The organism is Rathayibacter sp. AY1A4, assembly GCF_002930955.1.
Lineage (GTDB): Bacteria > Actinomycetota > Actinomycetes > Actinomycetales > Microbacteriaceae > Rathayibacter.
In genome coordinates this window covers 1-57,437 of record NZ_PSTN01000022.1, presented here as the reverse complement: position 1 = coordinate 57,437, position 57,437 = coordinate 1, and the positions used below count along the sequence as shown (strand labels likewise).

The following is a 57,437-nucleotide window of genomic DNA, read 5'->3' as shown; positions in this document are numbered from 1 at the left end:
TGTGCGCGGTCGCCGCTGGTCTGCAGTGGGCGGATCCGATGAACACGGCTCCGGCGTGGTTCGACAAGCAGGCGTTCTGCTTGTCGGTTCGGTCCTTGCGGGGTGGACGGACAAGCGAACGGCTGCTGCAGCGCGTGCTGCAACAGCCGTTCGGACTTCTCCGCGGATCTACGGAGCGAGGATGTAGCTCATGCCGGGCACGTCCTTGACCTGGCGGGTGCCCCACTGGCCGGGGCCGGCGACACCGTTGAGCTCGGTGATGTTGATGTAGAGCCCGTCGGGGTGCTGTTCGATGGAGTCGACCCAGGCGACGTGGCCGTACGTCGCATCTGAGCCTTGGACTCCGGGCTGGAAGACGACGATGCTACGCGCCTGCGCATCGAGGACGGTCGTCCAACCGGTTGCCGCTGCGGTGTCGGTCCATTCATAGGCGTTGCCCTTGAAGGCCGGGTAGAGGCCCGTCGCCTCGTGGAACTTCTCCTTAGCCCCGTAGGTGCACTGAGTGGGGTCCGGGACGGTGTTGGTCGCTTCAGTAGTGCCGACGGTGCGGCCGCTGTCGGCAGTGACGGCTGCTGTCGCGACGGTGTCGGCTTGCGCGGGGGCGGCGGCGAGCGTCGGGACGCCGAGGGCGAGGGTGACGGCGACGATGCCGCCGAGAATCTTGCTGCGCTGGAACGACCGGCCGTGCTGAGTCGTCTGGCTGCCCGTGGTCTTCGTGGTGTCCATGATGTTTCTCCTTCGATGTTTCTCCGGTTCAACTGGTTCCACCCTCCTCCTCGCCGCGAGCGGTGGCGAGGTTGCACATGGACTACGGAGAGGTTGCACATGGACTACGGAGAGGTCGCACATGGACTACGGAAAGGTTGCGCATCGACCACGGCGAGGTTGCACACCGACTACGGAGGACGTCCAAGAAGCACTCAGCTGCGCCTGCGCGTAATCCGCTACTCCAAAGACGTCATTCCGAGGTACATACAGGCGCATAGGTTGTCTCGCATCCCTATGGATTCGAGACGTCTTATTGGTCAGAGAAGCGGAGCTTCCTCACCTGCGCGCTGGTTTGGAGCAGTGAGTCTCAGAACTAGGTAACGCAACTGTTTCCCGCGACTTTCATCAACTGCACTGGTTGCGAGACGCAGCCCGGCCTTTCTTGTGGAGCGGGCGCCTGCGTTGCCGCGCTCAGGCACCGTGACTGGTGTCGCGGGCGAGTGGCTGAGGTCTTCGACGTCGATCGGACCTACACGCCGCGCGCGCAGCAGCTTGGTTGATCTTGACTGCGATCCTCGTGATGACGCCCGTGCTCCTTGTCGGCGAGCTCTTGTGTGCTTGACCGCGGACGACCGTGTCAGAGCAGCTCGAGCAGCTGCGCCTTCTTGCGGTCATACTCCTCCTGAGTGATGGCACCAGAAGTCAGCAGGCCGTGCAGGGAAGTGATCCGCCGCGCTGCGTCGTGACTCGACTCGTCAAGGGGGCCAACGGTGTCTGCATCGATAGGGTTCCTCTTAAGCGACTCGTCGTCCGTAAGCGTTTCAGGGGTTGCCTCAACGGACGAAGCGCGTCGCTCCACCATGAGCGACTCGACTGTCGCTGCGCCGGTCCTTGCTCGGTGGAGGTCCAACGCGAATACGTACTCGCTACCGTAGGCCGTGATCCTCAGTGCTCCGCCCTGAAGGGAGTCGACGGCGTCCACGGCCTCGATATCGCCGACGGGAATCGACGCCTCGACGTCTCGGTGCGTCCACTCGAGGGCGTCGTCGAAGATAGTCACCGTCGCCTTGTCGCGCTTGTCGCCGAACGGGGACGACCACAGCTTCTGATGCGAGGTCACGTTCTGGACATCGACGTCCACGGCCGACGAAGAGGGTTCCCCTGTTGCGGTAGCCGACGCACTCCCGCTTCCTGCGAGTGACACCGCTCGCCGGATCGCCGTATCGAGCCGGCCCCGTACAAGTCCGAGCTCTCCCTGGGAAGTAGGGTCCGTCACTCCGGTGAGCGAGTTGGTCGTCGTGGCGCCGGAGATGGTAGCTACGGCGCCGGATCTTTCGCCGGTGACGGACACCGAGAGGTTGCCGTCCCAATGCCGGTACAAGCTCTTCGCCCGCAACAAGACGAAGCCGGACGTCGAATCGGCGTTCTGCACCGACAAGCGGCACTGCGCCGCTGCCGTCAGCACCGCCCGGAAGACCAACTCCTCTGACGCCCCCGGGAAAGAGATGCGTCCGTTGCTCAGCGCCGAGGAGAAGAAGCCCATTTCTCGATGGTGCCGCTGATCGGCACTCAGCGCCACTGCTCTACCTCGCATACTGCCCCGAGCCGTCGTGCAGAGACTCCTGTCGGGGACGAGGTGATCACGGGCGTCTCGTGCAGAGAGCAATCTGGGACGAGCGGCCGCTCACAACGCCTTCAAATAATGAGGAATACGCATTGATTGCGCGCGGTAAGTTTCGCTCGCTGCTGCCGCAGCCTGTCCTGCTGGGGCTGGCAACAGGCAACGCCGGAACTTCGAGGTGCCGCCAGGCTAGAAGCTGTCGCTCCTGACGAGGAGCTACAGGGGTTGGCGCCGTGGTGACCTCGGCGCACCTCATCGCGAAACATGGTGCAAGACTCACCGCCCTTAGATGCCAGGCCCTTCGGCTCTGGCGCTAGTTGGCGGCGACGGTTGCAGCAACTCGAAGGTAGGCGTACACGGTCTCCCGGCTGATGCCGTACTCCTTCGCCAGCGTCGTCTTCGGCACCCCGGCGGCGGCACGTTCCCGTAGCTCGGCAGTCTGGGCCGGCGAGAGTGAGCGGGCACGTCCGCGGTAAGCGCCGCGCTGCTTAGCGAGGGCGATACCCTCGCGTTGGCGCTCTCGGATGAGTTCGCGCTCGAACTCCGCGAACGCGCCCATCATGTTCAGAAGCAGGTTCGCCATCGCACTGTCCTCTCCCGTGAAGGTCAGCTGCTCCTTGACGAACTCGACCCGGACCCGCTTGTCCGTCAGCCGGCGCACTAGCCGACGCAGGTCCTCGAGGTTCCTCGCAAGCCGGTCCATCGAATGCACGAGCACCGTATCCCCGTCGCGGACGAACCCAATCATCTCTTCGAGCTGCGGACGGTTCACGTCCTTCCCGGAAGCCTTGTCCTCGAACATTCGATCCAGGATCACGCCGTCGAGCTGACGGAGCGTGCTCTGATCCAGCGTGCTCACCCGCACGTACCCGACTCGCTGACCCGTCATGCCGCCTCCGACCCCTATTTGTCCAGTTGAAGTCTAGGAGTTTCAAGGACGAGTGTCAGAAAAAACCGAGAGCGACCCTAGTCGGACGTGGTTCGCGGATCTGTCTGACGTCTAGTTGAGGTGTACCCCAGCTGGACGTGGTCGCGGTCATTCGAGTGCCGTCGGTGCAGAGGCGTCGGAGGTCCTTGATCGTGGTTCAGCGGGGGTTGGATGCGGGGAGCTGAGCTACTCGCTCACTCGAGTCCATTCCCCGTTCTTTAATGTGTGGCGGAACCAGCCGGCGATCGTCTCGGCCTCGTCCGGGTCCTCGAGATCGTAAGTCGGGTATTCGTACGCCAGCACATCCGTGCCCTCGAGGCGCGGGGAGTCGGTCCCGTCGTCGTAGATCTTGGCGTAGACGTCGCCCTCGGAGGAGGAGAGACTGCCGCCGGAGAAAGGCGTCCCGATCAGAACGGGAGTCGCGCCGCTGAGGTCGAGCGCCAGCACCGTCGACATGATCGACGCGCGCCCGGCGCAGCACAGCGCGGCCGGCGTGCCCGTGCACTGGACGACAAGAACGGCGTCGTGTCTGCCGTCCCCGGTGAGATCCGTGGTGCCGACGAGCCGCGTTGCGAGGATGCCCGTCCCACTCTGGCCGTCGTCGAAGTTCTCGCCCTGACCGTCGGACAACTGGATGGGCCGGGACCCTTCCCACTGGGTGCACGCACCGGCGGGGATGAGCAGCTCGCCGACGACGTCCTCGATCGGCCCACGGCTGTCGACGTCGTCGACGACGTATCCGATCATGGCGTTCACGAGTTGCTGCGTGCGCATCAAAGACCCGTGGTAGCACGGCGAATTGCCGCCTTCCATTAGGTCACGACCGACTTCGTCGACCGTTTTCAGCTTCATGTCCCGCAGGAACTGCTCTCCGAGGCTGTGCACTGCGCTGATGGTGTAGCGGCAGCGGGCGCTGTCCCGAGTCGTCGCGCGTGCTGTGGCCGATTCGTGGCCGACGACGACGTCCCCGACGCGGACATCCTCTGTCTGGAGGGGAAGACCGAGGAAGCCCATCCGCGGCATTGTCAGCGTCGTGTCGCCGTAGAGCGCGTGCACGGGCAATTCGGTCGGCCATGGTTTCAACAGACTGAGCTCCGTCGACCCAGTTCGAAGCGCCCGCCCAGCATCTGATTCGAAGGCGCTCGCTTGCGCGGGTAGCCAATCGCACGGGGTCCCGGTGTTCAGTGAGGTGGTCGTCGCGGAACCGCAACTGCTAAGTGCGCTCCGCAGCAGCGCCGAGAAGGCGCGGCTGGCGGTGGCATTGATCGACCCGCCCGAGCCTCCCGCGGAGACGGAACGAGCGATGTCGGATCCGGTGTTCGGCGTTCCGAAGGTGATGACCTGGCTCAGGTCCTTGAGCAGGCCAGGATCCTGGGCCAGTGCTTGGCGCACAGCGAGGCCACCCATGGAGTGCGCGACGACGATCACCTTCTGGCCGGAGTTCTGAGCCAGGCACCGGATCGAGTTCGCGAGCGGTGCCGCGATCTGATCGGACGTGACCCACTGCGCCGACGCGTCGTGATAATCGAAGGTGTAGACGTCGGTATCCCCGAGGTACTGCAGGATGCCGACCACGGTCCGAGAGGATGGGGTGATCGATTCGCCGATCGTGCCGAGGTCGGCCGTGCGCGAGAAGTTGCCGAGCGGCTTTGAGAGGTGTGCTGAGTTCCCGGTCCACCCGTGGACCATCAGCACCGGGACGACTCGGCCCGATTCCGGATCTGGTCTCGCCTCGCCGTCGGCTTCGTAGTCGCTGATCCAGACGTTTGCCTGCTCGAGCCCTCGGGGCGCACAGCCGGCGGAGAGATTCGGGTACGAGTTCTCGGTCGGCGAGGCGACGGCGGGCGGCGTGGCGACGACGAACGCTGCGAGCAGCAGCATGACCAGAGCGACTCGAATGCGTCTCACTGCTGCAACTCGCTCTCGATCGTGCCGTCCAGCTTCCAGACGCCGTTCTCGACGACCATGAATGCGAGGTAGGCCCTCGGGTCCGACTCTCCGGGCACCGTCATCGACATCGCGATCGTGCCTGCCTGATCGTCGGTCGCCACCCAGGTGGAAGAGTCAACGTCGATTGTCGCGCCCGGTGGCACGGCGACGTCCGGTGCGGCCTGAACAGCGGGGCGCAGAGCCTCGGATGCCCCCGCGACAGGATCCTCCGGCAGTGCTCGCAAAGCATCCGCAACGGCTTCTGCTGTCGGGTCGGTCACATCGGGTGATTGAGTCGGCGTCGCGCTGCTCTCGGGGGCGCTGGCCGACGATCCCGGGCCCGACCGCCACTGGAAGGGATCCACCACGAAGGTCGCGCCTGCGCCGATCAGCACGATCGCTCCGATCGTGACCGCGAGGGTGCGGGCCTTCACGCTCGGCACCGCATAGTCGAGACAGGTGCAGAGGTGTGGTGGATGACCTCGTCGAGCCCGAAAAGGGTCAGACGCGGTCCAGGCGTCGAGTGCGATGCGGACGCACCGGCCGTGCGTGATCGCATGCGGTCATTATGTCGACGGGATTCCCGGAGGCACAATGTCGAGTTCGTGCGGCGAGACATCACGTCCTGTGTCTGTGGTCACCAGCGCCGTGCTGTCAGAGCTCGATCTCCGCGATCCGCTGTGCAGAGGGCCCGCTCGTCCCCCCAGCCCAACCGTGTCAGCACCGCGGGCCTACTCGCACAGCGATCCCGCGCGCCATGATCCGGCATCTGCGCCTGCCTACCGATGCGGATGGGGATCCGGTCGCCCAGGTCACGCGTGACTTGGGCGTGTCGCGAGCGACGTTCTACCGCCGCTCCCGCGCGCGCGTCGACGCGGGCCGAGGAGCACTCGGAGCCAGCGACTAGGGCCCGGAGGCTGCGGTCATACCGTCAGTTTCGCAAGTCGTTCTCCGATGCGGGTTCCGTCGCGGTGTTCCTTCGGGCACAGGTTGAGCCAACGCTGGAGGACAGCGATCTCTTCGTCGCGGCGTCCGAGCTTGCGGTAGATAATGGCGGCTTGCTCGGTGTACCAGGGTGCCGGTTCGCGGCCGTCGCGGGAGCCTTCTGCTCCGGCGATCGCTGCTGTGCACAGGACGAGAGCTTCGTCGAGTCGTCCTTCGCGCTTGAGCTGTTTGATCGGCTCGACCAGCTCCAGATAGTGCACTCCGTTCACCATCCCGCGCTGGAAGTCCTTCGCTCGCGCTCCTCCGCCGGCGAGGGCCTCTTTAACCATGGTTCGGGAGGACTGGTGGTGCGCGGCGGCTTTCGCTGGTGATGACAGGGGTGGTCGGTTCGATGCGGACCACTGCCACCGCGCGGGTCCGTCGCCCAGCCATGCCCATGCCTCGGCTCGCAGGCCGGTGGGCAGAAGTTCGGTGAAGATCTGCACTTCGACGACTTCTGACCCGTCCTCGCTCAGCTCGAGCTCCTGCGCGATAAAGCTGGGGAGGTAGCCGATGCGCTCGCCCTCGACATGCACTCCTACGGCGAACGGGTCTGCTCTGTTGTCGGGCTCTCGTTGCAGGGAACCGGACGTCTCGATGTAGCCGCCTTCGGCGGCGTGATGACGTGATGCCAGCGCCGTGATCGCCTCGCGGGCGAAGGTCGTCGTTCCCGTCAGCTGCACCACGCCAAGCTCGATCGTGGTGCTGAGGTTCACGCGAAGTTGAACGCGGTGCGCGAACGGGGACGCGGCGCTCGGCTCCTCCTTCGACGTGGCGTCGTTGGTGCGAGGAGCGGTCCGGCCCAGCAGCCTGTCGAGGAAACCCATACCCGGCATCATCGGGCAAAAAATCCCGAATCTGTACTGCGGCCGGGGTCCCGCTGTCCACCTGTGTGCAGGCCAGCCCCAGCGAGAGCTGGGCTGTGCACAGGTGGTCAGGGGGCGTCCGCCTCGGACGCTGACGCACGCCACGCAAAGAAGGGGAGCATCCAGTCGGATGCTCCCCTTCACTCTTGCCCTGGGCTCAGGCCGTCGCCTCCCGTGCCGCTGCCACTTCGGTGTAGAGCGGGGGCTGGTTGTCGTCCTCGAACATGCCGACCGGTGGCGGCGTGTAGGGCAGCGGATCTCCGACGTCGTTCTCGTCGCGGGAGTCCGCGAACGGCCCGTCCATCGAGAGGAGCACGTTCATGTGCGGGTCGCAGTGGTTGACCCACCAGGTGCTCGGCCCGTCCGTCTCGTCTCGCCGTGCGGCCTCCCACGCCCGCCACAGGGCCTCGATGCGCTGCACCGCCTCCTTGCTTTCCCACCAGGCCGCTTTCCAGCGCATGCCGCCCCCGGAGCCATACGCAATCACCCGGCGGCGGTAGGTGCTGATGAGCTGCTTGCGCACGAACTCATCCGCGGACCCGTAGTGCGTCGTTACTGCCTCCTCGCCTGGCGCCGGAGCGTGCTCTGCGGTGGGTGCGGAGTCCTCGCCGCCGAACGGGTCGAAGTCGTCTGCGGTCATGCTTCCTCGATAACGGCGGTAGTGACGAGGGGCGGCGTCGTCGGTGCGGGCTTGCCCGCTTTGTGGTTCGCGATGGAGGCGTTGATCGACTCCACCAGCGCCTTGGGTCCGTCGAACCAGGGGACGGTGCGCAGAATCGCGGCACGGTTACCGGAGGACATCATCACCGCGCGCCCGATCTTGCGGCCCTTCCTCGGTGTGGGGAGGTTCGCCAGCTCCGCGACGTCGAGGATCAGTTCGCGCTTCAACGCGCTCGTGGTCGAGCGCACACCCTTGTTCATGCTCGCGGAGGTCGTCTCCCGGTCGTAGGTGCCGATCAGGTCGGACACCATGCGCAGGACCCTGAACCGACCCCTTGACAGCACGGTGCTCGGAGCTGAGTGACGCGATGCGCTCACACGCACCGCTCGAGCAAAGGCTCGCTCCCTCCTCCCTCCGCCGTCACACCCAACTAGGAGGTACCACAGGGGCTCGCGGGTATGTAAACGCCCAGCCCCCATGCCCGTCGGCCACCCTTCCCGGCCACAGGGCCACGCCGCCGGGCCTGCGAAGCCCCGCGTTACCTCTTCTAGCGTTCCATAGCGGAACGCAATAAAGTCACTGCCTCGAAGGTAAGTTTCGGCTGGCTGGTATGAATTGCTTGCCCGACCCATTTGATGCCATTCTCATCAGCCTTGATAGACGCGGTTCCAACGGGTTCCGAAAGCTCTTGGGCTGTATCCATACCATGAAGTAGTGCGGCTTCCACTCCTTCGGACGTGAGAAGCTGTTCATGCCACCCGAAAACGTTGGAGGGTCCTCTTCGATATCTATAGAGGATGAAGGCGTCATTAGGTTCCTGTGCCCAGCAGTAAATAAGTTCGATATCACCAGCACGATCTTGCTTTAGGAAGACACGCACTCCTCGCAGGAAGGCGTCGGCTGTATGTTCCGCCTGTGTCATTGCCCAACTCCTCCTAATCGACAGTAGCAGAGGAGAAGAGTAGATTTCTTCTCCTCTGCTACTGACCGAACTTACTCCGTGAACATGATCTCCGGCAGGGGCGCGTAGTCGAACGCGACCTCGGTCACGTCGCTTGCGATCTCTGCCTTCAGCTCCTCTATCTCCGGCGACGCGAGGATCTCGGCCTGCTTCGCTTGTTGGTCCGCCGTGAGCCCTTCCTCCGCAGGCGTGCTCGACCGGCTAAACGGGTTGTCGACACCTGGGTAGTCAATCGAGTACGTCACCCAGTCGGCGCAGCGAGCTTCGCCGCCCTGCTTGCAGTAGAGGGTCTGCATGCCCATCTTTCCGCCGACGGGCCATCCGTAGTACAGGTCGTACGACCGGGGATTGTAGATGCCCAGCAACTCGACCTGCTCGCGGAGCACGCACCTGCCGTCGACGCAGTCGTAGTTGCCCGCGTAGGCCTTGAGATTGTAATTGCCGTTCCCCTGCAGCGTGCTGTTCGTGGAAGCCATCACCTTCTTCATTGCGTTGGTGCTCCAGATGTTGTGCTTGTGGAAAACCTTGTCGAGGCCCCACCCGCGCTCGATGTCTGCATCGTAGAAGCCGCGCCGGATCGGGAAACTCCCATGCGTACTGCTCGACACCGTCGCGAAGGTGTCTGTACTGGGGTAGCCGGCGGGCGGTTGTGCTGCCATCACCGGTCCCGTAGAGACCAGTCCGATTCCGGTGGCTGCGATGCCCGCAATAAGCAGGCTTGCAGCGAAGGAACGGAAACGCTTCATGCGATCCACCTTTAGCTTCTTGTCTCTACTCTCATTGGCACTTCCGAATTCCCTCAATGGCATATCGAACGGCCTTTCATCTGTAGCGTTTTTTCAGACGCGGATTGATCTCCGCGTTTGAAGAAGGCTTGCAGCGAAGTCAGGAACGGTCAAGAGCGGAGCTTCAAGTGGCGGGATAAGTGGCGCGTTCGTGAGCGAGGAGTCTTACTCGGATCTTCGTGAATTCGGCTCTACTTCTTTCTCTCCTCCGCTTTCGCTTGCTTCAGCGCCCTCGGTTGGCGTGGCCGGAAGGGTGGCGGCCAGCGCGCTGGTGAGATCACTTCGGGGGCCGCCCGCAATGCGACTCTGCGTTGGCAGCACACTCCGATCGACCATATGAGTATGTGTCACGTTCCAGGCGTGTGGTGAGAAGATGAAAGGTATGACAGGAGCGAAAAACCGCAGCACACCAGTGAAACCACTCTAAGATCGAGCTCATCGAACGCGAGCCGCGATCGTCGCGGCGGCACGCGAAGTCGTCATCGAGGTGGGTAGAGATCGGGCGACAACCGCCAAGGTGGCGGCTCGCGCCAGCGTCGGCATCGGCACTCTCTACCGGTATTTCGTCGATTTCGCGGATGTGCTCGAGGCTGTTTATGCAGAGGATCCGATCTACGATAGACATCAAGCGGTACTGAGAGCTGCGCACAAGGCGACCGACTCGGAGAGCGCCGAGACCGTCGCGGTGGAAGCTCTTCAAGAACTCATAAAGGAACTCAGGGCTGAGTCGCTTCTCGAAGCCGAGCTGCGTCTTTACACCTGATCTCGGGATCGTGCGAGCAACCCGCGGTGTCCGCTCGCATCGCAGAAGGCCTTCGTTTGTTCAGCGAGCGCACGCATCGGATGCCTCGCCACGAGGGACCATCAGCGCTCGCCGCCCGACCGCTCCCCGAACTCCACGAGCTTCGCGAACAGGTCCTCGATCAGCCAGCGGGTGTCGAACGCCTCGCAGACCCGGATCGTGTGCGGTCCTGCGTCGGGCAGGAGCTCGCCGTCCGCGGAGAACCGCGGTGCGCGGCGCTCCCGCCAGCGTCCGCCGGCGGGGTTCATCACGGCGCCGATGGCCGGGCTGTCGCCCAGCGACCGGAAGTCGAGCGGCCCGTACGGGATGGTCTCGTTGAACGCGATCAGCTGGTCCACGAGGTAGTCCCCGAGCGGGCTCGTGCCGCGCAGCCGGGTCCGCAGCTCGGCGTGCCCGACTCCGACTCCGGAGTACACGGGCATCGGGATCTGCCACAGGGCGATGCCCGACTCGAGGACGCGGTTCGCGGCGTCGACGTCGTTGATCAGGTTGAACTCGGGGCTGTAGGCGGGGATCTCATCGTAGGGCGGGCCGCCGACCCAGACGACCACGACGTCGCGGGAGGCGATCGACGGCTCGAGCAGCAGGGCGGCGGCGACGTCGGTCAGCGGCCCGAGCACGGCGATCCACAGTCGGCCGGCGTCGCGCAGCGCCTCCGCGACGATCAGGCGGGCGCCGTCCGACGCCTCGGCGGGCAGGGCCGACTCGGCGCCGTCGACGACGGTCACCGTCGCTCCCGCCAACTCCACGATGCGGTCGATCTCGGCGCGCGACTCCGGCATGCTCCCCGGCCGGCCGAAGTGCGCCGCCACCAGACCGCGGACGTCGAGGGTGTCGGTCAGCAGCGCCTGGACGATCGCGAACTGGTCGTCGGCCTCGTTCGCGGCGTCGGTGCTGACGATCAGGCGGTGCGGGGGAGGCGGGGTCATGCGGACTCGCGCTGCACGAGGGTCGTCGCGAGGATCGGCTGCCGGTCGACGGGGCGGCCCTGCACGACGGCGACGACGGTCTCGGCGGCGACGCGGCCCATGTCCTCCAGGGGCTGGCGGATGGTCGTGAGGGTCGGATCCGAGGTGGTCGCGATGACGACGTCGTCGAAGCCGATCACGGAGACGTCGGCGGGGACGCGGCGGCCGGACGCCTGCAGGACACGGATCGCGCCGTTGGCCATCAGGTCGGAGGAGGCGAAGACGCCGTCGAGGTCGGGGTGGCGCTGCAGGAGGCGGGCCATCGCGGCGGAACCGCTCTCGAGGGTGAAGGCGCCGTGCACGATCGGGCTGGAGTCGAGGCCGAGCTCGGTCAGCTCGTCGCGCCAGCCGCGGATACGGTCGCGGGCGGGCTCCATGTCGTGCGGGCCGGCGATGATGCCCAGGTGCCGGCGGCCGGAGTCGGCGAGCGCGCGGGCGGCGAGGCGGCCGCCTCCGTAGTTGTCGGAGTCGATGACGATCGCGTCCTCGGGCAGGGCGACCCGCGGGCGGCCGACCCAGGCGATCGGCACGGGGGAGTCGGCCAGCGCCTGGGCGAGGTGGGTGATCTCGTGCTGGAGGATCACGATCGCGCCGTCGACGGCCCGCGAGCGGAGGAAGCGGGGGATGCGGTCGCTGTCGTCGTGGTCGGCGGGCAGCAGCACGGGCTGCACCTCGCCGGCGTAGAGGCCCTTCGCGGCGCCCTTCAGCACCGAGGTGAAGAACGTCCCGGTGAGGCTGTCGAGCTCGTTGAAGGCGACGATCAGTGCGATGGCCCCGGCCCGCCCGCCGCGGAGCATCCGGGCTGCGCTGTTCGCCTCGTAGCCGAGGGACTTCGCGGCGCGCTCGACCGCGGCGGTCATCCGGACGTCGACATTGGTGCCGCCTGCGAGCACCCGGGCGGCGGTGGCGCGCGAGACGCCCGCGGCCTGGGCGACGTCCACCAGCGTGGGTCGAGTCATGCTGCTTCCTTCTGCGAGGGGAGGTTCCGGCTTCCGCGCCTCCCCGCGGAGCACGGTGGGGAGAACGTCGGAGTGAAGACTCGCACGGGGCGGCGGGCGGCCGTCCGGAACTGCTCGATTTGCGAAACTTCCCTTTGATACTAGGCGGAGATCGTTATCTCGCGGAGACCGGTTCTCGCTTGCATCGTGCTCGCGGGCGGGTTAGGTTGGCCGCCAAGAGATCGTTCTCTGAGGCCTGCCCTCACCGAAACCCTGCGAATCCCCAACGAAGAGGAATTGTCGTGAAAAGAAGCCTGACGGCCGTAGCCGCCGCAGCAGCAGTAGTCGCGCTCACCCTGACCGGGTGCTCGTCCGGAGGGGGAGGAGGCGCCTCGGACGACCCGAACGCCGAAGCCACCTTCTGGTCCTTCACCGGCATCAACGCCAAGGACAGCGTCGACGAGTACCTCGCGAAGATGCCCGACGCGAAGATCAAGCTCTCCGAGGTCGGCAGCACGACCGAGACCGCCACCGCCCTCACCGCGGCCCTCGCCGGCGGCAAGGTGCCCGACCTGGTCATGATCCAGAACGACGACCTGCCCCAGTTCGTCGCCAACAGCTCGAACTTCCTCGACCTGCGCACCCTCGGCGGCGACGACGTCGCCTCCACCTACCTCCCGTGGGCCGCCTCCGCCGCGACCGCCGATGACGGCTCCGTCGTGGGCGTCCCGACCGACGTCGGCGGACTGGGCTTCGCCTACCGCGCCGACCTCTTCGAGCAGGCCGGCCTGCCGACCGAGCCCGACCAGGTCGCCGAGCTCTGGAAGGACTGGCCGTCCTTCATCGAGACCGGCAAGAAGTACACCGAGGCGACCGGCAAGCCGTTCGTCGACAACATCGAGACCAGCGTCTTCTTCTCGACCGTCAACCAGGTCTCGGAGAAGTACTACTCGCCCGACGGCGAGCTGGTCTACGACACCAACCCGCAGGTGAAGGACGCGTTCCAGGTCGCCGTGGACACCAAGGACGCCGGCATCAGCGCCGGCATCGCCGCCTGGTCCTCGGGCTGGGCCCCGGGCCGCGCGAACGGCGCCTTCGCCGTGACGATCGCCCCCTCGTGGATCCTCGCCGGCATCAAGACCGACGCCCCCGACACCGCCGGCAACTGGCGCGTCACCAGCGTCCCCGGCATCGGCGGCAACTGGGGCGGCAGCGTCATCGCCATCCCCGCCCGCGCCGAGCACCCCGAGGCCGCCTGGCAGTACATCAAGACGATGATGTCGGCCGAGGGCCAGACCGACCACTTCAAGGCCTCGGGCACGCTGCCCGCCGCCACCGAGGCGGTCGCCAGCGAAGAGGTCCAGTCGTACACCGACCCGTTCTTCGGCGACTCGAAGATCGGCGAGGTCATGGCCACCTCCGTCGAGCAGTTCCCGTCCTTCTACAACGGACCGGACACCACCCCCATCAACGGGGCGCTCCTCAACACCCTCGTCGAGCTGGAGGCCGGCAACGTCACCTCCGACAAGGCGTGGTCGACCGCACTCGACACGGCCAAGCAGGCCATCGGCGGCTGATCGCCCCACCCACCCGAGCGGCCCGGCGCCTCGCGCGCCGGGCCCCTCCCCCCTTTCTCGACGGAGGTACTCCCGTGTCAACGGTGACAGCAGCACCACCCCGCAAGCAGCGCAAGCAGCCCAGCGCGCCGGTCCAGAAGGCCGCGCGGATCCGCAACTCCCTCTCGGAGCGGATCGCCCCCTACGCGTACGTCGCGCCCTTCTTCATCATCTTCATCGTCTTCGGGCTCTTCCCGCTCCTGTTCACGTTCTACGTCTCGCTCTTCGACTGGAACCCGATCGGCGAGCAGACCTTCGTCGGCATCGCGAACTTCCAGCAGCTCTTCGCCGACTCCCGGTTCTGGAACGCGCTGGTCAACACCTTCGGCATCTTCATCATCTCGACGGTGCCCCAGCTGCTGTTCGCCCTCTTCCTCGCGCACCTGCTGAACCACGCCCGCCTCCGCTGGGCGAACTTCTTCCGCATGGCGCTGCTGGTGCCGTACATCACCTCCGTCGCGGCGACCGCGATCGTGTTCGCGCAGATCTTCGACAAGAACTTCGGCCTGATCAACTGGTTCCTCGGCATCTTCGGACTGCCGTCGATCAACTTCCTCGCCACGAACTACGGCTCCTGGATCGTCATCTCGACGATGGTCTTCTGGCGCTGGTTCGGCTACAACACGCTCCTCTACCTGGCGGGCCTGCAGTCGCTGCCCCGCGAGATGTTCGAGGCGGCCTCCGTCGACGGCGCGTCCAGCTGGCAGCAGTTCCGCCACCTGACGATCCCGGCGCTGCGCCCGATCATCGTCTTCACCGTGATCATGTCGACCATCGGCGGTCTGCAGATCTTCACGGAGGCGCTCCTGGTGGCTCCCGAATCGGGCCTCACCTGCGGCGCCGGCCGGCAGTGCCAGACGCTGGCGCTCTTCCTCTACGAGCAGGGCTTCGGCCAGTTCAAGTTCGGCTACGGATCCGCCATCGGCGTCGTGCTGTTCGTGATCGTGGTCCTCGTCTCCCTCCTCAACTTCTACCTCTCCACCCGCACCCGGAAGGAGGCCGTCTGATGTCGGATGTGATCGACCAGGCCGTCCCGCAGACGCTGGCCCCCACGGTCCAGAAGGCACAGCTGCCGAAGCGGCGCGGGAAGGGCGGCGGAGTCGGCTGGCCGACCTACGTCTTCCTCGTGATCGCGGTGCTCGTCTCGATCTTCCCGCTCTACTACATGTTCGTCGTCGCGTCGGTCGGAGCGACCGCCGTCACGTCGATCCCGCCGCGCCTGTACCCGGGCACGAACTTCATGGCGATCGCCGAGAAGGTGTTCGACACCGTCCCGTTCATCGCCTCGATGCTGAACAGCCTCATCGTGTCGCTGAGCATCGCCGTCATCTCGGCGATCCTCTGCGCGATGGCCGGCTTCGCCTTCGCGAAGCTGCAGTTCCCGGGCCGCAACGTGCTGTTCCTCATCGTGCTGCTGACCATGACGGTGCCGGCGCAGCTGAGCATCATCCCGCAGTACCTGATCGTCTCGGCGCTCGACTGGGTCGACACCCTCCAGGCGATCATCGTGCCGGGCCTGGCCAGCGCCTTCGGCATCTTCTGGATGCGGCAGCACATGTCCACGACGGTCAGCGACGAGCTGATCCAGGCGGCCCGCATCGACGGCGCCAACTCGTGGCAGCTGTTCTGGCGCATCGCCTTCCCGGTGGTCCGCCCCGCGGCGTTCGTCCTCGGACTGATCACGTTCACCGCGGTCTGGAACGACTTCATGTGGCCGTTCATCGTCCTCAAGTCGCCGGAGCTGTTCACGGTGCAGATCGCGCTGAAGCAGCTGCAGGCCAACCGCTCGATCGACGTCGCCCTGGCGATGGGCGGATCGTTCATGGCCACCCTCCCGCTGCTGATCGCGTTCTTCTTCGTCGGCCGCCGGATGGTGTCCGGGATCATGGACGGGGCGTTCAAGGGCTGATGCACGACGCTTCCCCAGCACTGCCCGGGACGGACGCCGCGCGTCCTCCCGGGCGGGACTGGCGGGACCGCGCTCTGCCTCCGGCCGAGCGCGCCCGCCTCCTGACCCAGGAACTCACCCTCGAGGAGAAGGCGGCGCAGCTCGGCTCCGTCTGGCTCACCGACTCCGCCGACGACTTCGCTCCGAAGCTCGACGACGGGCCCGCCGCGGGCGACGACCTCTTCACCGGCGGCCTCGGCCAGCTGACCCGCGTGTTCGGCACCGAGCCGGTCACCGTCCCGGAGGGCGTCCGTCGGCTCCGCGAGCTGCAGGAGCGCGTGGTCGCCGGCAGCCGCCTCGGCATCCCGGCCATCGCGCACGAGGAGTGCCTCACCGGCCTGGCCGCGTACGGCGCGACCGCGTTCCCCACTCCGCTCGCCTGGGCGGCCACCTTCCACGAGGAGCTCGTGGGCGAGATGGCGGAGGCGATCGGCTCGGACATGCGCGCCCTCGGCATCCACCAGGGCCTCGCCCCGGTCGTCGACGTCGTGAAGGACTACCGCTGGGGCCGCGTCGAGGAGACCCTCGGCGAGGACCCGTACCTGGTCTCGCAGCTCGGCGCCGCCTACGTGGCGGGGCTGGAGGGGACCGGTGTCGTCGCGACGCTGAAGCACTTCGCCGGGTACGCCGCCTCCCGCGGCGCCCGCAACCACGGACCCGTGAGCATGGGACCGCGCGAGCTCGCCGACACGGTGCTGCCTCCGTTCGAGGCCGCCCTGCGGCACGGCGGAGCCCGCAGCGTGATGACCTCGTACACCGACATCGACGGCGTACCCAGCAGCGCCAGCCGGCACCTGCTGACGACGCTGCTCCGCGACCGCTGGGGCTTCGAGGGCACGGTCGTCGCCGACTACTGGGCGGTGCCGTTCCTCCAGGCCATGCACCACGTGGCGGTCGACGCGGCCGACGCGGGGCGCCTGGCGCTGCACGCCGGGGTCGACGTCGAGCTGCCGCAGACGGCGGCGTACGGCGAGCTGCCGCGCCTGATCCGCGAGGGCGTCGTCGACGAGGCCGACCTCGACCGCTCCGTGGCCAGGCACCTGCGCCACAAGTTCGAGGCGGGCCTGCTCGACGGCGGCTCGCTGGTGCCCGAGGGGGCCGAGGAGGTCGACCTCGACAGTGCCCGCAACCGCGCGATCTCGTCGCGGATCGCGGAGGAGTCGGTCGTGCTGCTGCGCGACGAGGACGTCGCGGAGCTGCTGTCCTCCGGCTCGCTCGCCGTCGTGGGACCGGCCGCGGACCAGTTCCGCAGCCTGGTCGGCTGCTACGCGTTCCCCAACCACGTGCTCTCCAAGCACCCCGGGCACGACCTCGGCCTGTCGATCCCGACCGTGCTGACGGCGCTGCAGGAGGAGTTCGGAGCGTCGCGCGTGCGCTTCGCGGAGGGTGGCTCGATCACCTCCGCGTCGACCGCCGGCGTGCAGGAGGCGGTGGACCTCGTCCGCGGCTCCGATGCGGCGGTCGTCGTGGTCGGCGACATCGCCGGGCTCTTCGGCGACGGCACCTCGGGCGAGGGCTGCGACGCGGCCGACCTCCGCCTCCCCGGAGCGCAGGAGCCGCTGGTGACGGCCGTGCTCGAGACCGGCGTGCCCACCGTGGTGGTCGTCCTCTCGGGCCGGCCCTACGCGCTCGGGGCGTTCGGAGCGGCGCGCGGACTCGTGCAGGCGTTCTTCCCGGGAGCGGACGGGGCGGCCGCGGTCGCCGGGGTGCTCTCGGGCCGCGTGGCTCCGACCGGGCGCCTGCCCGTGCAGATCCCGCGGCTCCCGTCCGCGTCGACCACGTACCTGCAGCCGTCGCTCGGGCTCTCGAACCCCGGGATCACGGCGCTGGACGCGACTCCGCTCTACCCGTTCGGCTACGGGCTGACCCGCGGCGCGGTGACGTACACGGAGCTGGCGACGGCGGCGGAGCTGCCGGTCGGCGGATCGCTCGACGTGGCGGTATCGCTCCGGAACGACGGCGCCGACACGGTCGAGGTGGTGCAGCTCTACGCGGGCTATCCGACGTCTGCGGTGGTGCGGCCGGTCGCGCAGCTGATCGGCTTCGCGCGCGTGCCGATCGCGGCGGGCGAGACGCTGACGGTGCACTTCCACGTCGACGCGGCCCGGCTCGCGGTGACGGGGGAGGACGGCCGGCTCGCCGTGGACCCGGGGCCGCTGCGGCTGACGGCCGGCGCCTCGGCGGCGGACGCGGCAGTGACGGCGGAGGTATCGATCACGGGGGAGCGGCGGCTGCTCGCCGAGCGGGCGCTGCGGACCCCCTGGTCGGTGGCGCGAGGCTGAGCGGTCGGCGCCTCAGGGGGAGGCGCCGGCCGCTCGCGGGGGCGGGCCGGTGGTGCCGGCTCGCGAGTCCGCAGAAGTCGCGGTGCTCGAGCGCGAGACCTGCGACTTCTGCGGGGTCGGCGGCCGGGAGCGCGACGGCCGCGTAGCACCGGAGGCGCACAGCGCAAGGGGCCCGCGCGAGCCGGAGGCCCGGCCTAGCGTGGAAGGAGCGGCGCCGCCGGTGGCGGCCCGCGGAGAAGACCGATGCAGAGGAGAGTCATGCCCGCCCTGACCGACACGTTCACGCTGTCCAACGGAGTCGCCATCCCGAAGATCGGGTTCGGCACCTGGCAGATCCCCGACGGCCCCGAGGCCTACGACGCGACGACCGCCGCGCTCGAGGCCGGCTACCGCCACATCGACACCGCCCGCGCCTACGGCAACGAGGCGAGCGTCGCCCGGGCCCTGCGCGACAGCGGCGTCCCGCGCGACGAGGTGTTCATCACCACCAAGCTCCCGGCCGAGGTGAAGGACTACGAGGGCGCGAAGGCGAGCTTCGAGACCACCATGGCGGCGCTCGAGCTCGACCACGTCGACCTGTACCTCATCCACGCCCCGTGGCCCTGGCAGGACATGGGCTCCGACCACCGCGAGGGCAACATCGCGGCGTGGAAGGCGATGGAGGAGATCCTCGAGGCCGGTCGCTCGCGCGCCATCGGCGTCTCGAACTTCCAGGTCGCCGATCTGGAGTCGCTGATCGCGGCGACCGACGTGGTGCCGCACGCCAACCAGATCCGCTGGTTCGTCGGCAACACCCAGGACGAGACGACCGCGTACTGCAAGGAGCACGGCATCCTCGTGGAGGGCTACTCGCCGCTCGCGACGGGCGGCCTGCTCGACAACTCCGACATCGGCGAGATCGCCGCGAAGTACGACAAGTCGGTGGCGCAGCTCTGCATCCGCTACCTGCTCGAGAAGGACGTGCTGCCGCTGCCGAAGTCGACGACGCCCTCGCGCATCGTCGAGAACGCCGACGTCGACTTCGAGATCTCGTCCGAGGACCTCGCGCACCTCGACTCGCTCGTCGACACGGAGTCCTGACCCGCGGGCGCCTGCTCCTGACGGTCCGGAGGCCGTCGCACTCGAGCTCGAGTGCGGCGGCCTCCTGCGTCTCTTCGCGTCCGCCGCCGCCTCCGCTCGCGAGTGTGCAGGAGTTGTCGCAGTGGGCGTCGAGTGCGACAAGTCCTGGCTTCTCGCCGGACTCCTCCGATCGCGGTTCCGCGAGTGCGCAGGAGTTGTCGCAGTCGGTCTCGAGTGCGAGAACTCCTGGAGTCTCGGGGTGCTCGGCACAGGAGCGACGGGCGTCCGGCGTCCCGAGGCCGGTCGCGAGTGCGCAGGAGTTGTCGCAGTGGGCGTCGAGTGCGACAAGTCCTGGCTTCTCGCCGAGCCGAGGCGAGGGGCGAGGCGGGGCGGGGCGGGCCCGCCCGCCCCGGCCGGTGCCCGCGCGTCAGGCCAGGCGCAGCAGGCGGCAGCCGTGCGGCTCGAGCTCGAGCTCGACGGCGCCGCCGACGATCGGCAGCTCGGCGCCGCTCCACACATCGACGGCCGAGGCTGCGCCGGAGCAGCCCAGGTCGGCCAGGTGCGCCGAGTAGGACCGCGCCGACGAGCCCAGCCAGAACACTCCGCGCCACTGCTCGTCGCCGCGCCACGCCGACCACACCACCAGGTCGCCGTCGCGGACGATCTCGCGGCTGCCGTCGCTGCCGAGGAGCGCGAGGACGTCGCCGTTCGTCAGCAGCGCGAGAGTGTCGGCGGGCGTGTCCGGGAGGTGCCCGCCCATCATCAGCGGCGAGCGGAGCAGGCACCACAGCGTCACGAGCGTCCGCTGCTCCGCGGGCGTGAACCGCGAGAGCCGGTCCTCGCCCACGTGCGCGCGCACGCCGATCCGCCCCAGCGGCAGCATGTCGGCGTCGGCCCACGCGCCGGGGCGCTGGTGCGGCGCCCAGCGCGCGGCCCGCTGGAACTGCTCGTGCAGGTGCGCCCAGTCGTCCCAGAAGTCGTCCGAGATCCGCCACATCTGCGCGGTCGAGCGCAGCAGCTCGAGGTTCTCGAGCGAGAGCTGCTTGCCGGGCGAGAGGCTCAGCACCATCGGGCGGCCGGTCGCGTCGATCGCGCGGGAGAGGGCGGCGATCTCCTCCGCCTGGATCGGCGGGTAGAGCACGTCGTCGAGCTTCACGAAGTCGACGCCCCACGAGGCCAGCTGCGCCATCACGGAGTCGTAGTACTGCTGCGCGCCGGTCGCGCTCATGTCGACGCCGTAGTTGTCGGGGTTCCACGGGCAGACGTTCCCGCGGTCGGCGATGTCGGCGCAGGTCGCCTCCGCCCCGAGCACCGGCAGGCCGAGCTCGACGGCCCGCCGGGGGACGCCGCGCATCAGGTGCACGCCGAAGCGGAGGCCGAGGGCGTGCACGCGCGCGGCCAGCGCCGTGAACCCGCCCGTCGCCGCGGAGGGGAAGCGTCCGACGGCGGGCTGCGGGCGGCCCCAGTCGTCGAGCACCGGCTCCGACACCTCCTGGTAGTCGCTCGTGCCGGGATCGGGCTCGTACCACTGGATGTCGACGACGACCGTGTCCCAGCCGTGCGGCAGGAGGTGCTCGGCGAGGTGCTCGGCGTTCGCGAGCACCTCCTCCTCCGTCACCGAGGCGCCGAAGCAGTCCCAGCTGTTCCAGCCCATCGGCGGGCGGCGGGCGGCCTCCGTGCGCGCGGCGATCACGACAGCTCCAGCGTCACGGTCGCGAAGGAGTGCGGGGGCAGCGTGACGCGCAGTCCTGTCGCCGTGGTCTCGATGCCCTCGAGGGCGACGGGGGTCACCTCGTCGGCGGCGCCGGGCCGGTTGTGCGCGTCGGGGCGGTCGGCGGTGAGGAGGCGGCCGGTCGCGCCGGTCACGGTCCCGCCGCGGAAGTCGAGGGAGACCTCGAGCGGCTCCTCCAGGTCGACGTTCGTCAGCGAGACCAGGACGCGGCCGTCCTTCGTGGAGGCGGAGGCGGAGGCGACGGGGATCTCGCGGCCGTCGACCGTGTGCGTCGGGCCGGCGACCGTGGTCGGCAGCACCGTCGCGTCGTGGTGCCCCTTGTTCATCTCGAACACGTGGTAGGTCGGCGTGCGGACCATCTCGCCGCCGTCCGGGTCGGTCAGCAGCATCGCCTGCAGCACGTTCACCGTCTGCGCGATGTTCGCCATCGTCAGGCGGTCGGCGAAGCCGTGGAAGACGTCGAAGTGCCAGGCCGCGACCATCGCGTCGCGGATCGTGTTCTGCTGGAAGAGGAAGCCCGGGTGGGTCCCCGGCTCCACGTCCCACCAGGTGCCCCACTCGTCGAGCACCATCCCGTACTTCTTCTCGGGGTCGTGGACGTCCATCACCGCGGCGTGCGAGCGGAGCAGCTCCTCGATCCCCTGCGCGGCCACGATCGTGCTCCAGTAGGTGTCGGCGTCGAAGTCGGTCGCGCTGCCCTTCGCGTGCCAGCTGCCGCCGATCGTGTAGTAGTGCACCGAGACCGACTCCCACGGCACGGAGGAGAAGGGGTGTCCCTCGATCTCGGGGATCACCTCCATCAGCGTCTGCGTCCAGTGGGTGTCGGCGCCGTCGGCTCCGGCGGCCACGCGGTAGAGCGGAGTGTCGTTGCCGCTCTGCACGAAGGTCCCGAACTGCCGCGCCAGGTCGGCGTACGCGCCGGCGCGCATGTTGCCGCCGCAGCCCCAGGTCTCGTTGCCGAGCCCCCAGAAGCGGACGGTCCACGGCTCCTCCCGGCCGTGGGAGCGGCGCAGGTCGGCCATCGGCGACTTCCCCGCGCCGGTGAGGTACTCGGCCCAGTCCGCCATCTCCTGCACGGTGCCGGAGCCGATGTTGCCCGAGATGTAGGCGTCGGCGTCGAGCAGCTCGCAGAGCGCCATGAACTCGTGGGTGCCGAAGGAGTTGTCCTCCGCGACTCCGCCCCACTGCGTGTTGATCAGGCCGGGGCGCTCCTCGCGCAGGCCGATGCCGTTGGTCCAGTGGTAGCGGTCGGCGAAGCAGCCGCCGGGCCAGCGGAGGTTGGGGATGTCGAGGGCGCGGAGGGCCTCGACGACGTCCAGGCGGATCCCGCCCTCGTTCGGGACGGGCGAGTCCTCGCCGACCCAGAAGCCGTCGTAGATGCACCGGCCGAGGTGCTCGGCGAAATGACCGTAGAGGTGGCGGCTGATGGTGGCGCCGGGGCGGTCGAGGTCGACGGTGACGGTGCTGTTCACGGGGTGCTCCAGGGTGGTGGCGGACGGGTCGGCGGCGGCGGTGCTCACGCGGTCTCGCGGACGAGCCGCAGGACGATCGCGCGGTCGGCGTGGAAGGTCGGCAGGTCCAGGCCCGCCTCGCCCAGCAGGCTCCCCGGGTAGGCGGGGGCCGGGGCGTCGGAGTCCAGCGGCACCGTCGACTCCAGCCAGTGCGGGCTCTGCCAGGGCGGGCCGAGCGAGCCGGGGCGCGCGGTCTCGATCCGGTAGCGTGCCCGCGGATCCAGGCCCGGGAGTCGGACGCGGCGGCGCGAGTCCGCGGTCAGCGCGGGCGTGACCAGCGTGTACAGCGCCTCCGAGCCGTCCGGCGCGACGACGCCCCGCAGCGACGGCGCGTCTGGGTCGGAGTCGTCGCCTCCGACGACCCGGCCGGTCGCGATCAGGCCGCGGTGCTCGCGGTACGCCGCGATCCAGCCCGCCAGCACGGGCTCCTCCTCCGCGTCCAGCTCGCGGAGGTCCCACTCGATCCCGAAGTGGCCGAGGAGGGCGATCGCGCAGCGGGTGTGCAGGTCGCTGGTGCGACCGGTGACGGAGTTGACCGGCGAGGCGACGTGCGAGCCGAGCATCTCCGGCGGCACGAGCAGCCCGGTCCAGCGCAGCATCCGCGAGCGGTCCAGCGGGTCCTGGTTGTCGGAGGTGTGCACGCGGTCGGTGCGCTCGAGGATCCCCAGGTCGACCCGGCCGCCGCCGGAGGCGCAGCTCTCGATCTCGAGCTCCGGGTGCCGGGCGCGCAGCTCGTCGATCAGCCGGTACAGCGCGAGCGTCTGCTCGTGCACCGCGGCCGTCCCGGTGGCGGGGTGGCCCGCGTCGATCAGGTCGCGGTTGTGGTCCCACTTGAGGTACGCGACGCCGAGGTCGACGACCAGGCCGTCGAGCACGCCGAGGATGTGCGCGAACGCGTCGGGGTTCGTCAGGTCGAGCACCTGCTGGAAGCGGAACCGCGGCGGCAGCTCCTCGCGGGCCCGCAGGATCCAGTCGGGGTGCGCGCGGGCGAGGTCGGAGTCCTCGTTGATCATCTCGGGCTCGACCCAGAGGCCGAACTCCATGCCCAGGCCGCGGACGTGCTCGGCGAGGGGGAGGAGGCCGTCGGGCCAGGCGACGGGGTCGGGCGTCCAGTCGCCGAGGCCGGCGCGGTCGTCGCTGCGGCCGAGGAACCAGCCGTCGTCGAGCACGTAGCGCTCGACCCCGAGGGCGGCGGCGCGGTCGGCCAGCTCGGCGAGGACGGCGAGGTCCTGGTCGAAGTAGACCGCCTCCCAGACGTTGAGCGTCACCGGGCGCGGCCGGCGCGAGGAGCGGGAGACCCCGCGGAGGTGGGCGTGGAAGCGGGCGGCCGCGGCGTCGAGGCCGTGGCCGAAGCTGCCGGAGATCCAGGGGGAGGAGTAGCTCTCGCCGCTCGCGAGGCGCACCTCGCCGGGCAGGAGCAGCTCGCCGCCGCGGAAGGCGAGCCAGCCGTCGCCGCGCTCCACCGCGTGCTCGTGGTTGCCGCCGATGCCGACGTGGCAGAGCCAGACCCGGCCGTCGGCGGAGTCGAAGCCGGGGGTGCCGACCGCGACGACCGTCGTCGCGTCCAGGCCGGTGCGGCCGCGCCGCGAGGAGCGGGAGTGGGTGCCGGTGACGACGGGGTGGCGCTGGGGGATCTTCTCGGTGCCCCAGCGGCCGGAGAAGTCCAGGATCTCGCGGGCCTCGGTCGAGATCCGGAGGGCGGGGTCGACGCCGATCACCTCGAGGTGCCCGGCGCCGTCGTTGCGGACCGAGACGCGGGTCCTGAGCAGTCCGGCAGGAGAGAGAACGATCTCTAGGACGACCCCGATCCGGGCCTGCGCGTCGTGCGCCTCGACGGTCACGGCGGCGCTGCCGGCCTGCGCGACCGCGCCCTCCGCGAGGGCCTCCCCGTCCACCGAGACGGTATCCACGGTCAGCCTCGGCGACCAGCCGGCGCCCTCCCGGTGCACCCGGAGACCCGGCAGGCCGGCCCAGCCGAAGGTGTGCTCGGGCAGGATCCCGGGCTCGTAGGGGACGTCGGAGGAGCCCTCGATCCCCGTCCGCACGGGAGTTCTTGCGAAAGCTGCGAGATCGTCGTCGCTCGCGTCGAGTCGCGGACCCCAGTGCAGCAGCACGGGCAGGTCGCCTCCCGACTGAGTGAGGAGGGCGGACACGTCATCGGCGACGAGATGGATCACTCTCGGGGATTGCATGTCCCCATTCCTATCGTCGATCCTGGTCTGAGTACAGCGAGAGATCGATCTCGACCCTCGGTCGGATGGACCACCGCGCGGATCGACCCGCGCCGATCGACCACCGCTCGCACCGCTCACCCCCACCACCCACCGCCTCGACGAGGAGCACCCATGGCGCTGACCCACCCGGCCCCGCACGAGACCCGCCTGGAGCGCGGGGTGCTCGACGCGCGGCGGCGGCTCAACCGCGACTACCTCCTCTCGCTCACCGACGAGGGGCTGCTGCAGAACTTCCTGATCGAGGCCGGGATCGGCGACCAGGGCTGGCACCTGCACCCCTCGCAGGACTCGCGCGAGGCGCGCGGCCTCGACCGGCACTGGGGCTGGGAGACGCCGGGCTCGCAGCTGCGCGGGCACTTCCTCGGCCACTGGCTCTCCGCCGCGGCCCGCGAGGTCGCGGTCACCGGCGACCCGCTGCTGCGCGTCCGGATCGACTCCGTGCTCGACGGACTCGAGCGCTGCCAGGAGGAGAACGGCGGCGGCTGGATCTGGGCGATCCCGCGCGGCTACCTCGACCGCCTCGCGACCGGCCGCCCCGTCTGGGCGCCGCAGTACGCGATGCACAAGCTGCTGATGGGCCTCGTCGACCTGCACCTCGACCTCGGCGACGAGCGGGCGCTGCGGATGGCGCGGGCCGCCACGGTCCCGCTGCTGGAGTGGGTCCGCGGATTCGACGACGCCGCGTTCCAGGAGATCCTCGAGGTCGAGACCGGCGGCATGCTCGAGGTCTGGGCCGACCTCCTCGCGATCACCGGCGACCCCGTCTACACCGAGCTGCTCGGCCGCTACGACCGCCGCTCCCTCTTCGAGGGCCTGCTCGAGGGCCGCGACGTGCTGACCAACATGCACGCCAACACCACGATCCCCGAGGTGCTCGGCGCCGCCCGCGCCTACGAGGTCACCGGCGACGAGCGCTGGCGGAGGATCGTCGAGGCCTACTGGGAGCAGGCGGTCACCCTCCGCGGCACCTTCTGCACGGGCGGTCAGACCTCCGGCGAGATCTGGACGCCGCCCTTCGCGTTCGCCGCTCGCCGCGGCGAGAAGACGCAGGAGCACTGCGTCGTCTACAACATGATCCGGCTGGCCGACGTGCTGCTGCGCTGGACAGGCGACCTCTCCTACGCCGACTACATCGAGCGGAACCTCTGGAACGGCCTCCTCGCCCAGCAGAACCCGCGGACCGGGATGGTCGCCTACTTCCTGCCGCTCGAGGGCGGCGCCCGCAAGGACTGGGGCAGCCCGACCGAGGACTTCTGGTGCTGCCACGGCACGCTGGTGCAGGCGCACACGCGCCACTCCGGGCTCGTCTTCTACCGCGGCGGTGACGCCGAGCTGACGATCGCGCAGCACGTCGACGCGAGCCTGCGCCTGCCGTCCGCCGCCGGCGACGCGGCGGTGCGGGTCGAGGTGCTCGACACCGCCGGCTACGTCGGCCCGGACGCCAACGCGGGTGCCGCGGGCGACGTGCACCGCCCCACCGCCTCGCGGATCCGGGTCGAGATCGTCTCGGAGGAGGGGGTCGCGCTGCACGTGCGGCTGCGGGTGCCGGAGTGGACCGTCGGCGAGCCGGGGGTCGCGGGCGACGCCGAGCGCGTCCGGGCGGGCGACGGCGCGCTCCTGATCGAGCACCCCGGCGGCCGCACGAGCGTCGACCTCGCCTTCGGCACCGAGATCCGCGCCGTGCCGATCCCGGACGAGCCGGGCACGGTCGCCTTCGTCGAGGGCCCGATCGTGCTGGCCGGCCTCGTCGACCGCGAGATCGCGCTGCGGGGGCGCCTCGAGGACGCCCCCGCCCTGCTCGCCCCCGACAACGAGCGGCAGTGGACCCAGTGGCTGCGCGGCTACCGCGCCGTCGGCCAGCCCGCCGCCGTCCGCTTCCGGCCTCTGCACGAGGTCGTCGACGAACCCTTCTCGCTCTACTTCCCGGTCTCGGCCGGGAGCTGATGGACAGGATCCCCTCCGTGACCTGCGCTCCGCGCTCATGACCGCCTCCACCGCCTCCCCCGCCGTCCAAGCGATGCCCCGCGGCCGCCTCCTGCTGCCGATCTTCGCGATGCTCGTCGGCTTCGGGCCGCTCACCATCGACCTGGTGCTGCCGTTCCTGCCGACGCTGCAGGACGATCTCGGCGTCTCGGTGGCGACCGCCCAGCTGGTCGTCACCGGCGCCACCTTCGGCTTCGCGGCCGGCCAGCTCGTCTCAGGACCGCTCAGCGACGCGGTCGGCCGCAAGTGGCCGCTCGGCGTCTCGGCGGCGCTGCACATCGCGGCGAGCCTCGTCGCGGCGATGACCTCCGACACCGCCGTGCTGCTCTCGGCCCGCTTCGTCCAGGGCGCCGCCTGCACCGCCGCGGGCGTCGTCGTCACCGCCATCGTCCGCGACCTCTACAGCGGCAAGCGGCTCGTCACGATGCTCGCGAACCTCGCCGTGATCGTCTCTGTCTTCCCGATCCTGGTGCCCTCCGTCGGCGCGCAGCTGACCAAGGTGATCGACTGGCGCGGCTCCTTCCTCGCGGTCGCCGCCTGGGGAGCGCTCGCGACCGTGATCGCGCTCCTGGTGCTGCCCGAGACGCTGCCCCGCGAGCGGCGGCACCAGGGCGGGCTCGGCCCGTCGCTGCGCAACTCCTTCGGGATGCTCCGCCGGCCGCGCGTGCTGGCGCTCGCCGCCGCCTCGGCCGCGGGCTGGTCGGTCGGCTTCGCGTATCTCGCGACCGCTCCCTTCCTCTACACGAACGTCTACGCCGTCGGGCCCGACCTGTACGGGCTGCTGTTCCTGGTCACCTCGCTCGTGACGATCGCGGTCGGGCAGACGACGGGACGGGTGATCGTGCCGCGGTTCGGACCCCGGTTCGCGATGTCCGCCTCGGCGATCGTCACGGCGCTCGGCGCCGTCGTGGTCGCGGTGCTCGCGCTCACCGGCACGCAGCCGCTGCTCGTCGTCGTCGGCGCGCTGACGTTCGCGCTGGCCGGCCGCTCGCTCGGCTTCGCCCCGGTGCAGTACCTCTCGCTGCAGGGCCCGTCGAGCGAGGCGGGCAGTGTCACGGCGATCCTCGGCACGGTCAGCTTCACGGCGGCCGGACTGGTGATGCCGGTGATGGGCGCGTGGGCCGAGATCTCGCTGATCCCGTTCGCGATCCTGCTGCTGCTCGCGGGCCTGGTCGAGGGCGGCGTGGCGCTGCTGTTCCGGCCGGGCTCGCGGCGCTTCGATCCCGGGGCGCAGCGGCTCGAGGACGAGCCGGCGGGGGCCGCCCCATCGGCCGGCCCCCGCGCGCACGACGAGAAGAGCTGAGATGACCCTCCGGGAAGGGACCACCGTGGAACTGCGCTCCGGCGACTACACCCTCCGCGTCGAGGCGGGCGGCCTCGAGGTGCTCGCGGGCGAGCGCGTCCTCTACGCGAACGACCGGCCGCTGCGCGTCACGGTCAAGACCGTCGCCGCGATCAGCGAGTACTCCGGCGCGCCCTACGACGCCGTCTCGCTGTCGGAGGGGGCGATCACCGCGAGCGGGACGATCACCGTCCGCTCCGGGTCGGCCTTCGCCGTCACCGACGTCTGGCGCGTCGCGGGCGACGGCTTCTCCGTGCACCGCGACGTCGAGGTGCTGGCGGCCGGCGGCGACCTCGGCTTCTCCACCGCCGTCTCACTCGGGCTGACCGGGTCCGACGACCTCCGCGACTACGAGTGCTTCGCCCCCGGCGCCTGGTACCGCGACAACGCCTTCGGGCCCGCCGACGCGATGGGCCGCGACCCCGGCAGCGAGTACTTCTGGCGCACCGAGACGCACTACGCGCTGCCGCTGTTCGCCGCGCAGAGCCTCGCGACCGGCGAGACCGTGGCGCTCTCGCGCTGGGCGGCCGACGCGACGCTGCCGCGCCTGGACGTGGTCCGCTCGGAGAACTTCACCGACCCGGAGTGCACCGTCGGCTCGATCGGCCTGAGCCGCCCGCAGGGCACGACGCTGAACTACCTCTACTACGGCTTCGGCGTGCGGACCCCGCTCGACGTGCCGCCCGCGGGCCTGTCGATCGACTACCTCCACCCGGGCGCCGACGGCGAGCGCCCGATCGACAACCCCTACTCCGGCCTCGACTACGACGCCGCCCCGAAGGCCCTGCAGCGGGTGAACCACCCGGTCGAGGTCGGCTTCCGCCAGCGCTACGCCGTCGCGGTCGACCTCGGCCGGTACGACGACTTCGCGACGATGATGCGCGCCACCTGGCGCAGCACCTACGCCCGGCTCCGCGACGACCTGTTCGAGGTCGACAACGAGCGGCACTTCCACCACGGCATGGCGATCCTCCAGCGCCTCACCCGCCGCTACGGCGACTCCTGGGGCCTGCCGTTCGCCTGTCAGCTGCCGGACCTCGACGTCTCGAGCGTCTCCTTCCAGTTCGGCTTCGTCGGGCAGCAGCCCGGCATCGGCTACCAGCTGCTGCGCTACGGCGACCGCGAGGGCGTGCCGGAGGCGTTCGAGCAGGGCGTCGGCATCGTCGACTTCTGGGCGCGGACCGCGCTGCCCGAGTCGGGCCCGCCGCGGATGTGCTTCAACCCCTCGCTCGGCGGCTTCGAGCCGTACCCGCACTACCTGCGGATGCTCGCCGACGGCGTCGAGGCGATCCTCGACGCCTACCTGCACCTGCGCGACCTCGGCGACGAGCGCCCGCTCTGGCTCGAGTTCTGCCGGCGGACCGCCGACTGGCTGCTCGAGGTGCAGGACGCCGACGGCAGCTTCCACCGCGCCTACAACGCGGACGGCTCGGTGCGGATGGACTCGCGCTCGAACACCCCGAGCGTGATCCGCTTCCTCGTGCAGCTGCACCTCGTGACGGGGGAGGGGCGCTACCGCGCGTCCGCCGTGCGCGCCGGGGAGTGGTCGTTCGCGAACATCCACCGCACGCTGGAGTACCGCGGCGGCACCTGCGACAACGCCGACATCCAGGACAAGGAGGCGGGCATCTACGGGCTGTTCGGCTTCCTCGCGCTGTACGACCTGACGGAGGAGCCGCGCTGGCTGGAGGGCGCCGTCCGCGCCGCCGACTACACGGAGACCTGGACCTACGCGTGGTCCTTCCCGGTCCGCGCGCCCTGGGCGCATCCCTTCAACCGGTACTCGATCAGCGGACAGAGCATCATCACCCTCGGCGGCGGCGCCGACGTCTACATGGCGGCCTGCTCGTACAGCTACTACCGACTGCACCTGATCACGGGCGACGAGCACTACCTCGATTTCGCCGAGTTCCTGCACCGCAACACCCGCCAGTCGACCGACGTCGACGGCAGCATCGGCTACGCGATGCCCGGCCTCGGCCACGAGAGCGGCGACTTCGCGACCCAGACCCTGCGCAGCCACCACCACTGGCTGCCCTGGTGCACCTTCGTCGAGGTCGACCCGGCCTCGCGCCTGCGCGACACCTTCGGCGTCTACGAGATCGCCGACGCGCAGCGCCTGCCCGCCGCCGAGCGGGCGGCCCGCAACCGCGTCTACGACCGCTACGGGCACTCGCGGAGCTGACCCGACCCACCGCATCCGGCGCGCGTCTCGTTCTCACGTCCACGCGGCCACACGGCGGGTCCGGCGGCCAGCGGGGACGACACCCGGTGCGCTGCTCCGCCTCCGTCGGCGGACCGGAGCTCGTTCCGCGTGCCGCAGCCGGACCCTCCGCAGGGCCCTCAGCCGCGCCACTCCACGTCCACGCGCACCGCCTCCGCACCGAGCTCCAGCCCGCCCGACACCTCGCGCCCGTCGACCCGCAGCACTGCGTCGCGCAGCATACGCACCCGCGTCCCGCCCGCCGGTGCCAGCCACTCCGCGCTCGGCACCCGCCGCACCCGCAGCGACGCCCGTCCCGGCGACCACTCCAGCCGGTCCACGACCACCCCGCCGCGTGCGCGCAGCCCCGTCACGGCACCCCGCGCCCACGCGGACGGCAGTGCCGGCAGCACCGTCAGCGTCTCGTCATCCGATCCCAGCAGCATCGCCGCCACGAGCCCCGGCAGTCCGCCGCTGGCGTCGAGGTTGAAGATCCGCCCCGCGTCGTGCCGGGTCGTCAGCGTCGGTGACCAGTGCTCGACCGCGAGCCACTCCGCGCAGGTCAGCGCCGCCTCCCCGTCACCCAGCGCCGCCGCCGCGACGCCCACCTGCACCAGCCCGAACGCCATCTCCATCCGCCCGGGAGGAGCGGTCGGCGCCTCGGCCCGCCACGCGATCTTCGCCGCCACCGTCGCCGCCGCGGCGGCCCGCAGCCGCACCGCGGAGGCGCCGGGCCCCTCGAAGGCCGCGTCGCCCGCGTACCAGAGCGGGTACAGCTGCGACGCGTGCCGGTGCGCGATCTCCTCCGCGAACCGCGGGTCGATCCACTCCGCCAGCGTGCCGTCCTCGGCGACCCGGTACTCCGGCAGCTCCGCGACCACCCGCGCCCAGCGCTCGTCGAGCGAGTCGTCGCCGCGGGCCCGGCCGAGCAGCGCCGTCGCCCGCGCGGCGTCCCGCAGCACGGCGACGTCGATCGTCGCATCGACGGCTATCGGCGAGCGCGCACCACCCGGTGTGTTCTCGGGGGAGTAGGAGGGGACGATCCGGCGCACCCCGTCGACCACGGTCGTCCCGGTCTCGGCGAAGCGCAGCACGCCCTCGGCCAGCTCCCACAGCCGGTCGTCGACGATGCCGCGGTCTCCCGTGGCCGCGACGGCGTCGGCGGCCAGGCGCAGCACCCAGCCGCCGCAGCCCGTCCAGAAGAGGTGCGGGTAGCTCGCCGCGAAGTGGTCGGCGCGGCCGTGGGTCGACATCCGCGACGGCAGGAGCATCCCCTCCGCCCCGTAGACGAGGCGCGCGTTCTCGCGGTAGTCGTCGAGGTGCGGCAGCACCAGCTCCAGGATCGACAGCGCCAGCTCGGGCGTGCCGGTCGGGATCATCCCCGCCATCGCGCCGTTCTGAACGTTGCCGTTCAGCGTGTAGTCGGCCGACCAGGCCGGCCGCCAGGTGCCCTGCCAGACGCCCTGCAGCGTCGGCGGCAGCTCGCCGGTCGACGCGACGATGTTGGCCCGGCCGCTCAGCCAGGCCAGCTCGACCACGCGGCGACGGGCGCCCGCGTCGCCGGAGCGGGCGGCGTCCCACAGGTCCTCGGTCAGCTCGGCGTCGGAGGCGCCGTCGAGATCCAGCACGGAGGCGCCGACCAGCCGGCCGTGCCCCTCGCGCTGGGCGTCGCGCAGCTCCTCCCAGGAGAGGTCGGCGGAGGCGTCGGGAGCCGCGCCGATCGCGACGTCCAGCCGGAGCACGCGGGCGACCCCCGTGGAGATCTCCACGTCCGAGACGGCGGCGCCCCCGGCCACGCGCCACGTCGCTCCGCTCGTCGCCCGCGTCACGGCGCGGATCGCGGTCGGGCCCTCGCCCGCCTCGGCCGTGAGCACCGCGGAGGCGCCGCCCTCGACGTGCGACGAGACCACGGCCGAGGCGTCGGGCACGCCGGTGTCGAAGGAGGTCGCCTCGCCGGCCCCGAGCGCGAGCTCGACGGTGACGACGGTGTCCGCGGAGGACTCCAGAGCCAGCCGGACGCCCTCGCCGCCGTGCGGGGCGAGCAGGCGCACGGCGTGGCGGCCGCCGTCCTCGTCGGTCCACTCCACCGCGGCCTCGCCGCCGAGCGGATCGATCAGGCGGACCGCGGAGGCGACGCCGCCGGGGGTGCGCAGCGTGACGGTCGCGCAGAGGCCGAGCGGGTCGGTCCAGATCAGGCCGCCGTCGTAGCCGCTGTCGCGGGCGGCGCGGGCGAGCAGGGCGGTGGCGGTGTCGGGGTCGCCGGCCAGCAGGGCGCCGCGCAGCTCGTCGCGGACGCCGGCGAGGTCGGGCGCGTCCGGGCGCGGATTGACGGGGAGGAACCAGCGCTCGTGGGCGAGCGGGACGGTCAGGGAGTCGGCGGGGCCGTGCACGACGGCGCCGACGCGGCCGCTGCCGACGATCAGGCCGTCCTCCCACGTCGGGGCGGGAGTGGCGGTGGCGAGGGCGGCGCGCGACGATGCGCGGTCGATCGATCGGATGATCGTTCCTTCCGTCAGGGTGCTCCTGATATGTTGCGTGGAACTTCAAATTAGCCGCCAGGGCACCCGGAGGGCCAACCCGGGCGGCGACTCGAGTGAGGACACCGCGATGACGCGACCGATCACCCTGTTCACCGGCCAGTGGGCCGACCTCCCGTTCGAGGAGGTGGCGCGCCTCGCGGGGGAGTGGGGCTACGACGGCCTCGAGATCGCCTGCTGGGGCGACCACATCGACGTGGCGCGCTGGGACGACGCGGAGTACGTGCAGAGCCGGAAGGACATCCTCGAGCGCAACGGCCTCCAGGTGTTCGCGATCTCGAACCACCTCACCGGCCAGGCGGTCTGCGACGACCCGATCGACGAGCGCCACCGCGACATCCTCAGCGACCGCGTCTGGGGCGACGGCGACCCCGAGGGCGTGCGGCAGCGCGCCGCCCAGGACCTCAAGGACACCGCCCGCTTCGCCGCCGCGCTCGGCGTGACACAGGTCAACGGCTTCTCCGGCTCGTCGATCTGGAAGGGCGTGGCCATGTTCCCGCCCGCCTCCGACGAGTGGATCGCCGCCGGCTACCAGGACTTCGCCGACCGCTGGAACCCGATCCTCGACGTCTTCGAGGAGGTCGGCGTCCGCTACGCGCTCGAGGTGCACCCGAGCGAGATCGCCTACGACTACTGGACCGCCAAGCGCACCCTCGAGGCGATCGGCCACCGCGCCTCGTTCGGCTTCAACTTCGACCCGTCGCACTTCGTCTGGCAGCAGCTCGACAGCGTCGCGTTCGTGCTCGACTTCGCCGACCACATCTTCCACGTTCACGTGAAGGAGTCGGTCACCAACCTCGACGGCCGCAACGGCGTCCTCGGCTCGCACCTGCCGTGGGCGAACCCGCGCCGCGGGTGGACCTTCGTCTCGACCGGGCACGGCGCCGTCCCGTGGGAGCCGGTGTTCCGCGCGCTCAACGCGATCGGCTACACCGGCCCGACGAGCGTCGAGTGGGAGGACGCCGGCATGGACCGCCTCGACGGCGCCCCCGAGGCCCTGGCCTTCGTGAGGAAGCTCAACGCGATCACGCCGCCGGCCGACGCCTTCGACGCGGCGTTCTCGACCTCGCGCGACTGACCGCCCGCCGCCCGCCTGCATCCCGGAGGCCGGAAGGACCGACTGCCCGCGAGGGCCGTCCGGGCCTCCCGGCCTCCGTCGTGCTGCGAGTGCGTCCGCAACCGAGGAAGGGACGCTGCAGCGGGCGCCGAACGGGCCGGAGCGGGCGATCCGCCCTCGATCGCCGACGCGATCCAGGTCGGTCTCGGCGGCTGGCTCTCCGCCTCGACCCGGCGGCTCGCCGGGAACGACGGAACGGCCGACCCCCCGCAGGGAGCCGGCCGTCCGGCCTCGCAGGATCTACAGGCCCTGGGAGAGGCGGTAGTACGCCGCGTTCGAGCGGATGTCGGACTCGAAGCCGCGGAGGGTGGTCGACTCGTCGATCACGAGGAGCTCGACGCCGGCGACGCGGGCGAAGTCCTCCCACGCCTCCAGGCCGATCTGCGTCGTCATCACCGTGTGGTGCGCGGCACCGGCGGTGATCCAGGCGGCGGCGCTGGTGCCGAAGTCCGGGGCGGGCTGCCAGACGGCGCGGCCGACGGGCAGGTGCGGCAGCGTCTGGGGCGGCTCGACGTTCTGGACCTTGTTCGCGACCAGGCGGAAGCGCTCGCGCACGTCGCTCAGCGCGACCACGACCGCGTCGCCGGCATCGGCGGTGAAGACCAGGCGCACCGGGTCCTCGCGGCCGCCGATGCCCAGCGGGTGGATCTCGAGCGAGGCGCGCTTCGACGACAGGGACGGCGACACCTCGAGCATGTGCGCGCCGAGGATGAGCTCCTCGCCGGGCGTCATGTCGTAGGTGTAGTCCTCCATCAGGCTGGTGCCGCCGGGGAGGCCGGCGCCCATGACGGCGGCGATGCGGATGAGGACGGCCGTCTTCCAGTCGCCCTCGCCGCCGAAGCCGTAGCCGTCGGCCATGAGGCGCTGCACGGCGAGTCCGGGGAGCTGGCGGAGCCCGCCGAGGTCCTCGAAGCTGTCGGTGAACGCCTCGAAGCCGCCCTCCTCCAGGAACGAGCGCAGGCCGATCTCGACCGCGGCGCCGTAGCGGAGCGACTCGTGGCGCTCGCCGCCGGGGAGCAGCTCGGGGACCACGTCGTAGCTCTCGAGGTACTCGGCGACGAGGGCGTCGATCTGCTCGGAGGTGGCGGCGTCGACGCGCTCGACGAGCTCGTTCACGCCCCAGGTGTTGACGCTGACGCCGAGGCGGATCTCGGCCTCGGTCTTGTCGCCCTCGGTGACGGCGACGTTGCGCATGTTGTCGCCGAAGCGGGCGACCTTCATGCTCTGCGAGGCGGACCAGCCGGCGGCCGCGCGCGACCAGGTGCCGATGGCCTCGGTGACGCGGGCGTCGCTCGCGTGGCCGACGACGGTCTTCCGGGGCACGCTCATCCGGCTGAGGATGTAGCCGTGCTCGCGGTCGCCGTGCGCGGCCTGGTTGAGGTTCATGAAGTCGAAGTCGATGTCCTGCCACGGCAGGGCGACGTTCGCCTGGGTGTGGAAGTGCAGCAGCGGCTTGGCGAGCGCGTCGAAGCCGTGGATCCACATCTTCGAGGGGCTGAAGGTGTGCATCCAGGTGATGACGCCCACCACGGAGTCGTCGGAGTTCGCCTCGATCATGGTGCGGCGGATGGCGTCGGAGCTCTTCAGCACCGGCTTCCACTCGACGGTCACGGGGATCGCGCCCGCCTCGTTCAGCTGCGCGACGACGGCCTGCGACTGCTCGGCGACCTGGCGGAGGGTGTCCTCGCCGTAGAGGTCCTGGCTGCCGGTCAGGAACCAGACGGTGCGGGTGGCGAGGTCGGGGATGATGCTCTGGTACACGCTCATGCGATGGCTCCGGTGGGGTTCTGTCCGTAGACGTTCTGGTAGCGGTCGAACAGGGCGTCGATCGACTCCTGCGGGATGGGGACGAGCTCGCCGCCCTGGCGCGCGAGGTGCACGGTGCGGGCGACGTCCTCGGCCATGACGGCCGCCTTGACGGCGTCCTTCGCGTCCTTGCCGATGGTGAAGACGCCGTGGTTCTGCATCAGGACCGCCCGCGAGCGGTGCCCGCTGAGGGTCGCGACGATGCCGCGGCCGATGGAGTCGTCGCCGATGATCGCGAACGGGCCGATGGGGATCTCCCCGCCGAACTCGTCGGCCATCGCGGTGATGACGCAGGGGATCGACTCGGCGCGGGCCGCCCACGCGGTCGCGTAGGTGGAGTGCGTGTGCACGACTCCGCCGACCTCGGGCATCTCGCGGTACACGTAGGCGTGCGCCGCGGTGTCGCTGGAGGGGCTGCGGTCGCTGCCGGGGGTGCCGGGGACGACGTTCCCGTCGAGGTCGCAGAGGATCATGTTCTCGGGCGCGAGGTCGTCGTAGGAGACGCCGCTGGGCTTGATCACGAAGAGGTCGGCGCCGGGCACGCGGCCCGAGATGTTGCCGCCGGTCCAGATGACGAGGCCGTAGCGGACGAGCTCGGAGTGCAGCCGCGCGACGTCCTCGCGGACGCGGGCGATCGCCTCCTCGACGGCGGGGGTCTGGGTGGTCATGCGGTGGCTCCCTGGTTCTGCGGGTCGGTGAGGGTCTCGACGGCGGTCTGCTCGACGGCGAGGCCGGTGCGGTAGCGCTCGAGGTAGGCGGAGAAGCCGGCGACGTCGTCCGCGTCGGGGGCGACGGTCTCGAAGCCGGAGTCGCCGAAGACCTGATCGGTGAGGTACGCGTCGAGCGCGACTCCGCTCTGCAGGCGGTAGGCGGCGAGCACCGCCATGCCCCACGGGCCGCCCTCGGAGGCGGTCGCGGCGACCGAGACGGGGGCGTCGAGCGCGCCGGCGAGGAAGCGCTGGGCGACCCCGGCGGTGCGGAACATGCCTCCGTGCGCGAACATCTCGTCGATCCGGACGCCCTCGCCCGCGAGGACGCGCATGCCCAGAGCCAGCGTGCCGAACACGCCGTAGAGCTGCGCGCGCATGAAGTTGGCGAGCGTGAGGCGCGAGTCGGGGGTGCGCACGACGAGCGGGCGGCCCTCGACCAGGCCGGCGATCGGCTCGCCCGCGAGGTGGTTGTAGGCGAGCAGTCCGCCCGCGTCCGCCTCGCCCTCGAGCGCCTCGGCGAAGAGGGTGCCGTAGACGGCGTCGCTGTCGGAGGGTCCGCCGGACGCGGCGGCGAACCGCGAGAACAGGCCGACCCAGCCGGCGAGCTCGCTGGCTCCGTTGTTGCAGTGGACCATCGCGACGAGGTCGCCGGCGGGGGTCGCGACGAGGTCGAGCTCGTGGTGGACGCTCTCCAAGGGGCCCTCGAGGACGACCATGGCGAAGATGCTGGTGCCGGCGCTGACGTTGCCGGTGCGCGGGGCGACGGAGTTGGTCGCCACCATGCCGGTGCCGGCGTCGCCCTCGGGCGGGCAGGCGGGGGCGCCGGGCCGGAGGGCGCCGGTGGGGTCGAGCAGGAGCGCGCCCTCGGCGGTGAGCGAGCCGGCGTCGGCGCCCGCGGGGAGCACGGCGGGCAGCAGCTCGCGCAGGGGCTTCACGGCGCCGGCCGCGCGCTCGTCGTAGAGGTCGACGACACGCTGGTCGTAGTCGCGGGTCGCCGGGTCGGTCGGGACCATGCCGGAGGCGTCGCCGACTCCGAGGACCTTCTCGCCGGTGAGGCGCCAGTGCACGTAGCCGGCGAGGGTGGTGAGGAAGTCGATCCGCTCGACGTGCGGCTCGGAGTCGAGGACCGCCTGGTGCAGGTGCGCGAGCGACCAGCGCAGCGGGATGTTGGCGCCGAACAGCTCGGTGAGCTCGGCCGACGCGGGCCCGGTGCTGGTGTTGCGCCAGGTGCGGAAGGGGACGAGCAGCCCGCCGTCCGCATCGAAGGGGAGGTAGCCGTGCATCATCGCCGAGACGCCGAGCGCCCCGACGGAGGAGAGCTGCACGCCGTGGCGCGACGAGGCGTCGGCGACGAGGTCCGCGTAGGCGGCCTGGAGGCCCGCGTGGACGGCGTCGAGGGAGTAGGTCCAGCGGCGGTCGACGAACTGGTTCTCCCACTCGTGGCTGCCGACCGCGAGGACCACGGACGGGTCGGCCGCGTCGACCAGGCACGCCTTGATCCGGGTGGAGCCGAGCTCGATGCCGAGGGCGGTGGCGCCGCTCGTGATCACGTCGGCGGGGGTGGGCCTGCGCTGGTCCATCATGCTCCTCGCTCGGGCGATGTGACCGTTCACAAAGCCCCGGGTCAGCGTAGGCGAAACGGCTCGGGGTCGGCAAGCGAGGGGCCCGCCGGCGGGGTCCGACTGCTCCTCCTCCGCCGCAAGCCCCTTCCGCCGGGGCCCCCCGCTTGGTCGCATGAGGCATGCGTGAGATCAGACTCGTCAGACTCGTCACCCGCCTCGAGAACGCCGCCGCCCTCGATCCGCTCGTCGGCCGGGTGAAGCGGGCCGTGAACGCGGTGGTCCGGCCGCAGCCGGTGCGGGACGTGCTGCACGGCGTCCCGGTCGGCCACCCCGTCCATCCGCTGCTCGTCCTCGTGCCCACCGGCGCCTGGGTGTCGGCGGCGGTGCTCGACCTGCTGCCGGGGAACCAGCGGGCGGCGCGGACCCTCGTCGGCGTCGGCGTGATCAGCGTCCTGCCGACCGCCGCCTCCGGCTTCACCGACTGGTCGGAGCTGCACGAGCAGCAGACCCGCGTCGGGCTGGTGCACTCGGCGGCCAACGTGGTCGCGACGGGCCTCTACGCCGCGTCGTGGGTGCAGCGCCGCCGCGGGCGCACCACGAGCGGGAAGGTGCTCGGGATGCTCGGGCTCGCCGTCGTCTCGGGCGGCGGCTACCTGGGCGGCCACCTCAGCTACCGGCAGGCGGCGGGGGCGAACCACGCGGAGGACGTGCCGCACCGCTTCCCCTCGGGCTGGCAGGAGCTCGGCGCCCTGGCGGACCTGCCGGAGCGCACGCCGGTGAGGAGGGAGGTCGCGGGCCTCCCCCTGCTCGCCTTCCGGCGGGGCGAGCGGATCGACGTGCTCTCGAACGTCTGCAGCCACCTCTCGGGCCCGCTCGACGAGGGCGAGGTCTCGGCGGACGGCTCGGGGGAGGCGTGCGTCGCCTGCCCGTGGCACGGCAGCGCCTTCTCGCTCGAGACCGGCGAGGTGCTGCGGGGGCCGGCCACCTCGCCGCAGCCGCGGTTCGAGACGCGGGTGCGCGAGGGGCGCGTGGAGGTGCTGCTGCCGCACGCGGGGTGAAGCGGGGGCCGGTGCTGCTCAGGCCTGAGCCGTCGACGCCCGCTCCACCAGCACCGGCGGCACCGGGCGGTCGACGGCGGGCTCCTCGCCTCGCAGCTCCGCGAGCACGACCCCGATCGTGCGGCGGCCGACCTCCGCGAAGTCCTGGCGGATGGTGGTCAGCGGCGGCTGGTAGTGCGCCGCCTCGGGCACGTCGTCGAAGCCGACGACGCTGAGGTCCTCGGGCACGCGCAGTCTCCGCTCGGTGCAGGCGTGCAGGAGTCCGAGGGCCATCTGGTCGTTGCCGGCGAACACCGCGGTCGGCAGAAGTGCGGCTCCGAGGAGGCGGAGGCCGGCGCGGTAGCCGGACTCGGCGCTCCAGTCGCCCTCCACGACGGCGACGGGGTCGAGGCCGGCCGCGCTCATCCCGGCGGCGAAGCCCTCGAGCCGCGCCTGCGCCTCCACCCAGTGCTGCGGACCGGCGAGGTGCGCGATGCGGGTGTGGCCGAGGCCGACGAGGTGCTCGGTCGCCAGTCGTGCTCCGGCCGCCTGGTCGACGAGGAGCAGGGAGTCGGCTCCGCGGTCCGTCGCGCCGAGCGTCACCGACGGGACGCCGATCGCGAGGCTCTCGATCGCCTCCAGCGCGCGCTCCTGCGGGGCGAGGACCACGATCGCCTCCACCGACTCCCGCTGCAGGTGGGCGAGGCCGTCGGCCAGCGACTCCGCGTCCGGCGCCGCGTTCACGACCGGGACCCGGTAGCCCGCGTCGCGCGCCGCCTGCTCGATCGCGGCCATCGCGGTGGCGGTGCCGTAGAAGCTGTGGCTCTCGGCGGCGAGGATCCCGATCAGGCCGGAGCGGCTCGTCGCCAGGGCGCGAGCGGCGGCGCTGGGGCGGAAGCCGAGGTCCTCGATCGCGGCGAGCACGCGCTCCCGGGTGCGCGGCCGCAGCTGGGGGCTGTCGTTGAGCACGCGCGAGACCGTCTGGTACGACACTCCGGCCCGCACCGCGACGTCGCGGATGGTCGGCGCGCGGTCGAGGGGCATGGCCACACCGTAGCGGTGCGGGCGCCCCCGCCCCCCCCTCCCGCGAGACGCCTCCCGGGTGCGCGTTCGTCGGCGCGGCGCGTCCCGGAGTGGCGTCCCGCGGGCTTGGGTCAGGGGCCGCCGAGCCAGTGGTCGATGCGGTGGTGGTCGGGGGTGAAGCCGTGGTCGACGCCCCAGAGGACGGCCTGCGTGCGGCTGGTCGCGCCGATCTTGCCGTAGACGCTGCGGATGTAGGACTTCACCGTGTTGGGGCTGAGGTAGGTGAGGGCGGCGACGTCGGCGTTGCTCTTGCCCTGCGTGATGAGCGCGAGGATCTCCGACTCCCGGTCGGTGATGCCCTCGTGGCGGCCCGGCCAGTCGAGGCCCGGAGCGCTGCCCGCCCGCCGCGGAGGATCGCTGACGACGACCTCGCCCGCGGCCACCCGCTCGAGCGCGGCCACCAGCTCCCGCGCCGGCAGGGTCTTGGAGAGGTAGCCGTGGACGCCCTGCTCGAGGGCGTCCGCGATGAGCGTCGACGCGAAGTTCCAGGTGTAGACGACCACGTGCTCGGCCCGCTCGTTGCGCACCAGCTCCGCGATCTCGTGGTGGTCCGACTCCGGCTGGGCGAACGAGTCGTAGAGGACGACGTCGATCCGGTCGGAGAGGGAGGCGTTCGCGTCGATCTCGGCGACGACCACCCGGTCGCGGTAGTGGTCGAACATGTGCGCGAGGCCCGTGAGGACGACGTCGTAGTCGTCGACGAGCGCGACGGTGAGGGGCGCACGGCGGGTCATGGTCGGACGCTACCGCACGGCTCGTCGGGGCGAGCACACCCCCAGGGGTGTACCGCCGCCTCCTCCGGGGTGGTTGCGTAGCCACCGGTCCCGCAACCGCGGAACCGATCAGCGGGCCCCCGCCCGCACAACGGAAGGACGACCGCCATGCTCGGTCTCATCATCAGCCTCATCGTCGTCGGACTCATCGCAGGAGCGCTGGCCCGGCTCATCGTCCCCGGGAAGCAGAGCATCAGCATCGGCATGACCATCGTGCTCGGCATCGTCGGCTCGTTCGTCGGCGGCTTCCTCGGGTTCCTGATCTTCCAGCACGACCCGATGGACGGCTTCTTCCAGCCCGCCGGCATCATCGGCTCGATCATCGGAGCGATCATCGTCCTGCTCGTCTACACCCGCTTCGCCGGCCGCTCCGCCGCGCGCCGCTGACCCGCAGCGCACGGCGACAGCGAGGTCGCTGCCGACCCGCGCTCCGCGGGCGTGCAGGCACCACGCTGACCGGCGGCCCCGGCCCGGCTCCCTCCACGGGCCGGGCCGTCGTGCTGTGCGCGGGGTGCCCGGGCGTCGTCCGCGGTCCGACGCCGCGTCCGCGGGTGCCGACGCTCCGCCCGCGGAGCCCGCGCCGCGTCCTCCGACCTCCGCGGATCAGCGGCGGAGTCCGTGGCCGCCGCGTCGGTGGCTGCCGAGGCCGTCGCCGCAGAGTCCGCAGCCGCGCAGCCCGTCGCCGCCCAGCCGCTGCGCACCGGGGTGCGCGATGCTCGGGCGATGCCGCTCGTCGTCCCCGATGCCCTCGTCCCGCTCGCGCTCCGGCTCGCCCGTGCGAACCGCACCTTCGTCAGCGCGGAGGGAGCCCGTCGCCGCATCCGGGAGCGCGCGCTCCGTCCCGCCTCCTACGGCCCGCCGCCCCGCCTCCGGCCCGGCGTGCGCGTCGACGTGGAGCAGGTCGGCTCCTGGCCGGTCTACACGATCCGCCCGCGGGTGATCCGCGGCGGCGTCGTCTACGTCCACGGCGGCGGCTGGGTGAACGAGATCGCGCCCCAGCACTGGTGGCTCGCCGCCCGCATCGCCGACGAGGCCTCCGTCGCGGTGACCCTCCCGATCTACCCGCTCGTGCCCTTCGGCACGGCGCTCGAGGCGCGCGACGGTGTCCGCGCCCTGGTGCTGCGGAGTCTTGAGCGGCACGGGGCGACCTGCCTCGCCGGCGACTCTGCGGGCGGCCAGATCGCCCTCTCGACGGCCCTCGCCCTGCGCGACGAGGGGGTGGTCCTGCCGTGCACGACCCTCGTCTCGCCCGCACTCGACCTCTCCTGGAGCAACCCGCACATCCCCGAGGTGCAGCCGGCGGATCCGTGGCTCGGCACGCCGGGCGGTCGCGTCCTCGCCGAGAGCTGGCGCGGCTCCCTCGACCTGCTCGATCCCGTGGTCAGCCCGCTGTTCGGAGACCTGGCGGGCTTCGGTCCGCTCACCGTCTTCACCGGCACGCGTGACGTCCTCAATCCGGACGCCCACGTGCTGGCCGAGCGGGCGGCGGCCGCCGCGGTCCCGTTCGAGCTCCACGAGGCCGTCGGGCAGGTCCACGTATACCCGCTCGTGCCCACGCGGGCCGGCCGCGAGGCGCAGCACGACCTTGTCGAGGGGCTCCGCGCGGCGGTCTGACCACCGGCCGGCCCAGGCGTCCGGCAGGCTCCTCTCAGTCCGTCTTCCGGACGGCGGACGGCGCCTCCGCCCGCTCGTCCACGACGTCGAGGCGAGCCAGCGCGTTCGCCGTCCCCCGGCGGCCCCGCGTCGCGACCAGGCCGATCATCGCGGCCGCCGCGAGGACGAAGGCGAGCAGCGACCAGAACCCGCCCTCGACGGCGAGCAGGGTCGACCAGCCGCCCGATCCCGCCGCCCAGCGCACGAGCCGCTGCCAGAGGAGCGGTCGCGGCTCGGGACGCAGGCGCACCACCGTCTCGCCGAGGGTCCGCCCGGACCGCAGCACGATCACCAGCTGGAGCAGCGGAGCGACGAACGGCAGGGCTCCGAGAACCACGTCCCCGGGGCTCGAGCGCGTGTCCACCCCCGCGAGCACGAGGCCGACCCCGGTGATCGAGACGAGCGCGCCCGTGATGAGGCTCAGCGCGAGCACGTCGCAGAACATGCCGAAGGCGCGGCGGCGGATCGTGACCGGGCGGGCCAGCTCCGGCACCGCGCCCTCGGTCCGGCGGGTGAAGAGGAGGAGGACGGGGGAGAGGAGGGTGCCGAGCAGGGCGCCGGCCGTGTTGGCCAGCAGGTCGTCGACGTCGAAGAGCCGGTAGGCGCACGGGTAGAGGAACCAGTCGCCCGTGAGCTGCGTGACCTCGATGAGGAGCGAGACGGCGAAGCCGACGGCGGTGCCGCCGATCATCCCGGCGACGAGGCGCCCGCGCAGAGCGAGGTGGCGGACGAGCATCCCGAGGGGGACGAAGAAGACCACGTTCAGGAGCACCTGCGCGGACGCGGGGTTCGTCAGCAGCGCGCGGGGCCCGTCGATCCCGCCCTCCTTCGCGATGTCGCCGACGAAGGCGAACAGGCGCAGCTGCGGACCCGATCCGGTGCGGCAGGCGGCGGCGACCGTCGCCTCGTCGGGCAGGGGGAGGAGCGTGTAGGTGACGAGGGCGAGCGCGTAGACCACGGCGGCGAAGGCCACCACCGCGTTGCCGATCCCGAGGACGCCGCGGCGCCGGTACTGCAGGGCGGCCCAGGGCACGAGGCCCACGAGGGCGACGGCGGAGCCGAACAGGAGGGCGAGCACGGCGGAGGTCATGCGTCGACAGTAGGAGAGTGGAGGCCGATCCCCACCGACAGGCGCGTCGGGGATCTCCGCCAGCGCGATTCGTCCCTCCCCAGCGCGGGATCCGGGCGCTCCTCCACGGATCCGAGCGATCCCCGCCCGCCGCCGCCACGCCCTGCTAGCGTTTCCTGGGTCGCGTCCAAGAAACGCGTGCACCCCCGACCCCTCCACGAAAGACGTCATGCCGCTGCGCTCCCGCCTCCTCGCCCTCCCCGCCGCCGTCGCGGCCGCCGCGCTCCTGCTCAGCGGCTGCACCGCCGAGACGCCCGACGCCTCCAGCAGCCCCGTCGACGGCGGGACCCTCACCTACGCGTCCGGCGACGCCGAGCCCACCTGCCTCGACCCGCACGTCGGCGGCAACTACCCGCAGGCGCTCCTCGCGACACAGGTGCTCGAGTCGCTCGTCTCGCGCGACGCCGACGGCACCATCACGCCGTGGCTGGCCGAGTCGTGGACCGTCTCGGACGACGCGCTCAGCTACGACTTCACCCTGCGCGAGGGCGCGACCTTCACCGACGGCACCGCCCTCGACGCGGAGGCGGTCGCCGCGAACATCGCGCACCTGCAGGACCCGGCGACCAAGTCCTCCACCGGCTACCTCGCCGTGGCGAAGGTCGCCTCCGTCACCGCGGTCTCGCCGACCGTCGCCCGCTTCACCCTGACCGCGCCGGACAGTGCGCTGCTCGAGTCGCTCGCGCAGCCGTGGACCGCGATCGAGTCGCCCGCCGGCATCGCCCGCGGCGAGGAGGCGAACTGCGAGGCGCCCGTCGGCACCGGCCCCTTCACCGTCTCGGAGTGGGTCAAGCAGGACCACGTGACCCTCACCCGCAACGAGGCCTACGACGCGTCGACCGGCCCGACCGGGGACGGCCACGAGGGCCCCGCGCACCTGGCGAGCATCACCTGGCGCTTCATCCCCGACTCCGCCACCCGCTACGCGGCGCTGCAGTCGGGCGAGGTCGACGTGCTCGACAACGCCCAGCCCGACACACTGAAGGCCGCGACCGGAGCCACCGACCTCGTCGAGCTCGACGCGCCCCGGCCCGGCTCGGTCAACCGCCTCGAGCTCAACTCCGGGCAGGCGCCGTTCGACGACGAGTCCGTCCGCGAGGCGTTCGTCCGCGGCGTCGGCGTGAACGACGCGATCGACTCCCTCTTCTTCGGCACCGCCGAGCGCTCCTACTCCCCGCTGTCCAGCCGCGAGGCGACCGCGTACTCCGACCCGTCGCTCTTCGAGGACGCCGGGTCCGACTCCGAGACGGCCGCCGCCGAGGACCTGCTCGAGAAGGCCGGCTGGGTGGACTCGGACGGCGACGGCATCCGCGAGAAGGACGGCACGCCGCTGACGCTGCGATTCCCCGTCAGCACCAACCAGTCGATCCCGGCCGAGCAGTCGCTGTTCGAGCAGATCCAGGCCTCGGCGAAGACCCTCGGCTTCGACGTGCGGATCAGCCTGCTCGACCTGTCGAGCTGGTACACCGCCCTCGCGTCGAACGAGTACGAGCTGGTGAGCGCCCCGTACACGAAGGTCGGACCCGACGTGCTGCGGATCCTCTACTCCTCCTCGGGCATCACCCCCGCGCCGAGCGGCTACTTCGCCAACCACGCGCAGATCGCCGACCCCGCGCTCGACTCGCTTCTCGAGCAGGCGAGCGCCACGACCGACGAGGACGCCCGCGCCGACCTGTACGAGCAGGCGCAGCGGATCGTCCTCGAGGGCTACTGGATCCTGCCGCTCTACGACCAGCAGAACCACTACCTGCACCGGGCGGCCGTCCAGGGCCTCGTCGCCCTCGACACCGTGTCGACCCCCTGGTTCGCCGACGCCTGGGTCTGACCCGGCCCCGGCGAGCCGCCTGCACCGATCGATGAGCGGACGCGTGCCGGTCGAGTAGTCGCCGCGGTGGCGCATCGAGACCCCGCGATCGGGATGGGCGGATCTCGATGCGCCCGCTCCGCGGGCTGCTCGATCAGCAGGGGTCCGTCCTCCATGCTGGTCGAGTAGCCGCCGTCGGTCGCGCATCGCGTGCTCCGGAGGGAGCGGACCTCGACGACGCCCCCCCTCCACCGCCCTGACCAGAGAGGACGCCCGCCCGCATGATCCGTCGCGTGCTCCTCCGCCTCGGTGGCGCCCTCGTGGTGCTGTGGGCCGTCGCGACCGCCGTCTTCGTCCTCATCCGCCTCGTCCCCGGCGATCCGGCGCAGGCGATCCTCGGCGGTCCGGGCTCGCAGGCGTCGCCCGAGGCGCTCGCCGCGGTGCGGGAGCAGTACGGCCTCGACCAGCCGCTCCTCGTGCAGTACCTGGTGCAGCTCGGCAGGCTCGCGCGCGGCGACCTCGGCACCTCCTACTCCCTGCGCACTCCCGTCGCGCAGATCCTCGGCGAGCAGTTGCCCGGCACCCTCCTGCTCGCCGTGCTCGCGCTCACCGCCGCGTGGATCCTGGCGCTCGCGACCGCCCTCTGGTCGACCCGGGGTGGCCGCCTCGCCGCCGCGGTCGGGTCCGGCCTCGAGCTCACGGCAGCCGCGCTCCCGCACTTCTGGCTGGCGACCGTGCTGATCGCCGTCTTCGCGACCGCGCTGCGCTGGCTGCCCCCGGTCAGCACCGGGTCGCCCGCCGGGCTGGTGCTGCCGACGCTCACCCTCGCGATCCCGCTGGCGGGCTTCCTCGGCCAGGTGATGCGCCGCTCCCTCCTCGACGCGCTGGAGTCGCCGTTCGTGCTCGCCGCTCGGGCGCGCGGCGAGGGCGAGCTCGGCGTCCGCGCCCGCCACGCGCTGCGCCACGCGGTGCTGCCAGGGGTCTCGCTCTCGGGCTGGGCGTTCGGCTACCTGATCGGCGGGGCCGTGGTGGTCGAGACGATCTTCGCGAGGCCGGGGCTCGGCCGGACTCTGCTCGCGGCGGTGACCGTCCGTGACGTGCCGGTGGTGACGGGTGTCGTGCTGGTCACGGCGCTGGCGTACATCGTCGTGACCCTCGCCACCGATCTGCTGACCCGCGTGATCGACCCGCGGCTGGCCCGGCGGGAGGCGGTCGCGTGAGCGAGCTCGAGCTGCGCGCCGCCCGCCCGCTCCGCCGGGGTCCCTCCCGCCTCCGCGCCGGCGAGGTGCTGGCCGCGTTCTTCGTCGTGCTGCTCCTGCTCGCCGCCGTCGCGCCCGGCCTGCTCGCCCCCTCCGATCCGCTCGCCGTCGCCCCGCGCGACGCCTTCACCCCACCGGGTGCCGCGCACCTGCTCGGCACCGACGAGTCCGGTCGCGACGTCCTCAGCCGCCTCATCGCGGGGGCCGGCGCATCCCTCCTGATCGGCGCCAGCGCCACCGCGATCGGCCTCGTCCTCGGCGCGGTGCTCGGGGTGGTCGCGGCGTTCGGCGGCCGCGTCGTCGACGGCGTGATCGGCCGCGTGCTCGAGGTGCTCTTCGCCTTCCCCGCGCTCCTGCTCGCGCTGCTCGTGATCGTGGTCACGGGTCCCGGAGTCGTCCCCGCCACCATCGCGGTCGGCCTCTCGACCGCGCCGGGGTACGCCCGCATCCTGCGCACGCAGCTGCTCGGCATCCGCGACTCCGGCTACGTCGAGGCGACGCGCGTGCTGGGGCACGGACCCGTCCGCATCCTCGTCCGGCACGTCCTCCCCAACACCTTCGGGCCGCTCGCCGTGCTGGCGACCCTCGGCGTCGGCCAGGCGATCGTCTGGGCCTCGGCCCTCAGCTACCTGGGCCTGGGCGCCGAGCCGCCCGCGCCGGAGTGGGGCGCGATGCTCTCGGCGGGCCGCACCTACCTCGCGAGCGCGTGGTGGCTGACCGTGTTCCCGGGGCTGGCGATCGTGCTGACCACGATCGCGACGACGGTCCTCGGCGGGCGTCTGCGGGGTGCGCGGTGAGCGCGGTCGTCGTCGAGGGGCTCCGGGTCGCCTTCGACGGAGTCGAGGTGGTGCACGGGGTCTCGTTCCGCGTGGAGCCGGGGGAGTGCGTCGCGATCGTCGGCGAGTCCGGGTCGGGCAAGAGCGTCACCGCGCGAGCGCTGCTGGGGCTGAGCGGAGGCGCCGTGACCGGGAGCGTCCGCGTCGGCGGGACCGAGGTGGTCGGAGCGGGCGAGTGGGAGCTGCGGCGGCTGCGCGGCGGATCCGTCGGCTTCGTCCCGCAGGACGCGCTGCTCTCGCTCGACCCGCTGCGCCCGATCGGCCGCGAGATCGGCGATGTGCTCCGCCTCCACGGCCGCCTCCCCGCGGCCGAGCGCGCGCAGCGGACGGTCGAGGCACTGGCGAGCGTCGGCATGCCGGAGCCGGCCGAGCGGATGCGGGAGCGCTCCGGCGACCTCTCCGGCGGGCTCCGCCAGCGCGCCCTCCTCGCGGCGGCCGTGGCGCTCGATCCGCCGCTGCTCGTCGCCGACGAGCCGACCACCGCGCTCGACGTGACCGTCCAGGCCCGCGTGCTCGAGCTCTTCGCCGAGCAGAAGGCGCGCGGCCGGGCGCTCGTCCTGGTCTCGCACGACCTCGCGGTGGTGGCGGGCCTCGCCGACCGCATCCTCGTGCTCGCCGACGGCCGCGTGGTGGAGGAGGGGACCGCGGCCGAGGTGCTGCGCGCGCCCCGCAGCCCCGAGGCCCGCGCGCTCGTGGCCGCCGTCCCCGCCGGGCGCCCGCGCGGCTCCCGGCTCACCGACCCGACCGCACCGGCGACCCCGCCCGAGACCCCCGGCGAGGTCGTGGTCGCGGCCCGCGGTCTCGCCGCCCGCTTCCCGCTGCCCGGCGGAGGAGTGCGGGTCGCGGTCGACGACGTCGACCTCCGGCTGCGGCGCGGCGAGACCGTGGGGCTCGTCGGCGAGTCCGGGTCGGGCAAGAGCACGGTGGCCCGGCTCGTGCTGGCGCTGCGGCGTCCGGACGGGGGCGCCGTCGAGCTGTTCGGCGAGCCGTGGTCGGCAGCGACCGAGCGCTCCCGCCGTCCCCGCCGCCCGCGGATCGGCGCCGTCTACCAGGACAGCCTCTCCTCGTTCGACCCGCGCTGGAGCGTCGGCCGCCTCCTCCGCGACGCCGGCGCAGCCTCCGTGCCCGCGCTGCTCGAGAGCGTGGGGCTCGACCCCGCCCTGGAGCGGCGCTCGCCGCGGACCCTCTCCGGCGGTCAGCGCCAGCGCGTCTCGATCGCCCGGGCGCTGGCGACGCGCCCCGACGTGCTGATCTGCGACGAGCCCGTCTCGGCCCTCGACGTGTCGGTGCAGGCGCAGATCCTCGACCTGCTCGACGACCTGCAGCGCCGTCACGGCCTCGCCCTCCTCCTCATCTCGCACGACCTCGGCGTGATCGCCCACATGAGCGATCGCATCGCCGTGATGCGCGAGGGTCGGATCGTCGAGGCGGGGCCGGCCGCGTCGCTCCTCGCCGCGCCGCAGGAGGAGTACACGCGCCGCCTGCTCGCCGCCGCCCCGCGCCTCGAGCGCTGAGCCGTCCGCGGCGCCGCGCCCGCCCGCACCGCCGAGGCGCCGCGCTGCCCGCCGGGACACCGCCTCAGCAGCGGTGTCCCTCGAGCGCAGCGGTGTCTCGAAGCGCCCCCCGCGCAAGCCCGCGCCGGGAATCCGCCGCACCTCCACCACGTGTCGGACCTGCGGCGTAGCGTTGCCGAGGTGATGCGCCCGACGACCCAGACCCTCGGCCAGCTCCGTGCCTCCGGACACGTGCAGAAGAGCCTCCGCACCGAGATCCGCGACAACCTGCTCGACGCCCTGCGCGAGGGCCGCGACCCCTGGCCGGGCCTGCACGGCTTCGCCGAGACGGTCATCCCGCAGGTCGAGCGCGCCGTCATCGCCGGCCACGACATCGTCCTGCTGGGCGAGCGCGGCCAGGGCAAGACCCGCCTCCTGCGCACCCTCGTCGGCCTGCTCGACGAGTGGACGCCCGTCATCGAGGGGTCCGAGCTCGGCGAGCACCCCTACGAGCCGATCACCACGGAGAGCCGTCGCCGAGCGGAGGAGCTGGGCGAGGACCTGCCCGTCGCGTGGAAGCCCCGCGAGGAGCGCTACGTCGAGAAGCTGGCCACCCCCGACACCAGCGTCGCCGACCTCATCGGCGACGTCGACCCGATGAAGGTGGCCGAGGGCCGCAGCCTGGGCGACCCGGAGACCATCCACTTCGGCCTCATCCCGCGCAGCCACCGCGGCATCGTCGCGATCAACGAGCTGCCGGACCTCGCCGAGCGGATCCAGGTCGCCATGCTCAACGTGATGGAGGAGCGCGACATCCAGATCCGCGGCTACGTCCTCCGCCTCCCCCTCGACGTCCTCGTCGTCGCGAGCGCGAACCCGGAGGACTACACGAACCGCGGCCGGATCATCACGCCGCTGAAGGACCGCTTCGGCGCCGAGATCCGCACCCACTACCCGACCGCCCTCGTCGACGAGGTCGCCGTCATCCGGCAGGAGGCGGACCTCGTCGCGACCGTGCCCGACGCGCTCATCGAGATCCTCGCCCGCTTCACGCGGGCCCTGCGCGAGTCGAGCTCCGTCGACCAGCGCAGCGGTGTCAGCGCCCGCTTCGCCATCGCCGGCGCCGAGACCATCGCCGCCGCCGCCCTGCACCGCGCAACCCGCCGCGGCGAGGAGGAGGCGGTCGCCCGCCCCATCGACCTCGAGACCGCCGTCGACGTGCTCGGCGGCAAGATCGAGTTCGAGTCGGGGGAGGAGGGCCGCGAGGACGAGATCCTCGACCACCTGCTCCGCCAGGCCACCGCCGAGACCGTCCGCGCCCACCTGCGCGGCGTCGACCTCGGGCCGCTCGTCGAGGCGGTCGAGAACGGCGCGATGATCACGACCGGCGAGCAGGTGACCGCCCGCGAGTTCCTGGCCGGCCTGCCGCTGCTGGGCGAGGCCCGCGTGTACGACGAGGTCGCCGAGCGCCTCGACGCCGTGGGGGAGGGGCGCCGCGCCGGAGCGGTCGAGCTCGCCCTCGAGGGCCTCTACCTCTCGCGCAAGCTGAGCAAGGAGACGGGCGGGGGCGAGGCCGTCTATGGCTGATGCTCCGCGCGGCAACCGGCGGCTGAAGCGCGACGCGCGCTACGCGAAGTACGACGGGGGACCCGATCCGCTCGCTCCTCCGGTCGACCTGAAGGAGGCCCTCGACGCGATCGGCGAGGACGTGATGGGCGGCACCTCGCCCGAGCGCGCCCTGCGCGAGTTCCTCCGCCGGGGCACCCGCGACCGCGAGGGCCTGGACGACCTGGCCGCCCGCGTCGCCGAGCGGCGTCGCGAGCTCACGCAGAGGAACAACCTCGACGGCACGCTCCGCGAGATCCGCGAGCTCCTCGACAGGGCCGTCCTCGCCGAGCGCAAGCAGCTCGCCCGCGACACGCAGATTGACGACGGCGACCGCGCGCTCGCCGAGATCCAGCTCGACAGCCTCCCGCCCTCACCGGCCGCGGCCGTCTCGGAGCTCCGCGACTACCGCTGGCAGAGCCCCGAGGCGCGCGCCGACTTCGAGCGGATCCGCGAGCTCCTGGGCCGCGAGATGCTCGATCAGCGCTTCGAGGGGATGAAGCAGGCCCTCGAGAACGCGAGCGACGAGGACCGCGCCGCGATCGACGCGATGCTCCGCGACCTGAACGAGCTGCTCGAGGCGCACGCGCGCGGGGAGGACACGCCCGAGCAGTTCGACGCCTTCATGGAGCAGCACGGCGAGTACTTCCCCGAGGGACCGGAGTCGGTGGACGAGCTGATCGACGCGCTCGCCGCCCGCGCGGCCGCGGCCCAGCGGATGCGCAACTCGATGACCGCAGAGCAGCGCGCCGAGCTCGACGCGCTCGCCCAGGAAGCCTTCGGCACGCCGGAGCTCATGCAGTCCCTCGGCCGCCTCGACGAGACCCTGCGGGGGCTCCGTCCCGGCGAGGACTGGGGCGGCTCCGAGCGGATGGACGGCGAGCAGGGTCTCGGCCTCGGCGACGGGACGGGCGTGTTCCAGGAGCTGGCCGACCTCGACGCCCTCGCCGACCAGCTCGCGCAGACGGACCGCTCCTCCCTCGACGACCTCGACCTCGACCTGCTGGCGAAGCGGCTCGGCGAGGACGCCTCCGTCGACGCGCAGACGCTGAAGCGCCTGGAGCGGGCCCTGCGCGACTCCGGGACTTTGCGCCGCGGCTCCGACGGCCGCCTCGCCCTCAGCCCGAAAGCCATGCGCCAGCTCGGGAAGGCGCTCCTGCGCGACATCGCCGAGACCGTCTCCGGCCGTCAGGGCGCCCGCGACGTCCGGCGCGCGGGCGCGGCCGGCGAGCGCTCCGGAGCGACGCGCTCGTGGGAGTTCGGCGACACCGAGGCCTGGGACATCCCCCGTACGGTGACCAACGCCCTCACCCGCAGCGCCGGCGAGGGCCGACCGGTCGGTTCGGGGGTGCGCATCCTGATCGACGACGTCGAGGTGCAGGAGACGGAGGCGCGCACGCAGGCCTGTGTCGCGCTCCTCGTCGACACGTCGTTCTCGATGGCGATGGACGGCCGCTGGGTGCCGATGAAGCGCACCGCGCTCGCCCTGCACACCCTGATCAGCAGCCGGTTCCGCGGAGACGCGCTGCAGCTCGTCGCCTTCGGCCGACGCGCCGAGGTGATGGACGTCGAGCAGCTGGTGGGCCTGGACGCGGAGTGGGACAAGGGCACGAACCTGCACCACGCGCTGCTGCTGGCCAACCGGCACTTCCGCAAGCACCCGAACGCGCAGCCGGTGCTGCTCATCGTCACCGACGGCGAGCCGACCGCGCACCTCGAGCCCGACGGCGGCGTCTTCTTCGACTACCCGCCGGACCCGCTGACGGTCGCCGTCTCGGTCCGCGAGCTCGACGCGTCGCTCCGCCTCGGCGCGCACACCACGTTCTTCCGCCTGGGTGACGACCCGGGCCTCGCGCGCTTCATCGACTCGCTCGCCCGCCGGGTCGGCGGCTCGGTGGTGAACCCGGAGGCGGAGGACCTGGGAGCGGCCGTCGTCTCCTCCTACCTCGGCGCTCGCGGCGCGGGTCCGGGAGGCGGCGGGACGCCGGGCGAGGAGCTGTTCGGCCGCGGCTGGAGCTTCTGAGCCGTTCAGGATGCAGGAGGGACCTGCTCCCGCGCCTGAGGATCAGAGCGTCTCCGCCGCTCCGGAGGCGTTCGTCCCGAGTTCCGACCGCGCCCGGCTCAGAACAGCGGCCAGGGCACCGCGGGCATCCCGCCCCGCGGGCCCGGGAAGCGGCCGAAGGAGCCGAGCCGCTCGCAGCGCTTGGCGAACGCGGCGACCTCGTCCTCGGTGAGCAGCTCCGAGAGCGCCTCGCCGAGCGGTCCGTCGATCTGCGCGCGCAGGAGCGCCAGCGCCGTCAGCTCCTCCTCGAGCAGCGGTTCGCCGATCCAGCCCCAGAGGACCGTGCGCAGCTTGTGCTCGGAGTGGAAGGTGAGGCCGTGGTCGACCCCGTAGCGGTGGCCGTCGGGCAGCGCGAGCACGTGCCCGCCCTTCCTGTCCGCGTTGTTGGCGACCACGTCGAACACGGCCATCCGGCGCAGCGCCGTCGAGTCCTCGTGCACGAGGGAGATGTCGCGGTCCTCCTCGTCGCTGCCGTCGAGGACGTGCCGCCATCCGTCGGGCACGGCGTCGGCGGGCACCAGGTCGACCGCGTCCTGGTCCGGATCGATGTCCTGCCAGAGCTGGACCATGCCCGGCCCGAGCGGACCGTCGCGGAGCCACGTGCGCGGCACCACGTTCCAGCCGAGCGCCTCCGAGACGAGGTACGCGGCGACCTCGCGGCCCGCGAGCACGCCGTCCGGGAAGTCCCACAGCGGCTTCTCGCCCGAGATCGGCTTGTAGACGACGGACGTCTCGCCGAGCTGCGCGAGGAACGTCGCGTTCGAGGCGATCGTGATCCGGCCGGCCAGCTCCAGCTCGCCGTCGAGCCCGCCCGGGTCGCTCATGCGAGCGGGCAGTCGTGCCCGTCGGGATCCATCGGCTCGCCGCAGCGGGGGCAGAGCGGACGTCCGGCGCCGACGACCTCGAGGGTGCGCTTCGCGAAGGCGCGCGCCGTGCCGACCGGGATCTTCACCTGCAGCATCTCGGTGGGCTCGGGCTCCTCCTCGGAGTCGTCCTCCGCCTCGGTCAGCGGGTAGGCCTCGATCACGATCTGCGCGGTGGACGGGTCCCAGCCGAGGCTGAGACCGCCGACGCGGAACTCGGGCTCCACGGGCTGGTCGAGGGGGTCGTTGTCGACGAGCTCCGGGGGAGTGCCGGCGGGGACGCTGACCGGGTTGCCCTGGGCGGTCATCAGCTGGTCGAGGATCTCGTCGATCTTCTCGGCGAGGAGGGCCGACTGCTGCTTCTCGAGGCCGACGCTGACCACGCGGGGCCCGGTCTTGGCCTGGAGGTAGAAGGAGCGCGAGCCGGGTGAGCCGACGGTCCCCACGACGACGCGATCGGGCCAGTCGAATCCGTGCACGATCGGAGGCATGCCCCCAGTCTACGAGCGCCCGCCTCCGCGGTGGCTGCGCGCGTCGGGCTCGGGCGGCCTGCTGATCGAGCAGCCGTCTCTTCTGCGGACCGAGCCCTCCGCGGAGCGGGCGCATCGAGATCCACCGCCGCCGAGCACCCGCGTCCCTGCCGCTCGATCGAGCCCTGAAGCGGCCCTCCCGAACCGCGCCTACTCGTGCCCCGCCCCGCCCCCCACGGCGGCGTCCGCCACAGGGGCCGCCTTCCGCAGCCAGCCCAGGTCCCCGGCGTCCGTGTTCATCGCGACGACCTCGGGCCGCCCCGCGCCGTAGCGGATGATCGACACCGACGCCGGTCCGACGCTGAGCCTCTGGAACAGGTCGAGGTGCATGCCGAGCGCGTCCGCGAGGATCGCCTTGATCGTGTCGCCGTGGCTGACCGCCGCCCACACCGCGCCGGACCCGTGCTCCTCCGCCACCGCCGCGTCGTGCCGGCGGATCGCCGACACGGCCCGGGCCTGCATCGCGAGCATCCCCTCGCCGCCGGGGAACACCACCGCGGAGGGCTGGTTCTGCACCGTCGCCCAGAGCGGCTCCGTCGCGAGATCCCGCAGCGAGCGCCCCGACCAGTCGCCGTAGTCGCACTCGGTGATGCCCTTGTCGATCACCGTCGCCGGCGATCCCGTCTGCCGCTCGAGGACGAAGCGCGTGGTCTGCCGGCACCGCTCGAGCGGGCTCGACACCACGGTCGCGAGCTCGACCGCCGCCAGCCGCTCCCCGGTGCGCGCCGCCTGCGTGCGTCCGACGTCGTCGAGCCGCACTCCGGCGGTGCGTCCGGCGAGGATCCCCGCGGTGTTCGCGGTGGTGCGTCCGTGCCGGACGAGGAGGAGCGTGGGCATGGGGCCAGCGTAGGCGGCCGTGCTCCCGCCCCGCCCCGTCGAGGGGCCGGGGCCGCGCGACTCCATCGCGGGACGGATGCCCCGACCGCAGCGCCTGCCTAGGGTGGAGGAGCGGCCGCCCACCGCGGCCCGGAAGGGACACACATGGACGGGACGACGCCCCCCGGCATTCCCCAGGACGGCACGGACACCGAGAGCCCCGCCGCGCGCACCGCCGCCGACGGCACCGCTGCCGAGCACACCGACTCCGCGCACACCGATTCCGCGACCCCCGCGTGGGCCGCCCCCGAGGCCTCCGGCCGCCACGGCGAGGTCGCTCTGCGGATCCGCGGCCTGCGCAAGCGCTTCGGCGACAAGGAGGCCGTGAAGGACATCGACCTCGACGTCCCCGCCGGCTCCTTCTTCGGGCTCGTCGGCCCCAACGGCGCGGGCAAGACGACGACCCTCTCGATGGCCACGGCCCTGCTCCGCCCCGACAGCGGCGTCGTCACGATCCACGAGGTCGACGTCTGGAAGGACACCCTCGAGGCGAAGCGGCTGATCGGCGTCCTCGCCGACGGCGTCAAGCTGTTCGACCGCCTCACCGGTCTCCAGCTCGTCACCTACTACGGCCTGCTCTGCGGGCTCGAGCGCTCCGTCGTCGTCGAGCGGACCGACGACCTCCTCGCCCTGCTCGGCCTCGATCCGGCCGACCGCACGCTCGTCGTGGACTACTCCGCGGGCATGACCAAGAAGATCGCGCTCGCCTGCGCGCTCGTGCGCGCCCCGCGCCTCCTGGTGCTCGACGAGCCGTTCGAGTCGGTCGACCCGGTCTCGGCGGCGAACATCCGCGACATCCTGACCGGCTTCGTCGCGTCGGGCGGCACGGTCATCGTCTCGTCCCACTCCATGGACCTCGTCGAGCGGATGTGCGACCGGGTCGCCGTCATCGCCGACGGCCGCGTGCTCGCCTCCGGCACCCTCGAGGAGGTCCGCGCCGGCTCCAGCCTCGAGGAGCGCTTCGTCGAGCTGGTCGGCGGCCGCACCCACCAGGAGGGACCGGCATGGTTGCGCATCTCCTGAGGCTGCGGCTGCTCCTGCTCCGCAACTCGCTGACGCGGAACGTGTGGCAGCTGATCGGCGTGATCCTCGGCGGTCTCTACGCGATCGCGGTGCTCGGCCTGGTCGCGGCCGGCCTGGTCGCGCTCGGAGGCACGGACCCGGCGTTCGCGAACGTCGCGATCGTCCTCGGCGGCTCCGCTCTGATCCTCGGCTGGGTGCTCGGGCCGATCTTCCTGTCCGGCTCCGACCAGAGCCTCGACCTGCCCACCCTCGCGACGTTCCCGATCCCGCTGCGGACCCTCCTCCTCGGGCTCGCCGCCGCGGGCCTCGCGGGCATCCCCGGCGTGGTGACCACGCTCGGGGCGCTCGCCTCCGCCGCCGCCTGGTGGAGCCGTCCGATCGGCATCCTGCCCGGCCTCGTCGCTGCGGTGATCGGCGTCGCGACCTGCGTGGTCGCGTCCCGCCTGATCGGCGCGCTCACCACGGGCCTGGGCTCGAGCCGCCGCTACCGCGAGGTGATCGGCGGCGTCGTGCTCGTCGTCGTCATCCTGCTCGGACCGCTCTTCTTCGGCCTGACGAACGTGATCCGCGACGGCCTGGACGTCCTGCCCGTGATCGCGGGCGCCCTCGGCTGGTCGCCGCTCGGCGCGATCTGGGCCGTCCCCGGATCCGTCGTCTCGGGCGACTGGGTCGCGGCGATCGCGCGCCTGCTGATCGGGCTCGCGACGCTGGCCGTCCTCGTCTGGGCGTGGGCCCGGGCGCTGCGGCACGCGCTCGCGGAGCCCGCCGCGTCCGGCGCGCACTCCGCCTCCGGATCCGCGGGCCTCGGCCTGTTCGGGCGCTTCCCCGGCACCCCGACCGGCGCCGTCGCCGCGCGTGCCCTCGGCTACTGGTGGCGCGACCCGCGCTACAGCCGCGGGCTCCTCGTCATCCCCGCCGTCGTCGTCCTCGCCGTGTTCTACTCCGCGATCGGCAGCGGCGGCGACACCTTCGTGCTGCTCTCGGCCGTGCTCGTCGGGCTGATCTTCGGCGTGACCCTCTGCGCTGACGTGTCGTACGACGGCACCGCCTGGGCGGCGCACGTCAGCTCCGGAGTGACGGGGTCGGCCGACCGCGCCGGTCGCGTCGTCGCCGCCGCGATCATCGGCGTCCCTGCGGTCGTCGTCGTGGCGGTGGGCACCGCGCTGTACGCGGGACGCGCCGACGCGATCCCGGCCGTGCTGGGCATGGCGCTGGCCCTCGTGCTCAGCGGGTTCGGAGTGTCGAGCGTCGCCTCGTCGCTCGTCGTCTACCCCGTGCCCGGGCCGGGGGACAGCCCGCTGAAGACGCCGCCGGGCTCCGGGATGATCTCGAGCGTCGTGATGCTGGGGAGCATGGCCGCGACCGGTCTGCTGGCGCTCCCGTCGATCGTCCTCGGCGCGATCTCGCTCATCGGCGGCGACCCGGCCTTCGGCCTGATCGGACTGGCGGCCGCCCTCGTGCTGGGCACCGTCTTCGCGCTGGTGGGCATCCGCGTCGGCGGTCGGATCGTCGACCGCCGAGCGCCGGAGCTGTTCGCCGCCCTCGTGACGATCGGCTGACGCGGGTGGCGGGGCGCGGGGCCGGCGGTGCCCGCCCGCTCCCCGTCTCCGCCCCGCTC

Annotated in this window: 47 protein-coding genes (1 of these 47 running past the window's edge); 22 read left to right on the top strand and 25 right to left on the bottom strand. The window is 71.8% G+C overall.

Annotated elements, in window-relative coordinates:
• A protein-coding gene (locus tag C5B92_RS13065; RefSeq protein WP_104256141.1) for a hypothetical protein crosses the window boundary here: on the top strand, positions 1-42 show its 3' portion. 255 nt of this gene lie to the left of the window's left edge; only the last 42 of its 297 coding nucleotides appear in the window; its start codon lies beyond the left edge, outside the window; it ends in the stop codon at positions 40-42.
• A gap of 126 nt (positions 43-168) precedes the next feature.
• On the opposite strand, the gene C5B92_RS13060 is transcribed toward C5B92_RS13065, so the two are convergent.
• The 10 genes from C5B92_RS13060 to C5B92_RS13020 all read right to left on the bottom strand — a co-directional run bounded on the left by C5B92_RS13060 (position 169) and on the right by C5B92_RS13020 (position 9,413).
• Positions 169-726 carry a CHAP domain-containing protein gene (locus C5B92_RS13060; protein ID WP_219814229.1) on the bottom strand — a complete coding sequence of 186 codons (558 nt, stop codon included), beginning with the start codon at positions 724-726 and terminating at the stop codon, positions 169-171.
• 619 nt (positions 727-1,345) lie between these two features.
• On the bottom strand, positions 1,346-2,251 hold the full coding sequence (locus C5B92_RS13055; protein ID WP_104256139.1) for an SHOCT domain-containing protein: 906 nt from the start codon (positions 2,249-2,251) through the stop codon (positions 1,346-1,348).
• A 391-nt stretch (positions 2,252-2,642) separates the two neighbouring features.
• Positions 2,643-3,218 carry a recombinase family protein gene (locus tag C5B92_RS13050; RefSeq protein WP_104256138.1) on the bottom strand — a complete coding sequence of 192 codons (576 nt, stop codon included), beginning with the start codon at positions 3,216-3,218 and terminating at the stop codon, positions 2,643-2,645.
• 225 nt (positions 3,219-3,443) lie between these two features.
• Positions 3,444-5,138 (bottom strand): triacylglycerol lipase, encoded by a 1,695-nt coding sequence (locus C5B92_RS13045; protein ID WP_104256137.1) that lies wholly within the window; start codon positions 5,136-5,138, stop codon positions 3,444-3,446.
• Positions 5,139-5,161: 23 nt separating this feature from the next.
• Positions 5,162-5,620 (bottom strand): hypothetical protein, encoded by a 459-nt coding sequence (locus C5B92_RS13040; protein WP_146079314.1) that lies wholly within the window; start codon positions 5,618-5,620, stop codon positions 5,162-5,164.
• Positions 5,621-6,109: 489 nt separating this feature from the next.
• Positions 6,110-6,997, bottom strand: a complete 888-nt coding sequence (locus C5B92_RS13035) for an HIRAN domain-containing protein (protein WP_104317806.1) — start codon at positions 6,995-6,997, stop codon at positions 6,110-6,112.
• Between the two features lie 196 nt (positions 6,998-7,193).
• A complete protein-coding gene (locus C5B92_RS13030; protein ID WP_104273446.1) occupies positions 7,194-7,676 on the bottom strand; it encodes a DUF4913 domain-containing protein in 483 nt (160 codons plus the stop codon).
• The gene (locus tag C5B92_RS13025; protein WP_104256133.1) at positions 7,673-8,008 is read right to left on the bottom strand and encodes a hypothetical protein; all 336 of its coding nucleotides are present in this window, start codon (positions 8,006-8,008) and stop codon (positions 7,673-7,675) included. The genes C5B92_RS13030 and C5B92_RS13025 overlap by 4 nt, the downstream gene beginning before the upstream one ends.
• A gap of 236 nt (positions 8,009-8,244) precedes the next feature.
• Positions 8,245-8,619, bottom strand: a complete 375-nt coding sequence (locus C5B92_RS16955) for a hypothetical protein (RefSeq protein ID WP_146079313.1) — start codon at positions 8,617-8,619, stop codon at positions 8,245-8,247.
• Between the two features lie 71 nt (positions 8,620-8,690).
• Complete coding sequence (locus C5B92_RS13020) at positions 8,691-9,413, bottom strand: hypothetical protein (RefSeq protein ID WP_104262297.1); 723 nt, start codon at positions 9,411-9,413, stop codon at positions 8,691-8,693.
• A gap of 484 nt (positions 9,414-9,897) precedes the next feature.
• Here C5B92_RS13020 and C5B92_RS13015 point away from each other — a divergent pair, with 484 nt between their 5' ends.
• Positions 9,898-10,206: a TetR/AcrR family transcriptional regulator gene (locus C5B92_RS13015; protein WP_104256131.1), complete on the top strand. Its 309-nt coding sequence runs from the start codon at positions 9,898-9,900 to the stop codon at positions 10,204-10,206.
• Positions 10,207-10,307: 101 nt separating this feature from the next.
• Here C5B92_RS13015 and C5B92_RS13010 read toward each other — a convergent pair whose 3' ends face one another.
• The gene (locus C5B92_RS13010) at positions 10,308-11,174 is read right to left on the bottom strand and encodes a nucleoside hydrolase (protein WP_104274186.1); all 867 of its coding nucleotides are present in this window, start codon (positions 11,172-11,174) and stop codon (positions 10,308-10,310) included.
• Positions 11,171-12,172: a LacI family DNA-binding transcriptional regulator gene (locus tag C5B92_RS13005; RefSeq protein WP_104274187.1), complete on the bottom strand. Its 1,002-nt coding sequence runs from the start codon at positions 12,170-12,172 to the stop codon at positions 11,171-11,173. Before C5B92_RS13005 ends, C5B92_RS13010 begins: the two co-directional genes overlap by 4 nt.
• A 281-nt stretch (positions 12,173-12,453) precedes the next feature.
• Between C5B92_RS13005 and C5B92_RS13000 the strand changes: the two genes are divergently transcribed.
• From C5B92_RS13000 to C5B92_RS12980, 5 genes are all read left to right on the top strand, one after another.
• Positions 12,454-13,728: an extracellular solute-binding protein gene (locus tag C5B92_RS13000; RefSeq protein ID WP_104226495.1), complete on the top strand. Its 1,275-nt coding sequence runs from the start codon at positions 12,454-12,456 to the stop codon at positions 13,726-13,728.
• Positions 13,729-13,811: 83 nt separating this feature from the next.
• The gene (locus C5B92_RS12995; protein ID WP_104224677.1) at positions 13,812-14,774 is read left to right on the top strand and encodes a carbohydrate ABC transporter permease; all 963 of its coding nucleotides are present in this window, start codon (positions 13,812-13,814) and stop codon (positions 14,772-14,774) included.
• Positions 14,774-15,676, top strand: coding sequence for a carbohydrate ABC transporter permease (locus C5B92_RS12990; protein WP_104224678.1), 903 nt, complete (start codon positions 14,774-14,776; stop codon positions 15,674-15,676). Before C5B92_RS12995 ends, C5B92_RS12990 begins: the two co-directional genes overlap by 1 nt.
• On the top strand, positions 15,676-17,997 hold the full coding sequence (locus tag C5B92_RS12985; RefSeq protein ID WP_104350470.1) for a glycoside hydrolase family 3 N-terminal domain-containing protein: 2,322 nt from the start codon (positions 15,676-15,678) through the stop codon (positions 17,995-17,997). The genes C5B92_RS12990 and C5B92_RS12985 overlap by 1 nt, the downstream gene beginning before the upstream one ends.
• Before the next feature lie 258 nt (positions 17,998-18,255).
• Entirely contained in the window at positions 18,256-19,077 is an 822-nt protein-coding gene (locus tag C5B92_RS12980; protein ID WP_104226493.1) for an aldo/keto reductase, read from the top strand.
• A gap of 406 nt (positions 19,078-19,483) precedes the next feature.
• Here the strand turns inward: C5B92_RS12980 and C5B92_RS12975 are convergent, their stop codons facing one another.
• The 3 genes from C5B92_RS12975 to C5B92_RS12965 are packed head-to-tail and all read right to left on the bottom strand — an operon-like array spanning position 19,484 to position 24,491.
• The gene (locus tag C5B92_RS12975) at positions 19,484-20,749 is read right to left on the bottom strand and encodes a glycoside hydrolase family 27 protein (protein WP_258061435.1); all 1,266 of its coding nucleotides are present in this window, start codon (positions 20,747-20,749) and stop codon (positions 19,484-19,486) included.
• Positions 20,746-22,308 carry an alpha-L-arabinofuranosidase C-terminal domain-containing protein gene (locus C5B92_RS12970; RefSeq protein ID WP_308471284.1) on the bottom strand — a complete coding sequence of 521 codons (1,563 nt, stop codon included), beginning with the start codon at positions 22,306-22,308 and terminating at the stop codon, positions 20,746-20,748. The genes C5B92_RS12975 and C5B92_RS12970 overlap by 4 nt, the downstream gene beginning before the upstream one ends.
• Positions 22,305-24,491 carry an alpha-galactosidase gene (locus C5B92_RS12965; RefSeq protein WP_104350475.1) on the bottom strand — a complete coding sequence of 729 codons (2,187 nt, stop codon included), beginning with the start codon at positions 24,489-24,491 and terminating at the stop codon, positions 22,305-22,307. Before C5B92_RS12965 ends, C5B92_RS12970 begins: the two co-directional genes overlap by 4 nt.
• A gap of 153 nt (positions 24,492-24,644) precedes the next feature.
• Here C5B92_RS12965 and C5B92_RS12960 point away from each other — a divergent pair, with 153 nt between their 5' ends.
• From C5B92_RS12960 to C5B92_RS12950, 3 genes are read left to right on the top strand one after another with little or no spacing between them, the layout of a single operon-like run.
• Positions 24,645-26,477, top strand: a complete 1,833-nt coding sequence (locus C5B92_RS12960; RefSeq protein WP_181028827.1) for a beta-L-arabinofuranosidase domain-containing protein — start codon at positions 24,645-24,647, stop codon at positions 26,475-26,477.
• 37 nt (positions 26,478-26,514) lie between these two features.
• A complete protein-coding gene (locus tag C5B92_RS12955) occupies positions 26,515-27,819 on the top strand; it encodes a multidrug effflux MFS transporter (RefSeq protein ID WP_104248021.1) in 1,305 nt (434 codons plus the stop codon).
• Between the two features lies 1 nt (position 27,820).
• Entirely contained in the window at positions 27,821-30,043 is a 2,223-nt protein-coding gene (locus tag C5B92_RS12950; protein WP_219814353.1) for a hypothetical protein, read from the top strand.
• A 158-nt stretch (positions 30,044-30,201) separates the two neighbouring features.
• On the opposite strand, the gene C5B92_RS17545 is transcribed toward C5B92_RS12950, so the two are convergent.
• Positions 30,202-32,550 (bottom strand): glycoside hydrolase family 95-like protein, encoded by a 2,349-nt coding sequence (locus C5B92_RS17545; protein ID WP_374952933.1) that lies wholly within the window; start codon positions 32,548-32,550, stop codon positions 30,202-30,204.
• A 118-nt stretch (positions 32,551-32,668) separates the two neighbouring features.
• On the opposite strand from C5B92_RS17545, the gene C5B92_RS12940 reads away from it, so the two are divergent.
• Positions 32,669-33,676 (top strand): sugar phosphate isomerase/epimerase, encoded by a 1,008-nt coding sequence (locus tag C5B92_RS12940; protein WP_104226056.1) that lies wholly within the window; start codon positions 32,669-32,671, stop codon positions 33,674-33,676.
• Positions 33,677-33,955: 279 nt separating this feature from the next.
• Here the strand turns inward: C5B92_RS12940 and araA are convergent, their stop codons facing one another.
• Genes araA through C5B92_RS12925 form a run of 3 tightly spaced genes read right to left on the bottom strand, consistent with a single transcriptional unit; the run spans position 33,956 to position 37,811 of the window.
• Complete coding sequence (gene araA / locus C5B92_RS12935) at positions 33,956-35,482, bottom strand: L-arabinose isomerase (RefSeq protein WP_104350467.1); 1,527 nt, start codon at positions 35,480-35,482, stop codon at positions 33,956-33,958.
• Positions 35,479-36,189, bottom strand: a complete 711-nt coding sequence (locus C5B92_RS12930) for an L-ribulose-5-phosphate 4-epimerase (protein ID WP_104224687.1) — start codon at positions 36,187-36,189, stop codon at positions 35,479-35,481. The genes araA and C5B92_RS12930 overlap by 4 nt, the downstream gene beginning before the upstream one ends.
• Positions 36,186-37,811, bottom strand: coding sequence for a xylulokinase (locus C5B92_RS12925; RefSeq protein ID WP_104350466.1), 1,626 nt, complete (start codon positions 37,809-37,811; stop codon positions 36,186-36,188). The genes C5B92_RS12930 and C5B92_RS12925 overlap by 4 nt, the downstream gene beginning before the upstream one ends.
• A 161-nt stretch (positions 37,812-37,972) precedes the next feature.
• On the opposite strand from C5B92_RS12925, the gene C5B92_RS12920 reads away from it, so the two are divergent.
• Positions 37,973-38,851 carry a Rieske 2Fe-2S domain-containing protein gene (locus tag C5B92_RS12920; protein ID WP_104226053.1) on the top strand — a complete coding sequence of 293 codons (879 nt, stop codon included), beginning with the start codon at positions 37,973-37,975 and terminating at the stop codon, positions 38,849-38,851.
• A gap of 18 nt (positions 38,852-38,869) precedes the next feature.
• On the opposite strand, the gene C5B92_RS12915 is transcribed toward C5B92_RS12920, so the two are convergent.
• On the bottom strand, positions 38,870-39,874 hold the full coding sequence (locus tag C5B92_RS12915) for a LacI family DNA-binding transcriptional regulator (protein WP_104350473.1): 1,005 nt from the start codon (positions 39,872-39,874) through the stop codon (positions 38,870-38,872).
• Positions 39,875-39,984: 110 nt separating this feature from the next.
• Positions 39,985-40,647, bottom strand: a complete 663-nt coding sequence (locus tag C5B92_RS12910) for a response regulator transcription factor (protein ID WP_104350465.1) — start codon at positions 40,645-40,647, stop codon at positions 39,985-39,987.
• 147 nt (positions 40,648-40,794) lie between these two features.
• Here C5B92_RS12910 and C5B92_RS12905 point away from each other — a divergent pair, with 147 nt between their 5' ends.
• Positions 40,795-41,073 carry a GlsB/YeaQ/YmgE family stress response membrane protein gene (locus C5B92_RS12905; protein ID WP_104225042.1) on the top strand — a complete coding sequence of 93 codons (279 nt, stop codon included), beginning with the start codon at positions 40,795-40,797 and terminating at the stop codon, positions 41,071-41,073.
• A gap of 231 nt (positions 41,074-41,304) precedes the next feature.
• Positions 41,305-42,300, top strand: coding sequence for an alpha/beta hydrolase (locus C5B92_RS12900; RefSeq protein WP_258061430.1), 996 nt, complete (start codon positions 41,305-41,307; stop codon positions 42,298-42,300).
• A 34-nt stretch (positions 42,301-42,334) separates the two neighbouring features.
• On the opposite strand, the gene C5B92_RS12895 is transcribed toward C5B92_RS12900, so the two are convergent.
• On the bottom strand, positions 42,335-43,429 hold the full coding sequence (locus C5B92_RS12895) for a VanZ family protein (RefSeq protein WP_181028826.1): 1,095 nt from the start codon (positions 43,427-43,429) through the stop codon (positions 42,335-42,337).
• Between the two features lie 208 nt (positions 43,430-43,637).
• Here C5B92_RS12895 and C5B92_RS12890 point away from each other — a divergent pair, with 208 nt between their 5' ends.
• The 6 genes from C5B92_RS12890 (at position 43,638) to C5B92_RS12865 (ending at position 52,488) form a co-directional block, all read left to right on the top strand.
• Complete coding sequence (locus C5B92_RS12890; protein WP_104350463.1) at positions 43,638-45,293, top strand: ABC transporter substrate-binding protein; 1,656 nt, start codon at positions 43,638-43,640, stop codon at positions 45,291-45,293.
• A gap of 260 nt (positions 45,294-45,553) precedes the next feature.
• On the top strand, positions 45,554-46,492 hold the full coding sequence (locus C5B92_RS12885) for an ABC transporter permease (protein WP_104225045.1): 939 nt from the start codon (positions 45,554-45,556) through the stop codon (positions 46,490-46,492).
• Positions 46,489-47,328, top strand: coding sequence for an ABC transporter permease (locus tag C5B92_RS12880; protein WP_104350462.1), 840 nt, complete (start codon positions 46,489-46,491; stop codon positions 47,326-47,328). The genes C5B92_RS12885 and C5B92_RS12880 overlap by 4 nt, the downstream gene beginning before the upstream one ends.
• Positions 47,325-48,881, top strand: coding sequence for an ABC transporter ATP-binding protein (locus tag C5B92_RS12875; protein ID WP_104350461.1), 1,557 nt, complete (start codon positions 47,325-47,327; stop codon positions 48,879-48,881). The genes C5B92_RS12880 and C5B92_RS12875 overlap by 4 nt, the downstream gene beginning before the upstream one ends.
• Positions 48,882-49,064: 183 nt before the next feature.
• Positions 49,065-50,447: a magnesium chelatase gene (locus tag C5B92_RS12870; RefSeq protein ID WP_104262318.1), complete on the top strand. Its 1,383-nt coding sequence runs from the start codon at positions 49,065-49,067 to the stop codon at positions 50,445-50,447.
• The gene (locus C5B92_RS12865) at positions 50,440-52,488 is read left to right on the top strand and encodes a VWA domain-containing protein (protein ID WP_104350460.1); all 2,049 of its coding nucleotides are present in this window, start codon (positions 50,440-50,442) and stop codon (positions 52,486-52,488) included. The genes C5B92_RS12870 and C5B92_RS12865 overlap by 8 nt, the downstream gene beginning before the upstream one ends.
• 98 nt (positions 52,489-52,586) lie before the next feature.
• Here the strand turns inward: C5B92_RS12865 and C5B92_RS12860 are convergent, their stop codons facing one another.
• From C5B92_RS12860 to C5B92_RS12850, 3 genes are all read right to left on the bottom strand, one after another.
• On the bottom strand, positions 52,587-53,351 hold the full coding sequence (locus C5B92_RS12860; RefSeq protein WP_104226043.1) for an SCO1664 family protein: 765 nt from the start codon (positions 53,349-53,351) through the stop codon (positions 52,587-52,589).
• Complete coding sequence (locus tag C5B92_RS12855; RefSeq protein WP_104225051.1) at positions 53,348-53,881, bottom strand: DUF3090 domain-containing protein; 534 nt, start codon at positions 53,879-53,881, stop codon at positions 53,348-53,350. Before C5B92_RS12855 ends, C5B92_RS12860 begins: the two co-directional genes overlap by 4 nt.
• Positions 53,882-54,070: 189 nt before the next feature.
• Entirely contained in the window at positions 54,071-54,757 is a 687-nt protein-coding gene (locus C5B92_RS12850; RefSeq protein ID WP_104350459.1) for a histidine phosphatase family protein, read from the bottom strand.
• A 144-nt stretch (positions 54,758-54,901) separates the two neighbouring features.
• Between C5B92_RS12850 and C5B92_RS12845 the strand changes: the two genes are divergently transcribed.
• Positions 54,902-55,819 (top strand): ABC transporter ATP-binding protein, encoded by a 918-nt coding sequence (locus tag C5B92_RS12845; RefSeq protein WP_104225053.1) that lies wholly within the window; start codon positions 54,902-54,904, stop codon positions 55,817-55,819.
• Positions 55,801-57,378 (top strand): transporter, encoded by a 1,578-nt coding sequence (locus C5B92_RS12840; RefSeq protein ID WP_104350458.1) that lies wholly within the window; start codon positions 55,801-55,803, stop codon positions 57,376-57,378. Before C5B92_RS12845 ends, C5B92_RS12840 begins: the two co-directional genes overlap by 19 nt.
• The last annotated feature ends 59 nt before the right edge of the window (positions 57,379-57,437 follow it).

Bases quoted from the DNA above. Each gene is read 5' to 3' on its own strand.
- C5B92_RS13060 (WP_219814229.1), bottom strand. From the start codon at position 726: ATGGACACCACGAAGACCACGGGCAGCCAGACGACTCAGCACGGCCGG.
- C5B92_RS13055 (WP_104256139.1), bottom strand. From the start codon at position 2,251: ATGGGCTTCTTCTCCTCGGCGCTGAGCAACGGACGCATCTCTTTCCCG.
- C5B92_RS13050 (WP_104256138.1), bottom strand. From the start codon at position 3,218: ATGACGGGTCAGCGAGTCGGGTACGTGCGGGTGAGCACGCTGGATCAG.
- C5B92_RS13045 (WP_104256137.1), bottom strand. From the start codon at position 5,138: ATGCTGCTGCTCGCAGCGTTCGTCGTCGCCACGCCGCCCGCCGTCGCC.
- C5B92_RS13035 (WP_104317806.1), bottom strand. From the start codon at position 6,997: ATGGGTTTCCTCGACAGGCTGCTGGGCCGGACCGCTCCTCGCACCAAC.
- C5B92_RS13030 (WP_104273446.1), bottom strand. From the start codon at position 7,676: ATGACCGCAGACGACTTCGACCCGTTCGGCGGCGAGGACTCCGCACCC.
- C5B92_RS13025 (WP_104256133.1), bottom strand. From the start codon at position 8,008: ATGGTGTCCGACCTGATCGGCACCTACGACCGGGAGACGACCTCCGCG.
- C5B92_RS16955 (WP_146079313.1), bottom strand. From the start codon at position 8,619: ATGACACAGGCGGAACATACAGCCGACGCCTTCCTGCGAGGAGTGCGT.
- C5B92_RS13010 (WP_104274186.1), bottom strand. From the start codon at position 11,174: ATGACCCCGCCTCCCCCGCACCGCCTGATCGTCAGCACCGACGCCGCG.
- C5B92_RS13005 (WP_104274187.1), bottom strand. From the start codon at position 12,172: ATGACTCGACCCACGCTGGTGGACGTCGCCCAGGCCGCGGGCGTCTCG.
- C5B92_RS12990 (WP_104224678.1), top strand. From the start codon at position 14,774: ATGTCGGATGTGATCGACCAGGCCGTCCCGCAGACGCTGGCCCCCACG.
- C5B92_RS12985 (WP_104350470.1), top strand. From the start codon at position 15,676: ATGCACGACGCTTCCCCAGCACTGCCCGGGACGGACGCCGCGCGTCCT.
- C5B92_RS12980 (WP_104226493.1), top strand. From the start codon at position 18,256: ATGCCCGCCCTGACCGACACGTTCACGCTGTCCAACGGAGTCGCCATC.
- C5B92_RS12965 (WP_104350475.1), bottom strand. From the start codon at position 24,491: ATGCAATCCCCGAGAGTGATCCATCTCGTCGCCGATGACGTGTCCGCC.
- C5B92_RS12960 (WP_181028827.1), top strand. From the start codon at position 24,645: ATGGCGCTGACCCACCCGGCCCCGCACGAGACCCGCCTGGAGCGCGGG.
- C5B92_RS12955 (WP_104248021.1), top strand. From the start codon at position 26,515: ATGACCGCCTCCACCGCCTCCCCCGCCGTCCAAGCGATGCCCCGCGGC.
- C5B92_RS12950 (WP_219814353.1), top strand. From the start codon at position 27,821: ATGACCCTCCGGGAAGGGACCACCGTGGAACTGCGCTCCGGCGACTAC.
- C5B92_RS12940 (WP_104226056.1), top strand. From the start codon at position 32,669: ATGACGCGACCGATCACCCTGTTCACCGGCCAGTGGGCCGACCTCCCG.
- araA (WP_104350467.1), bottom strand. From the start codon at position 35,482: ATGAGCGTGTACCAGAGCATCATCCCCGACCTCGCCACCCGCACCGTC.
- C5B92_RS12930 (WP_104224687.1), bottom strand. From the start codon at position 36,189: ATGACCACCCAGACCCCCGCCGTCGAGGAGGCGATCGCCCGCGTCCGC.
- C5B92_RS12925 (WP_104350466.1), bottom strand. From the start codon at position 37,811: ATGGACCAGCGCAGGCCCACCCCCGCCGACGTGATCACGAGCGGCGCC.
- C5B92_RS12920 (WP_104226053.1), top strand. From the start codon at position 37,973: ATGCGTGAGATCAGACTCGTCAGACTCGTCACCCGCCTCGAGAACGCC.
- C5B92_RS12915 (WP_104350473.1), bottom strand. From the start codon at position 39,874: ATGCCCCTCGACCGCGCGCCGACCATCCGCGACGTCGCGGTGCGGGCC.
- C5B92_RS12910 (WP_104350465.1), bottom strand. From the start codon at position 40,647: ATGACCCGCCGTGCGCCCCTCACCGTCGCGCTCGTCGACGACTACGAC.
- C5B92_RS12905 (WP_104225042.1), top strand. From the start codon at position 40,795: ATGCTCGGTCTCATCATCAGCCTCATCGTCGTCGGACTCATCGCAGGA.
- C5B92_RS12895 (WP_181028826.1), bottom strand. From the start codon at position 43,429: ATGACCTCCGCCGTGCTCGCCCTCCTGTTCGGCTCCGCCGTCGCCCTC.
- C5B92_RS12890 (WP_104350463.1), top strand. From the start codon at position 43,638: ATGCCGCTGCGCTCCCGCCTCCTCGCCCTCCCCGCCGCCGTCGCGGCC.
- C5B92_RS12885 (WP_104225045.1), top strand. From the start codon at position 45,554: ATGATCCGTCGCGTGCTCCTCCGCCTCGGTGGCGCCCTCGTGGTGCTG.
- C5B92_RS12870 (WP_104262318.1), top strand. From the start codon at position 49,065: ATGCGCCCGACGACCCAGACCCTCGGCCAGCTCCGTGCCTCCGGACAC.
- C5B92_RS12865 (WP_104350460.1), top strand. From the start codon at position 50,440: ATGGCTGATGCTCCGCGCGGCAACCGGCGGCTGAAGCGCGACGCGCGC.
- C5B92_RS12860 (WP_104226043.1), bottom strand. From the start codon at position 53,351: ATGAGCGACCCGGGCGGGCTCGACGGCGAGCTGGAGCTGGCCGGCCGG.
- C5B92_RS12855 (WP_104225051.1), bottom strand. From the start codon at position 53,881: ATGCCTCCGATCGTGCACGGATTCGACTGGCCCGATCGCGTCGTCGTG.
- C5B92_RS12850 (WP_104350459.1), bottom strand. From the start codon at position 54,757: ATGCCCACGCTCCTCCTCGTCCGGCACGGACGCACCACCGCGAACACC.
- C5B92_RS12845 (WP_104225053.1), top strand. From the start codon at position 54,902: ATGGACGGGACGACGCCCCCCGGCATTCCCCAGGACGGCACGGACACC.
- C5B92_RS12840 (WP_104350458.1), top strand. From the start codon at position 55,801: ATGGTTGCGCATCTCCTGAGGCTGCGGCTGCTCCTGCTCCGCAACTCG.